The organism is Kitasatospora sp. NPDC042419 (assembly GCF_056437345.1).
In genome coordinates this window covers 223825-280849 of sequence record NZ_JBWKAW010000007.1, presented here as the reverse complement: position 1 = coordinate 280849, position 57025 = coordinate 223825, and the positions used below count along the sequence as shown (strand labels likewise).

General features: G+C 73.9%; 54 protein-coding genes and 1 riboswitch (2 of these 55 running past the window's edge). Of the genes, 16 read left to right on the top strand and 38 right to left on the bottom strand.

Features of this window, described 5'->3' with window-relative positions:
* Window positions 1-882, bottom strand: the 5' portion of a protein-coding gene (locus tag AC067J_RS17300) for an FAD-dependent oxidoreductase (protein WP_478299966.1). The gene continues 483 nt to the left of window position 1, outside the view; the window shows 882 of its 1365 coding nt (coding positions 1-882); its start codon is at window positions 880-882; the stop codon falls past the left edge of the window.
* 471 nt (window positions 883-1353) lie between these two features.
* Between AC067J_RS17300 and AC067J_RS17295 the strand changes: the two genes are divergently transcribed.
* Window positions 1354-2454, top strand: a complete 1101-nt coding sequence (locus AC067J_RS17295) for a YncE family protein (protein WP_478299964.1) — start codon at window positions 1354-1356, stop codon at window positions 2452-2454.
* 351 nt (window positions 2455-2805) lie between these two features.
* On the opposite strand, the gene AC067J_RS17290 is transcribed toward AC067J_RS17295, so the two are convergent.
* Window positions 2806-3492, bottom strand: a complete 687-nt coding sequence (locus AC067J_RS17290; protein WP_478299962.1) for a TetR/AcrR family transcriptional regulator — start codon at window positions 3490-3492, stop codon at window positions 2806-2808.
* A 132-nt stretch (window positions 3493-3624) separates the two neighbouring features.
* On the opposite strand from AC067J_RS17290, the gene AC067J_RS17285 reads away from it, so the two are divergent.
* From AC067J_RS17285 to AC067J_RS17255, 7 genes are all read left to right on the top strand, one after another.
* Complete coding sequence (locus AC067J_RS17285; protein WP_478299961.1) at window positions 3625-4608, top strand: NADP-dependent oxidoreductase; 984 nt, start codon at window positions 3625-3627, stop codon at window positions 4606-4608.
* Window positions 4609-5845: 1237 nt separating this feature from the next.
* Window positions 5846-6115 (top strand): hypothetical protein, encoded by a 270-nt coding sequence (locus AC067J_RS17280; RefSeq protein WP_478299959.1) that lies wholly within the window; start codon window positions 5846-5848, stop codon window positions 6113-6115.
* A complete protein-coding gene (locus AC067J_RS17275; RefSeq protein WP_478299957.1) occupies window positions 6108-7307 on the top strand; it encodes a type III PLP-dependent enzyme in 1200 nt (399 codons plus the stop codon). The genes AC067J_RS17280 and AC067J_RS17275 overlap by 8 nt, the downstream gene beginning before the upstream one ends.
* Entirely contained in the window at window positions 7304-7546 is a 243-nt protein-coding gene (locus tag AC067J_RS17270) for a hypothetical protein (RefSeq protein WP_478299955.1), read from the top strand. Before AC067J_RS17275 ends, AC067J_RS17270 begins: the two co-directional genes overlap by 4 nt.
* The gene (locus AC067J_RS17265) at window positions 7543-7902 is read left to right on the top strand and encodes a DUF6204 family protein (protein ID WP_478299953.1); all 360 of its coding nucleotides are present in this window, start codon (window positions 7543-7545) and stop codon (window positions 7900-7902) included. The genes AC067J_RS17270 and AC067J_RS17265 overlap by 4 nt, the downstream gene beginning before the upstream one ends.
* 69 nt (window positions 7903-7971) lie before the next feature.
* On the top strand, window positions 7972-8640 hold the full coding sequence (locus AC067J_RS17260; RefSeq protein WP_478299951.1) for a cysteine hydrolase family protein: 669 nt from the start codon (window positions 7972-7974) through the stop codon (window positions 8638-8640).
* Window positions 8641-8647: 7 nt separating this feature from the next.
* Window positions 8648-9556 carry a GlxA family transcriptional regulator gene (locus AC067J_RS17255; RefSeq protein WP_478299950.1) on the top strand — a complete coding sequence of 303 codons (909 nt, stop codon included), beginning with the start codon at window positions 8648-8650 and terminating at the stop codon, window positions 9554-9556.
* Here AC067J_RS17255 and AC067J_RS17250 read toward each other — a convergent pair.
* Together AC067J_RS17250 and AC067J_RS17245 are read right to left on the bottom strand one after the other, a co-directional pair.
* Window positions 9545-10303, bottom strand: coding sequence for a hypothetical protein (locus tag AC067J_RS17250; protein WP_478299948.1), 759 nt, complete (start codon window positions 10301-10303; stop codon window positions 9545-9547). The genes AC067J_RS17255 and AC067J_RS17250 overlap by 12 nt on opposite strands.
* 68 nt (window positions 10304-10371) lie before the next feature.
* A complete protein-coding gene (locus AC067J_RS17245) occupies window positions 10372-10887 on the bottom strand; it encodes an HAD domain-containing protein (RefSeq protein WP_478299946.1) in 516 nt (171 codons plus the stop codon).
* A 66-nt stretch (window positions 10888-10953) separates the two neighbouring features.
* On the opposite strand from AC067J_RS17245, the gene AC067J_RS17240 reads away from it, so the two are divergent.
* Both AC067J_RS17240 and AC067J_RS17235 read left to right on the top strand, forming a co-directional pair.
* Window positions 10954-11886: a ChbG/HpnK family deacetylase gene (locus AC067J_RS17240; protein WP_478299945.1), complete on the top strand. Its 933-nt coding sequence runs from the start codon at window positions 10954-10956 to the stop codon at window positions 11884-11886.
* Window positions 11883-12818 carry a hypothetical protein gene (locus AC067J_RS17235; RefSeq protein WP_478299943.1) on the top strand — a complete coding sequence of 312 codons (936 nt, stop codon included), beginning with the start codon at window positions 11883-11885 and terminating at the stop codon, window positions 12816-12818. Before AC067J_RS17240 ends, AC067J_RS17235 begins: the two co-directional genes overlap by 4 nt.
* A gap of 51 nt (window positions 12819-12869) precedes the next feature.
* Here AC067J_RS17235 and AC067J_RS17230 read toward each other — a convergent pair whose 3' ends face one another.
* Both AC067J_RS17230 and AC067J_RS17225 read right to left on the bottom strand, forming a co-directional pair.
* Entirely contained in the window at window positions 12870-13706 is an 837-nt protein-coding gene (locus AC067J_RS17230; RefSeq protein ID WP_478299941.1) for a helix-turn-helix domain-containing protein, read from the bottom strand.
* 10 nt (window positions 13707-13716) lie between these two features.
* The gene (locus AC067J_RS17225; RefSeq protein ID WP_478299939.1) at window positions 13717-14766 is read right to left on the bottom strand and encodes a YncE family protein; all 1050 of its coding nucleotides are present in this window, start codon (window positions 14764-14766) and stop codon (window positions 13717-13719) included.
* 206 nt (window positions 14767-14972) lie between these two features.
* Here AC067J_RS17225 and AC067J_RS17220 point away from each other — a divergent pair, with 206 nt between their 5' ends.
* The gene (locus AC067J_RS17220) at window positions 14973-16070 is read left to right on the top strand and encodes a LysR family transcriptional regulator (RefSeq protein ID WP_478299937.1); all 1098 of its coding nucleotides are present in this window, start codon (window positions 14973-14975) and stop codon (window positions 16068-16070) included.
* A gap of 107 nt (window positions 16071-16177) precedes the next feature.
* On the opposite strand, the gene AC067J_RS17215 is transcribed toward AC067J_RS17220, so the two are convergent.
* The 3 genes from AC067J_RS17215 to def form a co-directional block, all read right to left on the bottom strand.
* Window positions 16178-17632 carry an RsmB/NOP family class I SAM-dependent RNA methyltransferase gene (locus tag AC067J_RS17215; protein WP_478299935.1) on the bottom strand — a complete coding sequence of 485 codons (1455 nt, stop codon included), beginning with the start codon at window positions 17630-17632 and terminating at the stop codon, window positions 16178-16180.
* Window positions 17633-17734: 102 nt separating this feature from the next.
* Window positions 17735-18745 carry a methionyl-tRNA formyltransferase gene (gene fmt, locus AC067J_RS17210; protein WP_478299933.1) on the bottom strand — a complete coding sequence of 337 codons (1011 nt, stop codon included), beginning with the start codon at window positions 18743-18745 and terminating at the stop codon, window positions 17735-17737.
* Between the two features lie 190 nt (window positions 18746-18935).
* Window positions 18936-19481: a peptide deformylase gene (def, locus tag AC067J_RS17205; RefSeq protein ID WP_478299931.1), complete on the bottom strand. Its 546-nt coding sequence runs from the start codon at window positions 19479-19481 to the stop codon at window positions 18936-18938.
* Window positions 19482-19736: 255 nt separating this feature from the next.
* Between def and AC067J_RS17200 the strand changes: the two genes are divergently transcribed.
* Window positions 19737-20414: a hypothetical protein gene (locus tag AC067J_RS17200; protein ID WP_478299929.1), complete on the top strand. Its 678-nt coding sequence runs from the start codon at window positions 19737-19739 to the stop codon at window positions 20412-20414.
* A gap of 51 nt (window positions 20415-20465) precedes the next feature.
* Here AC067J_RS17200 and AC067J_RS17195 read toward each other — a convergent pair whose 3' ends face one another.
* The 14 genes from AC067J_RS17195 to pyrR form a co-directional block, all read right to left on the bottom strand.
* Window positions 20466-22553, bottom strand: coding sequence for a primosomal protein N' (locus AC067J_RS17195; protein WP_478299927.1), 2088 nt, complete (start codon window positions 22551-22553; stop codon window positions 20466-20468).
* A 101-nt stretch (window positions 22554-22654) separates the two neighbouring features.
* The gene (gene metK, locus AC067J_RS17190; protein ID WP_478299925.1) at window positions 22655-23863 is read right to left on the bottom strand and encodes a methionine adenosyltransferase; all 1209 of its coding nucleotides are present in this window, start codon (window positions 23861-23863) and stop codon (window positions 22655-22657) included.
* A 148-nt stretch (window positions 23864-24011) separates the two neighbouring features.
* Window positions 24012-25247: a bifunctional phosphopantothenoylcysteine decarboxylase/phosphopantothenate--cysteine ligase CoaBC gene (gene coaBC, locus AC067J_RS17185; RefSeq protein ID WP_478299923.1), complete on the bottom strand. Its 1236-nt coding sequence runs from the start codon at window positions 25245-25247 to the stop codon at window positions 24012-24014.
* A gap of 197 nt (window positions 25248-25444) precedes the next feature.
* Window positions 25445-25711, bottom strand: coding sequence for a DNA-directed RNA polymerase subunit omega (rpoZ, locus tag AC067J_RS17180; protein WP_030240625.1), 267 nt, complete (start codon window positions 25709-25711; stop codon window positions 25445-25447).
* 36 nt (window positions 25712-25747) lie between these two features.
* The gene (gene gmk / locus AC067J_RS17175; RefSeq protein ID WP_360187214.1) at window positions 25748-26305 is read right to left on the bottom strand and encodes a guanylate kinase; all 558 of its coding nucleotides are present in this window, start codon (window positions 26303-26305) and stop codon (window positions 25748-25750) included.
* A 48-nt stretch (window positions 26306-26353) separates the two neighbouring features.
* Window positions 26354-26680: an integration host factor, actinobacterial type gene (gene mihF, locus AC067J_RS17170; protein ID WP_030056187.1), complete on the bottom strand. Its 327-nt coding sequence runs from the start codon at window positions 26678-26680 to the stop codon at window positions 26354-26356.
* 314 nt (window positions 26681-26994) lie between these two features.
* Window positions 26995-27828 carry an orotidine-5'-phosphate decarboxylase gene (gene pyrF, locus AC067J_RS17165; RefSeq protein WP_478299922.1) on the bottom strand — a complete coding sequence of 278 codons (834 nt, stop codon included), beginning with the start codon at window positions 27826-27828 and terminating at the stop codon, window positions 26995-26997.
* Between the two features lie 29 nt (window positions 27829-27857).
* Window positions 27858-28970, bottom strand: a complete 1113-nt coding sequence (locus AC067J_RS17160) for a quinone-dependent dihydroorotate dehydrogenase (protein WP_478299920.1) — start codon at window positions 28968-28970, stop codon at window positions 27858-27860.
* Window positions 28971-29036: 66 nt separating this feature from the next.
* Window positions 29037-32348, bottom strand: coding sequence for a carbamoyl-phosphate synthase large subunit (gene carB / locus AC067J_RS17155; protein ID WP_478299918.1), 3312 nt, complete (start codon window positions 32346-32348; stop codon window positions 29037-29039).
* The gene (carA, locus tag AC067J_RS17150; protein ID WP_478299916.1) at window positions 32341-33498 is read right to left on the bottom strand and encodes a glutamine-hydrolyzing carbamoyl-phosphate synthase small subunit; all 1158 of its coding nucleotides are present in this window, start codon (window positions 33496-33498) and stop codon (window positions 32341-32343) included. Before carA ends, carB begins: the two co-directional genes overlap by 8 nt.
* Window positions 33495-34058, bottom strand: a complete 564-nt coding sequence (locus AC067J_RS17145) for a PH-like domain-containing protein (protein WP_478299914.1) — start codon at window positions 34056-34058, stop codon at window positions 33495-33497. The genes carA and AC067J_RS17145 overlap by 4 nt, the downstream gene beginning before the upstream one ends.
* Window positions 34055-35359, bottom strand: coding sequence for a dihydroorotase (locus tag AC067J_RS17140; RefSeq protein ID WP_478299912.1), 1305 nt, complete (start codon window positions 35357-35359; stop codon window positions 34055-34057). Before AC067J_RS17140 ends, AC067J_RS17145 begins: the two co-directional genes overlap by 4 nt.
* Window positions 35356-36333, bottom strand: a complete 978-nt coding sequence (locus AC067J_RS17135; protein ID WP_478299911.1) for an aspartate carbamoyltransferase catalytic subunit — start codon at window positions 36331-36333, stop codon at window positions 35356-35358. Before AC067J_RS17135 ends, AC067J_RS17140 begins: the two co-directional genes overlap by 4 nt.
* A 5-nt stretch (window positions 36334-36338) precedes the next feature.
* Window positions 36339-36962 (bottom strand): bifunctional pyr operon transcriptional regulator/uracil phosphoribosyltransferase PyrR, encoded by a 624-nt coding sequence (gene pyrR, locus AC067J_RS17130; RefSeq protein WP_478299909.1) that lies wholly within the window; start codon window positions 36960-36962, stop codon window positions 36339-36341.
* Window positions 36963-37291: 329 nt separating this feature from the next.
* Between pyrR and bldD the strand changes: the two genes are divergently transcribed.
* On the top strand, window positions 37292-37795 hold the full coding sequence (bldD, locus tag AC067J_RS17125) for a transcriptional regulator BldD (RefSeq protein WP_045692870.1): 504 nt from the start codon (window positions 37292-37294) through the stop codon (window positions 37793-37795).
* Window positions 37796-37971: 176 nt separating this feature from the next.
* Here the strand turns inward: bldD and AC067J_RS17120 are convergent, their stop codons facing one another.
* From AC067J_RS17120 to AC067J_RS17100, 5 genes are all read right to left on the bottom strand, one after another.
* The gene (locus tag AC067J_RS17120) at window positions 37972-38922 is read right to left on the bottom strand and encodes a hypothetical protein (RefSeq protein WP_478299906.1); all 951 of its coding nucleotides are present in this window, start codon (window positions 38920-38922) and stop codon (window positions 37972-37974) included.
* A gap of 357 nt (window positions 38923-39279) precedes the next feature.
* Entirely contained in the window at window positions 39280-40125 is an 846-nt protein-coding gene (locus tag AC067J_RS17115) for a thioesterase family protein (RefSeq protein ID WP_478299904.1), read from the bottom strand.
* A 162-nt stretch (window positions 40126-40287) separates the two neighbouring features.
* On the bottom strand, window positions 40288-40725 hold the full coding sequence (gene nusB, locus AC067J_RS17110; protein WP_478299902.1) for a transcription antitermination factor NusB: 438 nt from the start codon (window positions 40723-40725) through the stop codon (window positions 40288-40290).
* 4 nt (window positions 40726-40729) lie between these two features.
* Window positions 40730-41293 carry an elongation factor P gene (efp, locus tag AC067J_RS17105; protein WP_327675677.1) on the bottom strand — a complete coding sequence of 188 codons (564 nt, stop codon included), beginning with the start codon at window positions 41291-41293 and terminating at the stop codon, window positions 40730-40732.
* Window positions 41294-41378: 85 nt separating this feature from the next.
* The gene (locus AC067J_RS17100; RefSeq protein WP_478299899.1) at window positions 41379-42485 is read right to left on the bottom strand and encodes a M24 family metallopeptidase; all 1107 of its coding nucleotides are present in this window, start codon (window positions 42483-42485) and stop codon (window positions 41379-41381) included.
* 246 nt (window positions 42486-42731) lie between these two features.
* On the opposite strand from AC067J_RS17100, the gene AC067J_RS17095 reads away from it, so the two are divergent.
* Entirely contained in the window at window positions 42732-43472 is a 741-nt protein-coding gene (locus AC067J_RS17095) for a DUF3800 domain-containing protein (protein WP_478299897.1), read from the top strand.
* 187 nt (window positions 43473-43659) lie between these two features.
* Here the strand turns inward: AC067J_RS17095 and AC067J_RS17090 are convergent, their stop codons facing one another.
* Window positions 43660-45786: a DNA/RNA helicase domain-containing protein gene (locus AC067J_RS17090; RefSeq protein WP_478299896.1), complete on the bottom strand. Its 2127-nt coding sequence runs from the start codon at window positions 45784-45786 to the stop codon at window positions 43660-43662.
* Between the two features lie 226 nt (window positions 45787-46012).
* Between AC067J_RS17090 and AC067J_RS17085 the strand changes: the two genes are divergently transcribed.
* Window positions 46013-47872, top strand: a complete 1860-nt coding sequence (locus tag AC067J_RS17085) for a DNA/RNA helicase domain-containing protein (protein WP_478300109.1) — start codon at window positions 46013-46015, stop codon at window positions 47870-47872.
* A gap of 51 nt (window positions 47873-47923) precedes the next feature.
* Here the strand turns inward: AC067J_RS17085 and nicT are convergent, their stop codons facing one another.
* A complete protein-coding gene (gene nicT, locus AC067J_RS17080) occupies window positions 47924-49096 on the bottom strand; it encodes a Nickel transporter NicT (RefSeq protein WP_478299894.1) in 1173 nt (390 codons plus the stop codon).
* Between the two features lie 32 nt (window positions 49097-49128).
* Window positions 49129-49320: riboswitch (cobalamin riboswitch) on the bottom strand.
* 82 nt (window positions 49321-49402) lie between these two features.
* Here nicT and AC067J_RS17075 point away from each other — a divergent pair.
* Window positions 49403-49822 (top strand): ArsR/SmtB family transcription factor, encoded by a 420-nt coding sequence (locus tag AC067J_RS17075; protein WP_478299892.1) that lies wholly within the window; start codon window positions 49403-49405, stop codon window positions 49820-49822.
* A 172-nt stretch (window positions 49823-49994) separates the two neighbouring features.
* Here the strand turns inward: AC067J_RS17075 and AC067J_RS17070 are convergent, their stop codons facing one another.
* From AC067J_RS17070 to mltG, 8 genes are all read right to left on the bottom strand, one after another.
* On the bottom strand, window positions 49995-50804 hold the full coding sequence (locus tag AC067J_RS17070; RefSeq protein WP_478299891.1) for an Fpg/Nei family DNA glycosylase: 810 nt from the start codon (window positions 50802-50804) through the stop codon (window positions 49995-49997).
* A gap of 142 nt (window positions 50805-50946) precedes the next feature.
* Window positions 50947-51888 (bottom strand): AAA family ATPase, encoded by a 942-nt coding sequence (locus AC067J_RS17065; protein ID WP_478300107.1) that lies wholly within the window; start codon window positions 51886-51888, stop codon window positions 50947-50949.
* 314 nt (window positions 51889-52202) lie between these two features.
* Complete coding sequence (gene aroQ / locus AC067J_RS17060) at window positions 52203-52631, bottom strand: type II 3-dehydroquinate dehydratase (RefSeq protein ID WP_478300105.1); 429 nt, start codon at window positions 52629-52631, stop codon at window positions 52203-52205.
* Window positions 52632-52639: 8 nt separating this feature from the next.
* Entirely contained in the window at window positions 52640-53728 is a 1089-nt protein-coding gene (gene aroB / locus AC067J_RS17055; RefSeq protein WP_478299889.1) for a 3-dehydroquinate synthase, read from the bottom strand.
* The gene (locus AC067J_RS17050) at window positions 53721-54242 is read right to left on the bottom strand and encodes a shikimate kinase (protein WP_478299888.1); all 522 of its coding nucleotides are present in this window, start codon (window positions 54240-54242) and stop codon (window positions 53721-53723) included. The genes aroB and AC067J_RS17050 overlap by 8 nt, the downstream gene beginning before the upstream one ends.
* Window positions 54239-55423, bottom strand: a complete 1185-nt coding sequence (aroC, locus tag AC067J_RS17045; RefSeq protein WP_478299886.1) for a chorismate synthase — start codon at window positions 55421-55423, stop codon at window positions 54239-54241. Before aroC ends, AC067J_RS17050 begins: the two co-directional genes overlap by 4 nt.
* Before the next feature lie 155 nt (window positions 55424-55578).
* Window positions 55579-56409, bottom strand: coding sequence for a shikimate dehydrogenase (locus AC067J_RS17040; RefSeq protein WP_478299884.1), 831 nt, complete (start codon window positions 56407-56409; stop codon window positions 55579-55581).
* A gap of 35 nt (window positions 56410-56444) precedes the next feature.
* A protein-coding gene (gene mltG / locus AC067J_RS17035; protein WP_478299882.1) for an endolytic transglycosylase MltG crosses the window boundary here: on the bottom strand, window positions 56445-57025 show its end. It continues 1390 nt past the right edge of the window; only the last 581 of its 1971 coding nucleotides appear in the window; its start codon lies beyond the right edge, outside the window; the stop codon is at window positions 56445-56447.

Genomic DNA, 57025 nt, shown 5'->3' with positions numbered 1-57025 from the left:
TTCGGTGCGCTCGGTGCGCAGCCCGCTCACCCGGCCGTCGGCGCCGAGGATCTCCACCGGGGACTCGAAGAAGTGCAGGAACAGCTTGTGCGGGCGGTCGCCGGCGTCGCGGATCGCCCAGTTCTCGATGGTCGAGGCGACCATGTCGACGTGCTTGGCGCCGCGCCGCTCGGCGATCGAGCCGTCGTCGTAGTCGATGTCCTCGGGGGCGACGATGACCTCGATGTTCGGCGAGTGGTCGAGCTCGCGCAGCTCCATCGGGCTGAACTTGGCCTGGGCGGGCCCGCGCCGGGCGAACACGTGCACCTCCAGGGCCTTGTTGGCGCGCAGCCCCTCGTACACGTTCGGCGGGATCTCGGTGGGGAGCAGCTCGTCGGCGGTCTTGGCGAGGATGCGGGCCACGTCGAGCGCGACGTTGCCCGCGCCGAGCACGGCGACCTTCCCGGCCTCCAGCGGCCAGGTGCGCGGCACGTCCGGGTGGCCGTCGTACCAGGAGACGAAGTCGGCGGCCCCGTAGGACCCTTCGAGCCCGACGCCGGGGATGTCGAGCGCCCGGTCGGCCATCGCGCCGGTCGCGAAGACCACCGCGTCGTAGAACCGGTGCAGGTCGTCGAGCGTGAGGTCGCCCGGGTAGTCGACGTTGCCGAAGACGCGGATCTGCGGCTTGCTCAGCACCTGGTGGAGCGCGGTGACGATGCCCTTGATCCGCGGGTGGTCGGGCGCCACGCCGTACCGGATGAGGCCGAACGGCGCGGGCATCCGCTCGAACAGGTCGATCGAGACCCCGGGCTGCTGGGCGGCGTCGGACTTGAGCAGGGCGTCGGCCGCGTAGATGCCGGCGGGGCCGGCGCCGACTATCGCGACTCGGATCGGACGGGACATGGCGGGGCGATCCTCCGAACGGGGGCACGGGCAGGCGGGCAGGAGGGTGAGGGCGACCCCCCGGCCAGCCAACACTGCTGGTCCGTGCCGAGACTAGTCGGTGCGGATCTATGAGGTCATAGAGCCGACCTATGACCCGGGCGGGAACTTCCGGCGGCCCTGCGCGCCCGGGCCCACCACCCCGCCCCGCACGGCCGAGCCGCCCGCTCCGCCCACCCCGCCCGTCTCCGCCGCCGGTCGGCGGCGAGCCGCGCACCGCCCGTCCACCGCCGCGTGCCGGGGTCCCTCCGACCCGCGCCGGCCCGCGCCGGACGTGATCGAGCCGTTCCCGGACCGTCGACCAGCGGCGTCCCGCCGCCGTCCGCACGTGGTCCGAAAACCGCCCCCGGAACGCCGCCCGGGTGCCCTAGCCTGACCCTCGCACCACGACATGATGTCTAGACCACAGGGTGGGGAATCATGAATTCGCGCGTGTCGAAGGCCCGTTGGACGGGATCGCTGGTGGCTGCGGCGGTGCTCCTGCTGACCGGCGCGGGCGCCGGGGCCGCCGTCGCCGACACGGTACCGGGTGCGGTCGGCGGGACCGACGGTACCGCCGTCGGATGGCGGGCGCTCGGGCTGGCGGTCGGCCCGGAGGGGAACCGGGCGTTCGTCGTCGCCGCCGACCGGGCCGGCAGCCGGACCCCGGTCGTGCTGCGCACGGTCGACACCCGGACGGGCGCGGTGGTCGCCGAACTGCCGCTGGCGGACGACGGCACCGCCGGCCGGCCCGCGGTGAGCCAGGACGGCCGCCACCTGTACGTCCTGGTGTCGGACCGGCTGGTCGCCGTCGACACCGCCGCCAACTCGGTGGTGTCCCGCACCCCGGCCCCGGACCAGCCGCGGCCCGCCGACTGGTCGGCGGGCCGCCTGACCGGCCTGGCGGTCAGCCCCGACGGGTCGAGGGTCTACGTCGACCAGGACGGCCCGCAGGGCTACGGCCAGGGCGTCCGGCCCGGTCGGGTGCTGGTGTTCGACACCCGGCAGGGCGCCTTCAGCGCGACCGTGCCGCTGCGCGGCCACGCCGTCAGCGCCATCGCCCTCCAGCCGGGCGGCGCCGGCGTCTACGTCTCCACCGACACGGGCCTGGAGCACCTCGACACCACCACCCCCGTCCCGACCGCGTTCCGCACCGTCGACCGGATCGGCGCCACCAGGGAGCTGGCCGCCTCCCCGGACGGCCTGCACCTGTACGCGCTGGGCTCCCAGGCCGACACCGGCACCGGCTACGTGGTCGACACCGTCAACGACACGGCGAAGCCCGTCTTCACCTTCGCCGGCGCCCCGGTCGACCTCCACTACGCGGCGGTGAGCCCGGACGGCGGCCGGGTCCACGTGCTCAAGGACGGCTGGACCCCGCAGGCCTCGGTGCTCTCCTACGACACCGCGACCGGCGCCGGCCTCCCCGGCGAGACGCTCACCGGCTTCGGCCTGGACGGCGTCTCGGCCGCAGCGGTCGCGCCGGGCGGGCACACGCTCTACCTGGCCGGCATCCGCGGTGACGCCTCTTACCTGAAGGCCGTCAGGTACTGACGGCCCACCCACCACCCGGCCGGCTGCCCGACCCGCCGGCCGACACCGGCGGCGGGCGCCGCCCGCACGAGCCGCCGCCGAGGTACCCGGCGTACCACCGGCCGGGTGCCCGGCCGCGCACCGGGCACCCGCGAACCCGCCCGTACGGACCGGCGACCGCTGCCCTCCGGACCCGGGGCCGTTCGGGGCCGGACCCGGGCGCGCGCCGCACCCGGGACCGGGACCGGTCGGGCGCCGTGCCCGGGAGCCCTCCCCCGACGCGGCACCCGGAAGGTGGCGCCACCGGCGGTCCCGTCGAGGGCGAGCCGGGAGACCGCGGAACCCGACGGCCCCGCACCCGGCGCCCCGCGGTCAGCACCCCGCGGCCCCCTCGGCCCCCACGGACCCCGCAACCCCCACGGACCCCGCAGCCCCCTCGGACCCCTCGGACCCTACGGCCCCGACACCTCCGGCCCGGGGCGCCAGCCCGTCCATCACCAGGCCGAAGAGGCGGTCGCCCCGTTCGGCGAGGCTCGGGGCCTGGTCCGCGATCCAGGCGAGGGCGTTGACCAGGGCGAACAGGTCGACGGCGTCGACGTCCGGCCTGACCAGGCCGTCCCGCTGCGCCGCCGACAGCAGCCGGCCGCACGCTTGACGCATCGTCAGGCATGCGGCGTGCAGCGGCGACCCGGGATCCTGGAGCGTGGCCATCAGCGCGGCGGAGAGCCCCTGGTAGGCGCCCGCGCCGCGCGTGAACTCGCGCAGCCAGACGCCCAGCGCGCGGTCCGGCGGCCCGGCGACGGCGAGTGCGTCCGCCCGGTCGGCGAGGAGCTCGAAGCGCCGCCGCAGCAGCGCCTCCAACAGGGCGTCCCTGGTCGGGAAGTGGCGGTAGAGCGTGCCGAGGCCGACGTCGGCGCGGCGGGCGATGTCCCGGAGGGAGGCCTGGGCGCCCTGTTCGGAGACCACCTCCGCCGCCACCTCCAGGACGCGGTCGCGATTGCGCCGGGCGTCGGCGCGAGGGGCGCGCCCGGCGGGAGGCGTGGCTGGCTCGACGGGCATGGGGTTCCTCACCGTTGACAAGTGGAGCACTGCTCCGGTTTTCTTTCCGGAGCACCGCTCCGGATTCTACCGGGCGGTCGCCCCCCGATCGGGGAGAGATCCGGGGGCACCCGGGGAGAGGAAGAGACGACCATGGGAAACCGCACCGCGACCATGCGGGCCGTCCGGCTGCACGCCTTCGGAGGCCCCGAGGTGCTGGTCCACGAGGAGGTGCCCCGCCCGTCGCCCGCACCGGGCGAGGTACTGGTCCGGGTCCACGCCGCGGGCATCAACCCGCCCGACCTGTACGCCCGCACCGGCTTCGCCCGCATCCCGGCCGAGCTGCGACCCGCGTGGACGCCGCCGCTCGTCCTCGGCAGTGACGTCTCGGGCATGGTGGCCGAGCTCGGCGAGGGCGTCACCGACTGGCGGCCCGGGGACGAGGTCTTCGGACTGATCCGCTTCCCCGGGCAGGGCGCCGGGTACGCCGAGTACGTCACGGCCCCCACCGACCACCTGGCCGCCAAGCCGGCCTCACTCGACCACACCGAGGCCGCCGCCGTACCGATGGCCGGACTCACCGCCTACCAGTTCCTGCTCGGGGAGCGGACCCCGCTGCCCGGCGGCACCACCCTGGTCAACGGCGCGGCGGGCGGGGTCGGGCACTTCGCCGTCCAGCTCGCCCGGATCGCCGGTGCGGAGCGGGTGATCGGCGTGGCCTCCGGACGGCACGAGACGTTCCTCCGCGGACTCGGGGTGGACCGGTTCGTCGACTACACCCGCACCTCCGCGGCCGAGGCCGTCCCGGATGCGGCGGACCTGCTGGTCGACACCGTCGGCGGGCCGGACGCCCACCGCCTCCTCCCGGCCGTGCGGCGCGGCGGCCTCGTCCTCCCCGTCTACCTCGGCGACTACCACCGCGAGCGCGCCGCCGGGCTCGGCATCACCCTCCCCGACCGGATGCAGCAGGTGCGTTCCAGCGGGGCCGACCTCGCCGCGCTGGCCGAGCTGCTCGACTCCGGCCGGGTGCGCGTCCACGTCGGTGGCGTCCACCCGCTCGCCGAGGCGGCGGCAGCGCACCGACAGGCCGAACAGGGGCACCTCCAGGGCAAACTCGTCCTCCGGGTCCTCCCGTAGGACCGGCCGGACGGATCCGGCCGCCCGGACGGCCCGGCCCGGCCCGGCCGCGCAACCCCGACGGCCCCGGCCCGACCCCGAACCGGCCGGCCGGTGCCCCCGACGCCGCGCCCCGGCGCCGGGGGCACCGGTCGCCCCGGACCGGCCGGCCCCCGCCGGCCACCCGCCATCACCGCCCCGCCCCCACCCACCCGTTGCCGCCCCTTCGGACACGGGCCTGCACGAATGGGCAACGGGTGCTGCCCGTTCATCCGACCGCCTCGCCACCGGTTCGGACTCGGCCGGACCAGGGGGTTCCGGCGCAGGTCATGCCCCGTTCGGCACTCGCGCGGAGCCGCCTCCCGGGCACCCCAGGACAAGGGTTGACACCGGAAGTTGGTCTAGTCCACCGTAGGGGAACGCACGTTTGACGAGGCCGGAACACCTCCCGACACACCTTGTCGAGCAAGCGAGTTGACGAGTCACGCGATAGGTCCACCGAGGGCGTCAGTCCCCGCGCGAGGGCACCGAGAGCAGAAGGAGGCCAGGAATTCCGGCCACGGCATCCGCCCGAACACCCGGCGTTGCCGACCGCCGAACGGCGCACCGGCACGCCCGGTCGCGCGACGTCGCGCCGCCGGAGCCTCCCGCATTCCGCCTTCCTGCGCCGACACCGGACGCCTGACACGGGACGTCCGCCGAAGGACATCCGGCAGAGGACGTCTGACACCGGGCCTCCGACACAGGAAGTCCGGCACCGGACATCCGCACTCCCGACACCCGACACCGCACGCCCACCCTCCTCAGGGCTTCCTCCGGCCCTGCCTCACCCGCGCCCCGCGGACCCGGGCCCTCCGGCATGCCCGAGCACCGCCGCCCGCGCGGGCACCAGCCCGACGTCCCGACCCGAACCTTGGAGTGACGTGATGCCGAAGCCCGACGGGTACCTGTATCGAGCCGCTTCGGAGCGCCCCTGCTTCAGGACCGGCGGCGGGCCCCGCCTCGTCCGCACCCCACTGAAGGACGCCGAGCGGCAACGGCCGCTGCGCGTGCTCTCCGAGGGGCGGCCCGCGTTCCGACGGATCCGCGGCTACGGCGTCGTGAAGGAGGCGGTCCCGACCGGGGCCGCCCGGCGTCCGCTCGACCCCGCCCGGGACTTCCGGCGCCGCGACCCGAAACGTCCGGACACCTGTTACGGGGAAGGCGAGTTCTGCGCGGAGCCGGATGCCCGGCCGCACGCCCCCCGGGGTGGCGAAGGGTGAACGACAGCACCGGCACGAGCAGCATCCGCCTGACCCCGCCCACCGACCGGGCCCGTACCCCCGTCATCGCCGACCACGAACCCCCCGACGCTGCAGGGGAGTTCAGCGCCGGGGCACACCGCCCGGACGGGGCGCAGACCGACATCGAGACCTTCGCGCTGCTCGTCGACGCCTGGACCCCACTGGTCCGCTCGGCCCGCGGCCTTCCGCCGGACGGGCCCGACGCGGCCTCCGCCGGCCCCGGTTGGAGCACCGACCATGCCTGAGTACGCACGCCTGCGCACCGCCCTCGCGGCCGGCGAGGACGACCGGCTCATCCTCGACCTGGACGGCATCGAAGCCCAGTACGACGCCCTGCTGGGCGAACTGCCCGGCGTGGCCGTCCGGTTCGCCATGAAGGCCTGTCCGGTGGACGAGGTGCTGGCCGCCCTGGCCGCCCGCGGCTCCGGCTTCGACGCGGCCGGACCGCAGGAGATCGCCCAGGCGCTGCGCAGCGGCGTCCCGGTCGACCGGATCCACTACGGCAACACCATCAAGTCGGACCGCCAGATCGCCGAGGCCCACCGGCTCGGCGTCCGGGACTTCGCGACCGACAGCCTGGCCGACGTCGCCGCGATCGCCGCCCACGCCCCCGGCGCCCGGATCTTCTGCCGGCTCGCCACCACCGGCGAGGGCGCACTCTGGGGCCTCAGCCGCAAGTTCGGCTGCTCCCCCGAGGACGCGCTGCGGATCCTGGAGGCGGCCCGCGCCGCCGGGCTGACCCCGGCCGGGCTCTCCGTGCACGTCGGCTCCCAGCAGCTCACCTCCGAGGCCTGGCGGAGCGCCCTGGACACCCTCGCCGCCGTGATCGAGGAGGCCGGCCGGCGCGGCATCCTGCTGGACCACGTCAACCTCGGCGGCGGCCTGCCCGCCCTCGGCGTCCTGGACCGGCGCGGGCGGCCGCTCGACCCGCCGGTGGACAAGATGTTCGCGGTCATCCGGGAGGGCATCCAGCGCCTGCGCGACGTCTCCGGCGGGCCGCTGGACTTCCTGATCGAGCCCGGGCGCCACCTGGTAGCCGACCACGGCGCCATCCGCGCCCGCGTCATCAGACTGACGGAACGTCAGCAGCTCGACGGGGAGCGGGCGTACTGGCTCTACCTGAGCTGCGGCAAGTTCAACGGCCTGTACGAGATGGACGAGTTGCGCTACCGGCTGGAGTTCCCCGGCCGGGCCGGCGCGGCGACCGTCCCCGCCGTGGTCGCCGGCCCCACCTGCGACAGCGACGACGCCTACGCCGACGAGGGCCCCGGCATGCCGGTCCCCCGGGACGCCGCCTCCGGGGACCAGGTCTGGATCCTCTCCTGCGGCGCCTACTCCACCGCCTACACCACCCAGGGGTTCAACGGCTTCCCCCCGCTCCCCCACAGCTGTGTCCGCACCGGCTCCGACGCCCCCGAGGAGGCCCCGAGCGGATGACCGAGCACCAGGTCCGCCTGGACGACGACCTCCTCGTACGGCCGCCGGCCGAGCACGACCGGGACGAGGTGGTGGCGCTGGAGGCCCGCGCCTACGGTGAGAGCGGTCTCTCCGAGGGCGGCGACGCCCTGCGCTCGCGCGGCCGGGCCGCCCCCGCCCACCCCCGAGGCGGGGGCCGGCCCGCCTCCGCCGAAAACCCGTGGCACCCGCCCCGGCCCCTCCGTAGGCTCGACCGATGACCACCCGCACCTTCCGCATCACCGTCCGCGGCGTCTTCGACGGCCTCACCCCCGAGCAGCTCGCCGAACTCCGGGCCCGCGCCGCCGACCACGACGTGCTCTACGCCGCGTTCACCCCCGAAGGCCATCTCAGCTACGACCTCGACGCGCGCGCCGTCTTCACCTTCCGCTTCCAGGACACCGGCGAGGCCGAGGAGGACATCCTCGACGCGACCGAACGCGCCGAGCGGTCCGCGCGGGCCTGGCTCGACGAGCGCGGCTACGGCCACCGGAACCTCCGCTCCCAGTCCGAGGACCTCTCCCAGGCACCGCTCGGCAAGCGTCAGCGGCGCGCCAACCGGTCCGCCACCGGCTGACCGGATCGTTCCGCACCGCGCCCCGATGATGCCTTCAGCGACGCCCCGCCGACCCGCCATGATCGAGGCATGAACAGCGCACTCGTCGTGATCGACGTCCAGGAGTCCTTCCGGCAGCGGGCGAACTGGGCCGCCGTCTCCGACCCCGGTGTCGTCGGGCAGGTCCGCCGCCTGGTCGAGCACACCCGGGCCGCCGGGGACCTCGTCGTCTGGATCCTGCACGCGGAGCCCGGAACCGGCACCGTCTTCGACCCGGCACTCGGCCACGTCCGCCTCATCGACGGGCTGGCCCCCGCCGCGGGCGAGCCCGTCCTCACCAAGACCTCGCACAACGCGTTCACCACCACCAACCTGCAGCAGCTGCTCACCGAACGCGGCCTGCACACCCTCACCGTCTGCGGCCTCCGCACCGAGCAGTGCTGCGAGACGACCGCCCGGCTCGCCTCCGACCTCGGCTACGAGGTCGTCTTCGCCGTCGACGCCACCGCCACCCACCCGATCGAGCACCGCGACGCCCCGCCCGGCCGCAGCCTCGCCGAGATCCTCGCCGACCCGCGTACCCTCGGCACCGACGAGATCATCGCCCGCACCGAGTACGCGCTGGCCGACCGGTTCGCCCGGATCGCCACCGTCGACGAACTGGTCGGCGCCGCCACCGCACCGGCCGCCATCGCACCGGTGACGCCCACCGCCGCACCGGTCGCCACCGCCGTCGGTGCCATCACCCCGGGGAGCTGACCGGATCGTGACCCGCGTCGTCTTCCTGCTCGTCCCGCAGCTGCACCTGCTGGACCTCGCCGGCCCCGCCCAGGCGTTCTCCACCGCCGCCGACCAGGGCCACGGGTACGAGATCGGCTACGTCGCCGAGCAGGAGGACGTCCCCACCGCCCAGGGGCTCACCCTGCGCGCCTCCACCGATTGGCCCGACCTCACCGCCGACGACCTGCTCGTCGTCCCCGGCTGGCGCGCCCCCGTCCTGCGCGGCAGCGGCGAGATCGCCCCCGCCACCCTGGCCCGCCTCGCCGCCCACCACGCCGCCGGCGGCACCGTGGCCTCCGTCTGCGCCGGAGCCGACGCCCTCGGCCGGGCCGGCCTGCTCGACGGCCGCCGCTGCACCACCCACCACGACGTGCAGGACGAACTCGCCCGCCGCCACCCCCGGGCCACCGTGGTCCGAGACGTCCTGTACGTGGTCGACGACCGCGTGGTCACCTCCGCCGGGATCGCCAGCGGCATCGACCTCGCCCTCCACCTGCTCGCCGTCCGGCACGGCCCGGCCGCCGCGGCCCGGGTCGCCCGCGAGATGGTCGTCTACGCCCGGCGCAACGGCGACGAGCCGCAGGCCGGCGTCATGCTCCGGCACCGTGCCCACCTCGTCGACGCCGTCCACCGGGTCCAGGACCTCATCGACGCCCGGTTCACCGTCGCGCTCCCCCTCGCCGACCTGGCCGACGCCGCCGGTGTCAGCGAGCGCACCCTCACCCGGCACTTCACGGCGGCCACCGGTCTCACCCCGCTCCGCTACCAGCAGGAGCTCCGCGTCGAACGCGCCGAACACCTCCTCGCCCACGGTGCCACCGCCGAGTCGGCAGCCCGCGCCGTCGGCTTCCAGGACGCCCGGATGCTCCGCCGGCTGCGCTCGTCAGGCGCGTGAACGGCCCAGCGCCCGACTCCCCGCCCTCGCCCTCGCGGCCGCCCCCGGCCCGACAGCCCCGTCCCCGCCCCCGTCTCCGTCCCCATCTCTGCCCCCGTCTCCGTCTCCGTCCCTAGCGCCCTTACCCGCCCGCCACTTCCGCCGCCGCTGCCGCTCCCGGACCGAGCTCCCCAGTCGCACCCCCGCCAGGAGCAGCACCAGCCCGTCCGTCACGACCGCGATCACCGCGAGCGGCGCGACGTCCGCCCACGAGTGCTCGTCCAGCTCCGCCCTCCCCGGCGCGGCCCACCGCCGGAGCTCCGTCCCGTTCGAGTACAACCGGTCCGTGCTGCGCGGCTCGTCGAACGTCCGCCCTCCGGCCGTCCACTCGTGCCGGCACTCGAACCGCTCCAACCATCCGGCGACCTCGTCAAACTGACGCTCCGTCACCCGGCACTGGCCGACCACGACGGTCACCCGCTCCGTCGTCCGCTGCCACCGCACGGCGTTCCCGGCCGTCCCGGCCGTGGCTCCGACCGCGACCAGCACCAGCGCCGCCGCCCCGGAGGCCAGCAACGCGTCGAACCAGCGGTGCGCACCGGGCCTGAGGAACATCCCGACCAGCGCCACCGCCAGGCCCGCGCCGAGCACCACCTCGGCCCACGGCGGCCACGGCCACCCCATCACCCCGTCCCACAGCATCACCGCCGCTCCGAGGACGACCGCCGCCAGCCCCCAGCCGGCCACGAGCCCACGTGCCTTCCGCACCGTGCCACGCCCCCTCCGGCGCCCGTCCGACCGCCCCTCCGGCGGGCCCCGGGGCCCCGCTCCTCCCGCTACCCGTCCACCAGTCGGCGCAACCAGGCCCCGACCTCCGCGTAGTCGCCGTCCGCCAGCCCCACCGCGGGATCCACCCACCACAGCAGCGCCCGCCCCGGGTGGTGGTCCGCCACCCACGCCCGGTCGGCGTCGCCGATCTCGTCGTCCACCCACACGAAGTCCCGGCCGGCGGCGAACTCGACGACCCCGCGCGTCTTCCAGCTCAGCCCGGCCCGCTCGTCGCCCGCGTCGCCGGCCCACGGATCCGTCGGCAGCTCGGCCAGCGCGGGCAGGCCGAGCCGCGGCGCGAGGTACGCGTTGGCGTCGGCCCCCCACGTCGTCGCCCACACCGGTTCGCACGGCAGCGCCGCCAGCCGCCGCCCGTGCGCCGGATCGAGCCGCCCCAGCAGGGGGTTCGACGGGTCCTCGCTCCCCGGGAACACCGGATACCGGCCGGCCGCGCCCCCGAAGGGGATCAGCGGCCCGTCCACGTCCAGGAAGAGCAGCGGCAGCCGTCCCGCATCGGTCGTCACCCCCGCACGATAGCGCCCCGGAAATCCCCGTGCGCCCCGCCACGCGCCTGCCCGAGACTGTCCGCCATGGACCAGGAACCGCCCCGCCTCAGCAGCGAGTTGCTCGGCTTCGCCCCCGACGCCCGCGTCCTCCTCGTCAACTGCGACGACCTCGGCATGAACGAAGACGTCAACCTCGCCGTCGTCGACGCCGTCGAGCACGGCATCGCCGCCTCCGCCAGCCTGATGACGGTCTGTCCGGCGGCGCAGCACGCGCTGCGCCTGCTCCGGGAGCGCCCGGAGCTGCCGTTCGGCGTCCACCTCACCCTGGTCCGCGACACCGACTCCCCGGGCCACCGCTGGGGACCGCTCTCCCCGCCGGCCGCCGTCCCCTCCCTCCTCGACCGGGCCGGACACTTCCTCCCGGCCACCCCGGACGGCCGTGCGCGGCTCCTCGACCAGGCCCGACCCGCCGACGTGGAACGGGAGTTCCGCGCGCAGATCGAGGCCGCGACCGGCACCGGCCTCCGCCCCACCCACCTCGACTTCCACTGCCTCGCCGACGCGGGCCGCCCCGACCTCCTCGACCTCGCCCTCGCCCTGGGCGCCGAGTACGGGCTCGCCGTGCGCATCTGGCTGCCGCCCGCCCTGGACCGCCTCCGGGCCCACGGGCTCCCCGTGATCGACCACCCCTTCCTGGACAGCTTCGCCGTGCCCCTCGACGACAAGCCGGGCCACTACGCCCGGCTGCTCGCCGACCTCCCGCCCGGCCTCACCGAATGGGCCGTCCACCCCAGCCTCGCCACACCCGCCTCCCGCCCGGGCGACGGCGGCTGGCGCGTACGCGGGTCGGACCACGGCTTCCTCGTCTCGCCGCGGGCCCGCGAGCTGCTCACCGAGCACGGCGTCACCGTGATCGACTACCGCCCCCTGCAGGCGCTCTGGTCCGCGACACCGCCTCCCACCGCGTCCGGTTCCTTCAAGACCTCCGCCCCGCCGCCGCCTACCGTCGAGCCATGACACGCACCACACGCCTCGACGACACCGTGCTCGGCGCGGCCGCCCGGTTCCTCTGGACCTCCGGCCGCGTCCTGGAACAGCGCCGCTTCGCCCACCTGTTCGGCGGCGAGAGCGACCCCTCCGGCGTCCTGGCCGCCCTGGCCGCCCACCGGAGCAGTGACGGCGGCTACGCCTTCGGCCTGGAACCGGACGTCCGCGGACCGGCCGGCCAGCCGATCGCCGTCCCGACCGCCCTCGACGTCCTGGACGAGGCCGGACGGCTGGACGACGCGGCCGCCCGCCCGATCTGCGACTGGCTGGCCGGAGTCACCGCACCGGACGGCGGCGTGCCCGTCGTCCTGCCGAGCCTGCGCCCGTACCCGCGCCCGCCCTGGCTGCCGGTCCCCGAGGACGACGCGAAGCCGGCCGGCGAACTGCTGGCCACCGCCCAGATCGTCGGACCGCTGCTCCGCCGGGGCATCGACCACCCCTGGCTGTCCGCCGCCACGGCCTTCTGCCGCACCGCCGTCGAGAACCTCGACCGGACGCACCCGTACGAGGCCGGCGCGGCCCTCCGCTTCCTCGACGCCACCCCGGACACCGCCTGGGCGCGGCAGGCGGCGGCCCGCCTGGGCGAACTGGTCCGCGACCAGCGCATCGTGCTCCTCGACCCGGACCGGCCCGAGGAGGCGCTGCTCTCCCCCGGCTACGCGCCCGGGGAGTACCACCTCCCGCACGACTACGCCCGCCGGCCGGACAGCCTGGCCCGCGCGTGGTTCACCGACGCGGAACTCGGCCGCGGGCTGGACCACCTCGCCACCCGGCAGCAGCCGGACGGCGGGTGGCCGATCCACTGGGCGCGCTGGTCGGCCACCACCGAGTCCGAGGCGCGCCCCGGGGTGACGCTGGCCGCACTGCGCGTGCTGCGCGCCTACGACGGGCCGTCCGGCTGACCCGACCGCCTCCGGGCACCCCGCCTGCCCGACCGGGCCGTAGGGCACGCCCTAACGCCGCCCGGGCCTCCCGGGCCGGCCCAGCAGCGCCGTCGGCGTCACGCCCGCCCACCGCCGCACCTCCCGGGTGAGGTGCGCCTGGTCGGCGTACCCGGCCCGTGCCGCGGTCTCGGCGAGCCCCAGGCCGCCGGACCGGGCCAGGGCCAGGGCCCGCCGGAACCGCAGGATCCCCTGCAGGGTCTTCGGCCCGTACCCGACCGCATCGGTGATCCGGCGCCTCAACTGCCGCTCGGAGATGCCCAGTTCATCCGCCAGCAGCGGCAGCCGCACCGCGTCCGGCCGCCCGAGTCCGGCCACCGCCCGCTCGACCACCGGGTCCGGAGTCCACCGGCGCGCCGACGCGGCTGCGAACGCGTCCAGCACCGACGCGGCCGCCCTCGGCCCCCGTGCCCGGGCCAGCCGGTCCCCGAGCCGCTCCGCCGGCTCCGCCCCGAGCAGATCGCCGAGCGGTACCTGCAGGTCGCACAGCTCCCGCACCGGGACCGCCCCGAGCAGGAGACCCGCCGCGCCCGGCCCGAACCGCACCCCGGCCAGGCCCGCCCCACCGGGCACCGGCACACTGCGGGGCCCGCGGTCGGGCCCGACCACCTCCAGCGCCCCGCCCGACCAGACCAGGTCCACGCAGCCGTCCGGCAGGATGAGCTGCCGGTAGGCGGGGCCTCCGGCGTTCTCCCGCACCCAGACGCACCGGACCTGCCGTGGCGGCGCGACCGCCGGCCGCCACTGCGCGTACGGCGTGCCGGGCGCCGCGGGCGTGCCGGGCGCCGCGGGCGCACCGCGCGTGCCGGGCGCGTCCGCTGTTCCGGGCGCCTCCTGCTGCGAACTCACCACCCCACCTTCACCCGAGCGCCGGCACGTACGCCAGCCCGTGCGGCCCGGCGCCCCGGCCCAGCCCGACCTCGCGCACCACCCGCCGGTCCGCCAGGTCCACCACGGTCACCGTGTCCGAGGCGATGGCGGCGACGTATCCGAGCGCGCCGTCCGGCGACGAGTGGACGGTCAGCGGCACCTGTCCGACCGTCACCTCCCCCAGCTCCGCCAGCTCCTCCGGCGCCGCGTGCCCGCCTCCCGCCGCCCCGAAGATCCGCAGCCGACCGGCCGTCGGGACCGGCCCGCCGTCCGCCGCCGGGGCGGCGAGGTGGACCTCCCCGGCCAGCACCAGCCCGCCCGCCGTCACGTGCACGGGGACCGCCGGGGCCGCCAGCGGGAGGGTGCGCACCACCCGGTCGGTCCGGACGTCGACCACCGCCAGCGCGGGCGGCGCGGCGAGTGCGCCCGTCAGGTCCAGCTTCGGTGTGGCGACCACCGCGTACCGCCCGTCGGCGCTCATCGCGATGCCCTCGCTGCCCGGCACGGCCACCGTCCCGCCGGTCCGCCCCCGCCCGCCGGCATCCCGGCCCTGGCCCTGCCCCTGCCCCTGAATACGGCCGGCTCCCGGCTCCAGCACCGTCAGGAACGGCGCCTCCTTGTTGGTCGTGTACCCCCTGGTCCCGTCCGGCGTGAGCGCGAACCAATGCGGCCCCGGCGCCCCGACACCGGTCCGGTCCACCACCTTGCGGGCCGCGAGGTCCACCGCGAGCACCGCCCCGTCCCCGGCCGGCCCGGCCTCCACGCTCACGTACAGCAGTCCGCGCGCCGCATCGAGCGCCAGTCCGTGCGGGGCGCACTCCGGCGCCAGGTCAATGGTCTCTACCACCACCCGGCGATCCGGATCGACCACGACCAACTCCGTGGCCCGCTCGCCGTGGTGCTCGTAGAAACCCGACCGGTAGGTGACCGTGCAGTACAGCAGCCTTCGATCGGCATCGAACAGCACCTCGTGCGGCTCGGGCGGAAGCCGCACCTCGCCGAGCCGCCGAGATCCGTCAGCGGAGAGGAAGAGCAGCATACGGCCGCCTTGGCAGGCTACCGCCAACATGTCATTGTCATTCATCGCGTCAGATCCTTTACTCCGAAGGGGAGTTGTCACGATCGACGGTAGATGCCGAACCCGCATGCACTCCAGTGAAAGCCTGGTCACCATACTTTCCAGTTCCGGTCATCCACCTCCCCCACCACCCCCACCCAGTCGACCGACCACTCGCGGAGAAGCCCATGCCCGACCTCGACCTCAACCTGCTCGTAGCCCTGGACGCCCTGCTCGACGAGGGCAGCGTCACCGGCGCCGCCGAGCGGCTGCACACCTCGGCCCCGGCGATGAGCCGCACCCTGGGACGACTGCGCCGCGTCCTCGGCGACCCGATCCTGGTCCGGGCCGGACGCGGCCTGGTACCGACACCACGCGCGGTGGAACTGCGGGCGGAGGTGCGGGCGCTGGTCAGCCGGGGCCAGGCGCTGCTGGTGCCGCAGACCGCCACCGAACCGGCCGACCTGAACCGCAGGTTCACCCTCCAGACCGGCGACGTCCTGCTGACGGCGATCGGCTCGACGCTGGTCGAGACGGTCCGCACGCAGGCGCCGGCCGTGACGCTGCGCTTCCTCGGGGACCACCTGGAGGGGTCGACCGCGATGCGCGACGGCGTGGTGGACCTGGAGGTCGGCGTCATCGACCACCTGGACCCGGAGACCCGGACCGAGCAGCTCACCACCACCGGGCTGGTCGGCATCGCCCGCGCCGGGCACCCGCTGACGGTCGGTCCACCGCCCACCGTTCACGAGTTCGCCGACGCCGACCACCTCGCGGTCTCCCGGCACGGCCGCGGTCCCGGCCCGGTCGATTCGCGGCTGGCCGACGTCGGGCTCGCCCGGCGGGTGGTGACCATAGTGCCGAGCTTCACGTCGGCGCTGTTCCTGCTCCGCGACACCGACCTGGTCGGCCTGGCGCCGGCCCGGCTCGGCAGCGCGGCGGCCACCGCGCTGGGGCTGGGCACCTTCCGACTGCCGGTGGAGCTGCCCGAGGTGGTACTGAGCATGGCCTGGCACCCGCGCAACGACCAGGACGCGGGCCACCGTTGGCTGCGCGAACTGGTCCGCGGCGTGGTGACCGCCCAGGCCGGGCCGAGCACCGCCCCGAACGGTTCCACCATCCCGGCCGTCACGCCGACCGACACCCCGGCCACACCCAACCCCGCGCCCACACCCACACCCGCGCCCACGGCAGCGACCACCCCGGCCTTCCCCCCGGCCCTCGGAGCGGCACCCGGAGACGGACCCGGGGTGGCACCCAACTCACCAGCCCTGAGCGGCCGTTGACCCAGTCGCGAACAGGGCCGAAGGGGCCGGCGGTACCGGCAGCACCACCGCCGATGCCACCGACACCGTCACCACCGACACCGTCACGGCCCCCCGCCGGTGCGCTGCTACGCCGTCCGCCGCAGCAGCGCCAGGTACATCGCGTCCGTCCCGTGCAGGTGCGGCCACAGCTGGACGTCCGGCCCCTCCCCCAGGGCCGGCACGCCCGGCAGCAGAGGCCGCGCGTCGATCCACTCGACCCGGCCGCCCTCGGCCCGCAGCACGTCGTCCACGACGGCCCTGGTCTCGGCGAGGTGCGGCGAGCAGGTGGCGTAGCCGACCACGCCGCCCACCCGCACGGCGTCGATCGCCGAGCCGAGCAGCTCGCGCTGGAGCGGCCCGAAGGCGGCGACGTCCTGCGGGCGGCGGCGCCAGCGGGCCTCCGGCCGCCGGCGCAGCGCGCCCAGCCCGGAGCAGGGCACGTCGACGAGCACCCGGTCGAAGCCGCCGGACTTCCAGGCCGGCCGGGTGCCGTCGGCGGCGATGACGGTGTACGGGCCGGGGTTGCCGGCGAGTGCCCGGGCGACCAGCCGGGCCCGGTGCGGCTGCTTCTCGCTGGCCACCAGCGCGGCTCCGCGCTCGGCGGCGAGCGCGGCGAGCAGCGCGGCCTTGCCGCCGGGGCCGGCGCAACCGTCCAGCCAGAGCCGGTCGGGGCCGTCCAGCGGGGCGGCGGCGAGGGCGAGGGCGACCAGCTGGCTGCCCTCGTCCTGGACGCCGGCCCGGTTCTCCTGGACCGCCGCCAGCGCGCCCGGGTCGCCGCCCTCGGCGAGCCGGAGCGCGAACGGCGACCAGCGGCCGGGCTCGGCCTCGGGCAGCACCTCGGCGAGCTCGCCGACGGTGGCCCGGCCGGGGCGGGCCACCAGGGTGACCTCGGGGCGCTCGTTGTCGGCGCGCAGCAGTTCCTCCACCGCGGCGCGTCCGGAGGCGTCCGGCTGCCAGCGGCCGAGCGAGTCCCAGAGCGCGGCGACCACCCAGCGCGGGTGGGAGTGGACGACGGCGAGGTGGTCCTCGGCGTCCTTGTCGTACGGCGGTGCGACCAGGCCGATCCACTCGTCGAGGTCGTGGGCGCTGATCCGGCGCAGCACGGCGTTGACGAACTTGGCCTTCCCGTCGCCGAGCACCACCCGGGCCAGCTCGACGGTGGCGGAGACGGCGGCGTGGCTGGGGATGCGGGTGGTGAGCAGCTGGTGGGCGCCGAGCGAGAGCACGTCGAGGACCGGCGGGTCGACCTTGCTCAGCGGCCGGTCGATGCAGGCGGCGATGACCGCGTCGTAGGTGCCCTGGAGGCGCAGGGTGCCGTAGACCAGCTCGGTGGCGAGCGCCGCGTCGCGCCGGTCCATGCCCTTCTGCTCGGCCTCGCGGAGCAGCGAGGGCAGGATCAGGTTGGCGTAGGCGTCGCGCTCGTCGACGGCGCGCAGGGCGCGGAAGGCGACGATCCGGGCCGGGTCCTTCTTCGGCCGGCGGTGCGGGCGGGGGGCGCGCTGGGCGCCGCGGGTGCCGGGGGTGCTGCTGGGCGTGCTCATGGGATGTGCCTCGAAAGTGCTGCGGGGTTATCTCGGGATCTCCGGATCCCGGGATCTCTGGAACAGTAACGCGAAACCCGGGTCGCGGGCTCGCCGGCCGGATCAGCCCGCGCCGGGACCGTCGCCGGGCTGCCCGTCGGCCTTCCCGGCGGGCTCCCCCGCCGGCTCCCCGGCCGCCTCCTCGCCGAGCCGCTCGCCGGACTCGATCCGGGCGCCGCGCGCCCAGTCCGCCGCCCGCATCGCCTTCTTGCCCTGCGGTCGCACCTCGCCCAGCTCGACGTCGTGGCTGCCGGTGCCGACCCGGACGGAGTTCTTGCCGACCGCCAGCTCCCCGGGGGCCAGCTCGGCGGAGCCCGGCAGCAGCTTGATCGGGCCGGTGACCTTGAGCCGCTCGCCGCGGAACAGCGTCCAGGCGCCGGGGGCGGGGGCGCAGCCGCGGATCACGCGGTCGATCCGGAGCGCGGGGACGGTCCAGTCGATCCGGGCGTCCTCGACGCTGATCTTCGGCGCGAGCGTGACGCCCTCGGCGGGCTGCGGGACGGCGTGCAGGGCGCCGTCCTCGATGCCGTCCATGGTGGCGACGAGCAGGCGGGCCCCGGAGTGGGCGAGGCGGTCGAGCAGTTCGCCGCTGGTGTCGGTGGAGCGGATCTCCTCGGTGAGCACGCCGTAGACCGGGCCGGAGTCCAGGCCCTGCTCGATCAGGAAGGTGGACGCGCCGGTCACCTCGTCGCCGGCCATCACCGCGTGCTGGACGGGTGCGGCGCCGCGCCAGGCGGGGAGCAGCGAGAAGTGCAGGTTGACCCAGCCGTGCGCGGGGATCTCCAGGGTGCCGGGGCGCAGCAGGGCGCCGTAGGCGACGACCGGGCAGCAGTCGGGGGCGAGTTCGGTGAGGCGGGCGACGAAGTCGGGGTCGCTGGGCTTCGCCGGCTTGAGGACCTCGATCCCGGCCTCCTCGGCGCGCTGGGCGACGGGGCTGGCGACCAGCTTGCGGCCGCGACCGGAGACGGCGTCGGGGCGGGTGACCACCGCGACGACCTCGTGCCGGTCGGAGGCGAGCAGGGCGTCCAGGGCGGGAACGGCGACCTCGGGGGTGCCGGCGAACACGAGGCGCATCAAGTGCCTTTCTGCTGTGCTGAGGTGTACGGGCTGTACGGGGACGTGCAGGGCTGTACGGGGACGTGCAGGGCTGTGCGGGGACGTGCAGGGCTGTGCAGGGCTCTGCGGGGCCGGACCACGCCCACGGCCCGCGCGGTGCGGGTGCGGGTGCGGGCGGTGCCGGCTCCTCGGGGCGGGCCCCGGCGGGTCAGCGCGCCGCGCCGAAGGTGCTGTGCGGGGAGACCTTGACCACCGGGGCCGGGCCGCTGCCCCAGTCCGAGTCACGGATCGCCTTGAGCGCGGCCTTCCGCTGCTCGGTGTCGAGGCGGTCGATGAAGATGATGCCGTCGAGGTGGTCGGTCTCGTGCTGGATGCAGCGGGCGAGCAGCTGGGTGCCCTCGACGGTGACCGGCTCGCCGTACATGTCGAAGCCCTTGGCGACGACGCCGTACGAGCGCCGGGTGTCGTAGCGCAGGCCGGGCAGCGAGAGGCAGCCCTCGGGGCCCTCCTGCTCCTCCTCGCTCAGCGACAGGTCCGGGTTGATCAGGTGCCCGGTGACGCCGTCCACGTGGTAGGTGAACACCCGCAGGGAGATCCCCAGTTGGGGTGCGGCCAGGCCGGCGCCGGGGGCGTCGAGCATGGTGTCGGTGAGGTCCTTGACGAGGTTCCGGAGTTCCTTGTCGAAGGTGGTGACGGGCCGGGCGGTGGCGCGCAGGACGGGGTCTCCGAAGATGCGGATCGGCTGGATCGCCACGGATGCGGGCTCCTGTCCGTCGGGGTGCGGGTCGGGTACGGGTCGGGGTGCTGGCTGCTTGCTGCGGCCGTCGGAATCGGCCGCCGGTCAGTCTATGCAATCCGCCCGCACCGCTATCTGGCATATCCCGACTCACCTTGCCTGCGTGACCCCGGCGGCCGGTCCGGCGTTGGTCAAGTGGGATTGACCAACGCCGGAGCGCGCGGGAAGGGCGCTCCGGTCGAGCCGAACCGTACGGAAGGTGGCACGTAGGCCATGGCCGAGCAGATCAACCACGACGCCCGGGCGCGGGCGAGCCTGCACCTGCTGGTGCGGGACATCGAGCGGGTGAGGCGGCAGGTCGACGCGCTGCGGACGCTCACCGCCCAGTTGGGCAACGTCTACCGGCCCCGCCGGCCGAGCACCTCGGCGGGGTTCGTCGTCTACGGGCGCGCCCCCGCGCCGACCGTGCGCCTGGCGCAGGAGCTGCGGGAGAGCGTGGAGACGCTGGTGGCGGCGGCGGTCGAGTTCGACCGCGCGCTGGGCTTCTCCTGGGACTCGGTGGGCTCGGCGCTGGGGGTCACCAAGCAGGCGGTGCACCGGCGCTACGGGATGCGCCGGCCGACCAGCGAGCTGCTGGCGGCGGGCGGCACCGTGCCCAACCCGAGCCGGCCCGACCGCTCCGAGGAGCTGCCCGGGCACACGCCCGGCCACTCGCCCGGCCACACCCCCAGTCACACCCCCGGCCACACGCCGGCCCCCGCGCCCGCCCCGACCGGCCTCGCCGCCACCGTCCCGGCCGCCCGCCAGGGCGGGCTCGACCGCAGCAGCCTGGACCGGGCCGCGATGGAGCGCGGCGGCCTGGACCGCACCCCGATCGACCGCTCCACCCTCGACCGCACCCCGATCGACCGCTCCACCATCGACCGCACCGGCGTCCCCCTCCGCAGCTGACCCGCCCACCGGCCACCGGGTGGGGGGCGGCGGCTCACCCCGCCCCGCTCCTCACCCGATGTCCGTCGGATCGATCCGCACCTTCACCGCCTCCGGCGTCCGCAGCGCGATCCGCGCGATCTGCGCCGCCTTCAGCGCCGCCGCCAGCGCCGCGCCCTGCCCGGGCGCGACCCGCAGCAGCGCGCGCTCCTGCTCCTCCCCCCGCAGCGCCGGCACCGGCACCGGCCCGAGCACGTCCGCCCCCTCCGGCAGCCGGATCAGCCCCAGCAGGTCGGCGACCGCCGCCGGGCTGCCGGCCACCGAGGCCATCCGCGCGACCGGCGGGAAGTGCAGCTGCGCCCGTTCGTCCAGCTCCAGCCCGGCGTGCCCGAGCGGGTCCCAGCGCACCAGGGCCTGCACCGGCCGCGCGGTCGGCTCGGCGACGACGACCACCGTGCCGCCCTCGGTCGACGGCCGGACCAGTGCCGCGGCCGCCAGCCAGAGCCGCAGCGTCTCCTCCCCGGCCCGCAGGTCGGGGCGGCTGAGCAGCGCCCAGCCGTCCAGCAGCAGCGCGGCCGCGTACCCGCCGCCGCCCTCGACCACCGGTTCGGCGCCGGGGGTGGAGATCACCAGGGCGGGCTCGTCCGGCACCGTGGCCAGCACCGCGTCCCGCCCGGAGGTCCGCACCGGCACGCGCGGGAACGCCTTGCCGAGTTCCTCCGCCGTCCGCCGCGCGCCCACCACCGAGGCGCGCAGCCGGAACGAGCCGCACTCGGGGCAGTGCCAGTCACGTTCCTCCTCGCCGCACCAGCCGCAGTGCAGCGGGGCGTCGGCACCGGCGGCCTCCAGCGGGCCCTCGCAGCGCCGGCAGCGGGCGGGGGTGCGGCAGCGTCCGCAGGCCATCCGGGGCACGTAGCCGCGCCGGGGCACCTGGATCAGCACCGGTCCGCCGGCGGCCAGCCCCTCCCGGGCCGCCTCCCAGGCGACCGACGGCAGCCGGGCGGCCTGCGCGGCGGCGTCCCGGTGCTGGTCCTGGTCGGTGACGGTCCGCACCCGCGGGGCCACCTGCCGGACGGTCTCGCGGTCGGCGGCGAGCGGCCGGGCCCACCCGGTCCGCACCAGCTGCGCGCCCTCCACGGTGACGGCGTGCCCGCCGAGCAGCACACCGGCGCCCTCCTCGGCGGCCCGCAGCAGGGCCACCTCGCGGACGTGCGGGTGCGGTGCGCGCGGGTCGCTGTGGCTGGAGTCCCCGTCGGACCAGACGACGACCAGCCCGAGGTCGTGGACGGGCGCGAACATCGCGGCCCGGGTGCCGACGGCGGCGTGCACCGAGCCGCGGCCGACCGTGAGCCAGCGCCGGTAGCGCTCGCGCGGGCCGAGGTCGGCGGCGAGGGTGGCGTGCATGCCCTCGCCGAGCAGTTCGGTCAGTGCCCGGTCCACCCGGGCGACCGCCTTCCCGTCGGGGAGCACGACCAGCGCGCCGCGCCCCGAGGCCAGGGTGGCGGCGACGGCGCGGGCGATCTCGTAGGGCCAGCCGGGGCCGGGCAGCGCCGTCCAGACGGCGCGGGGCGAGCCGCCCTCGGCGAGGGCGGTGAGGAAGTCGGGCCCGGCGGGGTAGCGCGACCAGCCGCCGGGCGCGGGCGCGGCGGGGCGCGGACGCGGCGGCGGCGAGGGTTCGGCCTCGGCCTTGGCGTGCCGGGGCGGGACGGCCAGCTGGAGGACGTCGGCGAGGGTGCCGGCGTACCGGTCGGCGACGGTGCGGCAGAGCCGCAGCAGCTGCGGGGTGAGCACCGGCTCGGGCGAGAGGACCTGCGCGAGCGGGGCCAGCGGCCCGGGGAAGTCGCTCTTCTCCAGCCGGGCGACGATGAAGCCGTCGTGCAGTTCCCCGCCCTCGCGCTGCCCCTTGACCACGCGCGCCCCGAAACGCACCCGGACCCGGACGCCGGGCTGCGCCTCCTCGGCCATCGCGGCGGGCACCGCGTAGTCGAAGAACTTGTCGATGGTGAGCACGCCCTTGTCGACGACCACCCGGGCCACCGGCAGGTGCTCGGCCCGCTTGGCGCCGTGCCAGGTGCGCGGCTTGGCCCGGCGGACCGTCTCCCGGATGAACGCCAGCTGCTCCGGCGCCCCGCCCTCGTCACTCCCCTGCGTGTTGCTCATCGCCCCAAGTACTACCAGGTACCACCGACAGAAAACCGCAGGTGGTGACCGTCCGGCTCACCGGACGGCCACCACCTGCGGTCAGACGTCGAATGCTCCGGTCAGGCCTGGACGGCCTTCTTCAGCTGGTCGACCCGGTCGGTCCGCTCCCAGGTGAAGTCCGGCAGCTCACGGCCGAAGTGGCCGTAGGCGGCGGTCTGCGAGTAGATCGGCCGCAGCAGGTCCAGGTCGCGGATGATCGCGGCCGGGCGCAGGTCGAACACCTCGGTGACGGCCTTCTGGATGCTGAGGACCGGCACGGTCTCGGTGCCGAAGGTCTCCACGAAGAGGCCGACCGGCTCGGCCTTGCCGATCGCGTACGCGACCTGCACCTCGGCGCGGCGGGCGAGGCCGGCGGCGACGATGTTCTTCGCCACCCAGCGCATCGCGTACGCGGCCGAGCGGTCCACCTTGGACGGGTCCTTGCCGGAGAAGGCGCCGCCGCCGTGGCGGGCCATGCCGCCGTAGGTGTCGATGATGATCTTGCGGCCGGTCAGGCCGGCGTCGCCCATCGGGCCGCCGATCTCGAAGCGGCCGGTCGGGTTGACCAGCAGGCGGTAACCCTCGGTGACGAGCTTGATGCCCTGGTCGGCCAGCGCCTTCAGCTCCGGCTCCACGACGAACTCGCGGATGTCCGGGGTGAGCAGCGAGTCGAGGTCGATGTCGCTGGCGTGCTGGGTGGAGACGACCACGGTGTCGAGGCGGACGGCCTTGTCGCCGTCGTACTCGATGGTGACCTGGGTCTTGCCGTCGGGGCGCAGGTACGGGATGGTCCCGTTCTTGCGGACCTCGGTCAGCCGGCGGGAGAGCCGGTGCGCCAGGGTGATCGGCAGCGGCATGAGCTCGGGCGTCTCGTCGGACGCGTAGCCGAACATCAGGCCCTGGTCACCGGCGCCCTGCTTGTCCAGGGAGTCCTCGTCGCCCTCGACCCGGGCCTCGTACGCGGTGTCGACACCCTGCGCGATGTCGGGCGACTGCGCGCCGATGGACACCGACACGCCGCAGGAGGCGCCGTCGAAGCCCTTCTTCGAGCTGTCGTAACCGATCTCCAGGATCTTGTCCCGGACGAGCTGGGCGATCGGCGCGTACGCCTTCGTGGTCACCTCGCCGGCCACGTGCACCTGGCCGGTCGTGATGAGCGTCTCCACCGCGACCCGGGAGGTCGGGTCCTCGCGGAGGAGGGCGTCGAGGATGGTGTCGCTGATCTGGTCAGCGATCTTGTCGGGGTGTCCCTCGGTGACGGACTCCGAGGTGAACAGGCGGCGAGACACAGCGCTCCCTGGGGTTGCAGCGGCTGCTGACTGAAAGCCCGGTCGGACCGGGACTTCCGGAAAGACTTGATTCCTGGAGTGTAACGGGCGGCCTCCCGCAATCGTCACGCGATTCCGCAATTGGAGACCGCCCGCCCACCCTTCGAGATCACTCGGCGAGCAGATCGAGCCGTTCCGCGACCAGGCCCCAGACGACGTCCGCGAGCGCCTCCTTCGGACCCACCGGAACGGGCGTCTCACTGCCGTCCGAGCCCAGAACCACGGCCTCGTTGACGTCCTGGCCGAAGGCCTTGCCGTCCCCGACCTCGTTCACGACCAGCAGGTCGCAGCCCTTCCGGGCGAGCTTCGCGCGGCCGTTCGCGAGCACCTCGTCGGTCTCCGCCGCGAAACCCACGACCAGTTGACCCGAACGGGGACGGTGGGCCGAGAGCTCGGCCAGGACGTCGGGGTTGCGGACGAGCGCGACCGGCGCCGGCTCGACCCCCTCGACCTTCTTGATCTTGCCGGCGGCGTAGACCGCGGGCCGGAAGTCGGCCACCGCCGCGGCCATGACCACGGCGTCCGCGTCGGCCGCCGCCGCCAGCGCCGCCTCCCGGAGCTCCAGGGCGGTGGCCACCCGCACCACGTCCACCCCGGCCGGGTCGGGCAGCTCGGCATTGGCCGAGATCAAGGTCACACGGGCGCCGCGCGCGGCGGCGGTCGCGGCGAGCGCGTACCCCTGCTTGCCGGAGGAGCGGTTGCCCAGGTAGCGGACCGGGTCGAGCGGCTCACGGGTGCCGCCGGCCGAGACCACCACGTGTCGGCCGGCCAGGTCGGCCCGGACGCCGCCGTACCGCAGCACCGCCCGGCAGGCGTCGAAGATCGCCGACGGCTCGGGCAGCCGGCCCTTGCCGGTGTCCTTGCCGGTCAGCCGCCCGCTGGCGGGCTCCAGCACGATCACGCCCCGGCGGCGCAGCGTGGCGACGTTCTCCCGGGTGGCCGGGTGCTCCCACATCTCGGTGTGCATCGCGGGCGCCAGGACGACCGGGCAGCGCGCGGTGAGCAGGGTGTTGGTGAGCAGGTCGTCGGCGAGCCCGTGGGCGGCCTTGGCCATCAGGTCGGCGGTGGCGGGGGCGACCACGACCAGGTCCGCGCCCTGCCCGATCCGCACGTGCGGCACCTCGTGGACGCGGTCCCAGGTCTCGGTGGCGGCCGGGCGGCCGGAGAGCGCGGCCCAGGTGGCCTCGCCGACGAAGTGCAGCGCCGCCTCGGTGGGCACCACGGTGACCTGGTGGCCGGACTCGGTGAACCGGCGCAGCAGCTCGCACGCCTTGTACGCGGCGATGCCGCCGCTGACGCCGAGGACGACGCGCGGTGCGCCCGCCTGCTCCGTGCTGCCGCCCATGATCCCCATCTCTCCTCGCTCGGTGCGCCCACCCTACGACCCGCCGGTGATCACCCGCACTCACCCCGCACTGTGGCACCCCGCACACCCCTCACCCCGCCCGGGAACGCCGAGGGGCCGAGAGCACACCCAGCCCGGGTACGCCGCAGGGCCCGCCGGAGCGAACTCCGACGGGCCCTGCGGACGAAGGCGGTGCCTCAGGCGGCCTCGATCGCCTCGGCGGTCAGCATGCCGGCGTTGATCTCGCGCAGCGCGATCGACAGCGGCTTCTCGTGCACGTGGGTGTCGACCAGCGGGCCCACGTACTCCAGCAGGCCCTCACCGAGCTGGGAGTAGTACGCGTTGATCTGACGGGCACGCTTGGCCGCGTAGATCACCAGGCTGTACTTGGAGTCGGTGGCCTCAAGCAGCTCGTCGATCGGCGGGTTGATGATGCCCTCGGGCGCGGTCATGGAAGAGGACACGCGAAAACCTTCCGAAAGGGTGGAAAAGACAAAAGCTCAGCCTACACCGAGCAAGGCTAGCAGTTCGGTCGCCACCTGCTCGACGGAGGTGTTCACCAGGGTCGTGTCGAACTCCGGCTCGGCGGCCAGCTCGACCTTCGCCGCCTCCAGCCGCTTCTCGATCACGTCCTGCGGCTCGGTCCCCCGGCCGGTGAGCCGGCGGACCAGCTCGTCCCAGCTCGGCGGGGCCAGGAAGACCAGCTGCGCCTCGGGCATGGACTCGCGCACCTGGCGGGCGCCCTGCAGGTCGATCTCCAGCAGCACGGGCTCGCCGCGCTCCAGCTTCTCCAGAACCGCCGAACGCGGGGTGCCGTAGCGGTTCCCCGCGAACACGGCCCACTCCAGCAACTCGCCGTTGGCGATCAGCTTGTCGAACTCGTCGTTGTCGACGAAGTGGTACTGGACCCCGTTCTGCTCGCCCGGCCTCGGGTGGCGGGTCGTCGCCGACACCGAGAGCCAGACCTCGGGGTGCTGCTTCCTCATATGAGCGACGACCGTGCTCTTGCCGACCCCCGAGGGGCCGGAGAGCACGGTCAGCCGCGGACGCTCACTCATGCACCGATTATCCCGGATCGCGGGCGATCCCGGGACCACGGGGCACGGTCAGGCGGCACCGCCGCCGAACTCCCGCTCCAGGGAGGCGATCTGGTTGGTCCCGAGACCACGGACACGCCGGCTCTCGCTGATGCCGAGGCGCTCCATGATCTGCTTGGCCCGGACCTTGCCGACACCCGGAAGGGACTCCAGCAGAGCGGAGACCTTCATCTTGCCGATCACGTCGTTGTCGGCCTTGCCGGCCTTGATCACCTCGTGCAGGGAGGCGCCGGAGTGCTTGAGCCGGTTCTTCACCTCGGCGCGCTCCCGGCGAGCCTCGGCGGCCTTGGCGAGCGCGGCGGTGCGCTGTTCAGGGGTAAGGGGCGGAAGAGCCACGCCGTTCACCTCAGGTGTGGATGGAAGGGATTGAACTATGACTGGTTTGTTTCCCAGGACACCGGTCACAGGACGAACTCGCCGCCCCTGACCTGCGAGAGCAACGAGTTTCGCGGCTCTTCGATGACCTATCGCCGGACACTACCCGGATTGCGGCGCCACGTCAGGAAAAGAACACGAAAAGTCCTGGTCAGCCAAGGCCGACCAGGACTTTCCCGGGCAAAATGACCGCGATTGCGGACCTTTGACGCCCCCAGTGTGACGGCGCTCACGTCAACTGTCGTCGCCCGCCCGCCACCGCACTGCTCCGTCCGCTACTTGACCGCGTCCGCGTACTCCCGGACGAAACGGTCGGCCGCCGCCCGCAGCGCCTCGACCGAGGGGCCGTGCTTCAGCACGTCCCGGCTGACGCTCGGCACCACGTTGCGCACCGAGTCGCCGAAGACCCGCGGCAGGTCCGCCATGGTCGCGCCCTGGGCCCCGATCCCGGGGGCCAGCAGCGGGCCGTTGATCGCCAGGTCGACCCCGGCGTCGGCCAGCGTCGCGCCGACCACCGCGCCGAACGAGCCGAGCGGCTCGGCGCCGGCGTTCTCGGCGGCCAGCTGCCGCAGCACCGAGGCGGCCACCGGGAGGCCGTCCGCACCGACCGCGCGCTGGACCTCGGCGCCCTCCGGGTTGGAGGTGAGGGCCAGCGCGAAGACGCCCGCGCCGTTGGCGGTGGCGAGGTCCAGCGCCGGCCGCAGCGAGCCGAAGCCCAGGTAGGGGCTGACGGTGACGGCGTCCGAGAAGAGCGGGCTGCCGGGCGCCAGGAAGGCCTCCGCGTAGGCGGCCATGGTGGAGCCGATGTCGCCGCGCTTGGCGTCCATCAGGACCAGCGCGCCGGCCGCCCGGGCCTCCTCGACGGACTTCTCCAGGACGGCGACGCCCCGGGAGCCGAAGCGCTCGAAGAAGGCGGCCTGCGGCTTGAGCACGGCCACCCGGTCGGCCAGCGCCTCGACCACGGTGCGGCTGAAGGTCTCCAGGCCCGCGACGGAGTCCTCCAGACCCCAGGCGGCGAGCAGGGAGGCGTGCGGGTCGATGCCGACGCAGAGCTGGCCGCGGGTGTCGAGGGCGTGGCGCAGCCGGGCGCCGAAGGGGGCGAGGGTCATGACGTCCTTCCGGGGAGCGTGGGGGGTGTTCAGGCGGCCTTGGGCGCGTCGACCGCGCTGCCGACGGCGGCGGCCAGGTTGCGGAAGCCACCGGCCCGGACGCGGGCCGAGAGGCCCTTGTGGACGCGGCGGCACCAGAACGGGCCCTCGTAGATGAAGGCGCTGTAGCCCTGGACCAGGTCGGCGCCGTGGACGATCCGCTGCCAGGCGTCCTCGGCGGTCTCGATGCCGCCGACCGAGACCAGGACGAGCCGGCCCCCGGTGCGGGTGCGCAGCCGCTGGAGGACCTCCAGCGCGCGGTCCTTGAGGGGCGCGCCGGAGAGGCCGCCCATGCCGATCTCCTCGACCCGGGCGGCGGGGGTCCGCAGGCCCTCGCGGCCGATCGTGGTGTTGGTGGCGATGATGCCGTCCAGGCCCAGCTCCAGGGCGAGGTCGGCGACGGCGTCGACGTCCTCGTCGGCCAGGTCGGGGGCGATCTTGACGAGCAGCGGGACGCGGTGCGGGGTGGTCCGGTCGGCGGCCTCGCGGACGGCGCCGAGCAGCGGGCCGAGGTGCGAGACGGCCTGCAGGTTGCGCAGCCCGGGGGTGTTCGGCGAGCTGACGTTGACCACCAGGTAGTCCGCGTACCGGGCGAGGCGCTCGGTGGACTTGACGTAGTCGGCGATCGCGTCGGCCTCCTCGACGACCTTGGTCTTGCCGATGTTGACGCCGACGACCGGGGTCGAGGTGGTGTGCGGGCGGGTGGCGAGCCGGGCGGCGACGCGGGCCGAGCCCTGGTTGTTGAAGCCCATCCGGTTGATCAGGGCGCGGTCCTCGACCAGCCGGAAGAGCCGCGGCGTCGGGTTGCCGGGCTGGGCCTCGCCGGTGACGGTGCCGATCTCGACGTAGTCGAAGCCGAGCATCGACAGGCCGTCGATGCCGACGCCGTTCTTGTCGAAGCCGGCCGCGAGGCCGAACGGGCCGGGCAGGTCGAGGCCGAGCGCGCCCGTGTGCAGCGCGCGGTCGCGCGGGGCCAGCACCCGCCGGACCAGGATCCGCAGGCCGGGCACCGAGGAGGCCAGCCGGATCCAGAAGAAGGCGAGGTGGTGGGCCTTCTCCGGGTCCATCTTCTTGAAGACGAGGTCGAACAGCAGCTTGTACACAAAGTCCTCCCAGGGCATGGAAGTGGGGGGCACCCGGCGGTACTGGTGCCCCCCACTGCGGTGGTGCTACTTGGCGCGGCCGGCGTTGATCAGCTCGGCGTGCTCCTGGAGCGACATGACGCCGACCTCGTCGCGCAGCAGCCGGTCGATGCCCTGGACGGCGGCGCCCATGGCCTGCACGGTGGTCAGGCAGGGCACCGAGCGGGCGACGGCGGCGGTGCGGATCTCGTAGCCGTCGAGGCGGCCGCCGGTGCCGTACGGCGTGTTGATGATGAGGTCGACCTCACCGTCGTGGATCAGCTGGACGATGGTCCGCTCGCCGTTCGGGCCCTCGCCCTCGCTGTGCTTGCGCACCACGGTGGCGGGGATGCCGCCGCGCTGGAGCACCTCGGCGGTGCCGGCGGTGGCGAGCAGCTCGAAGCCCAGGCTGGCCAGCGCGCGGGCCGGGAAGACCAGGTTGCGCTTGTCCCGGTTGGCGACCGAGACGAAGACCTTGCCCTTGGTCGGCAGCGCGCCGTAGGCGCCGGTCTGGGACTTCGCGTAGGCGGTGCCGAAGACCTTGTCGATGCCCATGACCTCGCCGGTCGAGCGCATCTCCGGGCCGAGCACGGTGTCCACGCCGCGGCCGTGGACGTCGCGGAAGCGGCTCCACGGCATCACGGCCTCCTTGACCGCGATCGGCGCGTCGGCGGGCAGCGTGCCGCCGTCGCCGTCGGCCGGGAGCAGGCCCTCGGCGCGCAGCTCGGCGACGGTGGCGCCGAGCGAGATCCGGGCGGCGGCCTTGGCGAGCGGCACGGCCGTCGCCTTGGAGGTGAACGGCACGGTGCGGGAGGCGCGGGGGTTGGCCTCCAGCACGTAGAGGATGTCGCCGGAGAGGGCGAACTGGATGTTGATCAGGCCGCGGACGCCGACGCCGCGGGCGATCGCCTCGGTGGAGGCGCGCAGCCGCTTGATGTCGTAGCCGCCGAGGGTGATCGGGGGCAGGGCGCAGGCGGAGTCGCCGGAGTGGATGCCGGCCTCCTCGATGTGCTCCATGACGCCGCCGAGGTAGAGCTCGGTGCCGTCGTAGAGCGCGTCGACGTCGATCTCGACCGCGTCGTCGAGGAAGCGGTCGATCAGCACGGGGTGCTCGGAGATGAGGCCGGCGTGCCGCTCCAGGTAGGAGGCGAGGGAGACCTCGTCGTAGACGATCTCCATGCCGCGGCCGCCGAGCACGTAGGACGGGCGGGCGAGGACCGGGTAGCCGATCTCGTCGGCGATGGCCTTGGCCTCCTCGAAGGAGAAGGCGGTGCCGTGCTTGGGGGCGGGCAGGCCGGCGTCGCGCAGCACGCGGCCGAAGGCGCCGCGCTCCTCGGCGAGGTCGATCGCCTCGGGCTGGGTGCCGACGATCGGCACGCCGTTGTCCTTGAGCGCCTGGGCCAGGCCGAGCGGGGTCTGGCCGCCGAGCTGGACGATGACGCCGGCCAGCGGGCCCGCCTGCCGCTCGGCGTGGACGATCTCCAGCACGTCCTCCAGGGTGAGCGGCTCGAAGTAGAGCCGGTCGGAGGTGTCGTAGTCGGTGGAGACGGTCTCCGGGTTGCAGTTGACCATCACGGTCTCGTACCCGGCGTCGGACAGCGCGAAGGAGGCGTGGACGCAGGAGTAGTCGAACTCGATGCCCTGGCCGATGCGGTTCGGGCCGGAGCCGAGGATGATCACGGCGGGCTTGGTGCGCGGGGCGACCTCGCTCTCCTCGTCGTAGGACGAGTAGAAGTACGGGGTCTTGGCGGCGAACTCGGCGGCGCAGGTGTCCACGGTCTTGAAGACCGGGCGGATGCCGAGTGCGTGCCGGACCTCGCGGACGACGTCCGGGCGCAGGCCGCGGATCTCGCCGATCTGCTGGTCGGAGAAGCCGTGCCGCTTGGCGTGCCGGAGCAGCTCGGGGGTGAGCTCGGCGGCGTCGGTGAGCTCGGCGGCGATCTCGTCGAGCAGGAAGAGCTGGTCGACGAACCACGGGTCGATCTTGGTGGCGTCGAACACCTCCTCGGGGGTGGCGCCGGCCCGGATGGCCTCCATCACGGTGTTGATCCGGCCGTCGGTCGGCACGACCGCCTTGGCCAGCAGCTCGGCCTTGTCGCCGACCGGGCCGGTCCAGGTGAACTGGGAGCCCTTCTTCTCCAGCGAGCGGAGCGCCTTGTTGAGCGCCTCGGGGAAGTTGCGGCCGAGCGCCATCGCCTCGCCGACCGACTTCATGGTGGTGGTCAGCGTGGCGTCGGCGCTCGGGAACTTCTCGAACGCGAACCGCGGGACCTTCACCACGACGTAGTCGAGGGTCGGCTCGAAGGAGGCCGGGGTCTCCTCGGTGATGTCGTTGGGGATCTCGTCGAGCGTGTAGCCGACGGCCAGCTTGGCGGCGATCTTGGCGATCGGGAAGCCGGTGGCCTTGGAGGCCAGCGCCGAGGAGCGCGAGACGCGCGGGTTCATCTCGATGACGATGACCCGGCCGTCGTCGGGGTTGACGGCGAACTGGATGTTGCAGCCGCCGGTGTCGACGCCGACCTCGCGGATGACGGCGATGCCGATGTCGCGCAGGATCTGGTACTCGCGGTCGGTGAGCGTCATCGCCGGCGCGACGGTGATCGAGTCGCCGGTGTGCACGCCCATCGGGTCGAAGTTCTCGATGGAGCAGACGACCACGACGTTGTCGCTCTTGTCGCGCATGAGCTCCAGCTCGTACTCCTTCCAGCCGAGGATGGACTCCTCCAGGAGCACCTCGGTGGTCGGCGAGAGGGTCAGGCCCTGGCCGGCGATGCGGCGCAGCTCGTCCTCGTCGTGGGCGAAGCCGGAGCCGGCGCCGCCCATGGTGAAGGAGGGGCGGACGACGACCGGGTAGCCGCCGAGGGTGTCGACGCCCGCGATCACCTCGTCCATGGTGTGGCAGATGACGGAGCGGGCGGACTCGCCGTGGCCGATCTTGGCGTTGACGGCCTCGACGACGCCCTTGAAGAGCTCGCGGTCCTCGCCCTTGTTGATCGCCTCGACGTCGGCGCCGATCAGCTCGACGCCGTACTTCTCCAGGGTGCCGGCCTTGTGCAGGGCGATCGCGGTGTTGAGCGCGGTCTGGCCGCCCAGGGTCGGCAGCAGCGCGTCGGGGCGCTCCTTGGCGATGATCTTCTCGACGAACTCCGGGGTGATCGGCTCGACGTAGGTGGCGTCGGCGATCTCCGGGTCGGTCATGATCGTGGCGGGGTTGGAGTTGACCAGCACGACCCGCAGGCCCTCGGCCCGCAGGACGCGGCAGGCCTGCGTGCCGGAGTAGTCGAACTCCGCCGCCTGGCCGATCACGATCGGGCCGGAGCCGATCACCAGGACGGACTTGATGTCACTGCGCTTAGGCACGCTGGCCCTCCATGAGCTTCACGAAGCGGTCGAACAGGTAGGCGGCGTCGTGCGGACCCGCGGCCGCTTCGGGGTGGTACTGCACGCTGAAGGCGGGGACGTCGAGCGCCTGGAGGCCCTCGACCACGTCGTCGTTGAGGCAGACGTGGGAGACCTCGACGCGCCCGAACGGGGTGTCGCTCACCTTGTCCAGCGGTGCGTTCACGGCGAAGCCGTGGTTGTGCGCGGTCACCTCGACCTTGCCGGTGGTGCGGTCCTGCACCGGCTGGTTGATGCCGCGGTGGCCGTACTTGAGCTTGTACGTGCCGAAGCCCAGCGCGCGGCCGAGGATCTGGTTGCCGAAGCAGATCCCGAAGAACGGGGTCTTCCGCTCCAGCACGCCCTGCGCCACGGCGACCTGGTGGTCGGCGGTGGCCGGGTCGCCCGGGCCGTTGGAGAAGAACACGCCGTCGGGGTTGACGGCGTAGACGTCCTCGATGGTGGAGTTCGCCGGCAGCACGTGCACCTCGATGCCGCGCTCGGCCATCCGCTGCGGGGTCATCGCCTTGATGCCGAGGTCCAGCGCGGCGACGGTGAAGCGCTTCTCACCGATCGCGGGCACCACGTACGCCTCGGTGGTGGCGACCTCGGCGCACAGGTCGGCGCCCTTCATCTCGGGCGAGGCCTGCACCCGGGCGAGCAGCGCGGCCTGGTCGGCCAGCGCCTCGCCGGAGAAGATCCCGCAGCGCATCGCGCCGCGCTCGCGCAGGTGGCGGGTGAGCGCCCGGGTGTCGATGCCGCTGATGCCGACGACGCCCTGCTTGGCGAGCTCCTCGTCGAGCGGGCGGCGCGAGCGCCAGTTGGAGGCGACCCGGGCGGGGTCGCGGACGACGTACCCGGCGACCCAGATCCGTCCGGACTCGTCGTCCTCGTCGTTCCAGCCGGTGTTGCCGATCTGCGGGGCGGTCATCACGACCACCTGGCGGTGGTACGACGGGTCGGTGAGGGTCTCCTGGTAGCCGGACATGCCGGTGTTGAAGACCGCCTCGCCGAAGGTCTCGCCGGTGGCGCCGTAGGCCTCGCCGCGGAAGGTCCGGCCGTCCTCCAGGACGAGCACGGCGGGGGTGCGCTCCCGCCGTTGGCGCTGCGTGGTGGGGGCAGGTGCGGTCATTGCGCGGCCTCTTCCGTCTTCGTGGTCGTACGTGTTGCAAGTCGAGCGATCGCCTCGACCCAGGCGGCGTGCTCGTCGGGGTGGTCGGCCCGGAAGCCGGAGTCCAGCTCCGTTCCCTCGTGCGTCCAGGTGACGACGAGGAGTCCGGACGGGACGACCTTGCCGGCTATCCCGGAGTCCGTGCGGGCACCGGTGAGGTGCTCGGCGGGGATCCAGAAGTCGACGTCGCCGGGTCGCTGCACCAGCAGGCCGTTCTCGCCGAGGGTCAGGTCGGCGCGGCTGCGGGTGCCCAGGCCGTGCGCGACGACCCGGTCGAGCCAGTTCCCGGCGGTGGTGGTGCCGTGGTACCGGCCGCTGGTCTCCAGGATGGTCCGGCCGGCGCGCTCCGGCACCGCGGGCAGCGGCGGGATCCCGGACTGGAGGGTGCGGCGCCAGTTCCAGCCCTGCCGCATCAGCCAGTAGACCAGGCCGATCACCAGCAGCAGGCCGACCGCCCAGCCGATGTAGCCGGGCCAGTTGGTGACCCTGGCCTGCTCCTGGGCGAGCAGTGCGGAGGTCACGCGAGCCCGCCCTGCTCGACGAGCTCGCCGGCCAGCACGGTCGCGGTGCCGCGCAGGAAGGTGGCGTGCACCCGTCCGGGCAGGTCGAGGCCCCGGTAGGGGGTGTTCCGGGAGCGGGTGGCGAAGCTGTCGGGGTTCACGGCACCACGGTACGCGGGATCGAACAGCACCAGGTTGGCCGGCTCACCCACCGAGATCGGCCGGCCGTGCCCGGCGAGGCGGCCGATCCGGGCCGGGCGGTGGGACATCCGGTCCGCGACGCCCTCCCAGTTCAGCAGGCCGGTCTCGACCATGGTCTGCTGGACGACCGAGAGCGCGGTCTCCAGGCCGACCATGCCCATCGCGGCCACGGCCCACTCGCAGTCCTTGTCCTCGGCAGGGTGCGGCGCGTGGTCGGTGGCGACGGCGTCGATGGTGCCGTCGGCGAGCGCCTTGCGCAGCGCCTGGACGTCCTCGGCGGTGCGCAGCGGCGGGTTGACCTTGTACACCGGGTCGTAGGAGCGGACCAGCTCGTCGGTGAGCAGCAGGTGGTGCGGGGTGACCTCGGCGGTGACGTCCCAGCCCTTGGCCTTGGCCCAGCGGATGATCTCGACCGAGCCGGCGGTGGAGACGTGGCAGACGTGCAGCCGGGAGCCGACGTGGGCGGCGAGCAGCACGTCGCGGGCGATGATCGCCTCCTCGGCGACGGCGGGCCAGCCGCCGAGGCCGAGCTCTCCGGAGACCTGGCCCTCGTTCATCTGGGCGCCCTCGGTGAGGCGCGGCTCCTGGGCGTGCTGGGCGACGACGCCGTCGAAGGCCTTCACGTACTCCAGGGCGCGGCGCATGATCACCGCGTCGTCGACGCACTTGCCGTCGTCGGAGAAGACCCGGACGCCGGCCGCGGAGTCGTGCATGGCGCCGAGCTCGGCGAGCTTCTTGCCCTCCAGGCCGACGGTGACGGCGCCGACGGGCTGCACGTCGCAGTAGCCGGACTCCTGGCCGAGCCGCCAGACCTGCTCGACCACGCCGGCGGTGTCGGCCACCGGGAAGGTGTTGGCCATGGCGTGGACGGCGGTGAAGCCGCCCTTGGCGGCGGCCTGGGTGCCGGTGAGGACGGTCTCGGCGTCCTCGCGGCCGGGCTCGCGCAGGTGGGTGTGCAGGTCGACCAGGCCGGGCAGGACGATCAGCCCGCGGGCGTCGATCTCGATGTCGGCCTCGATGTCCAGGCCGGTGCCGATCGCCTGGACGGTGCCGTCGGCGATGTGGAGGTCCTGCGGGGCACCGCCGAGGATCTGGGCGTTGCGGATCAGGTAGGTGGTCACTGAGCAGTCTCCACGGAGTCGGTGCGGGGGGCGTCGTTGAGGGTGGCTCCGCCGAGCAGCAGGTAGAGCACGGCCATCCGGATGGAGACGCCGTTGGCGACCTGCTCGACGACGGTGCAGCGCGGCGAGTCGGCGACCTCGGCGGTGATCTCCATGCCGCGGACCATCGGGCCGGGGTGCATGACGATGGCGTGCTCGGGCAGCTGCGCCATCCGGGTGCCGTCCAGGCCGTAGCGGCGGCTGTACTCGCGCTCGGTCGGGAAGAAGGCGGCGTTCATCCGCTCGCGCTGCACCCGGAGCATCATCACCGCGTCCGACTTGGGCAGCACGCGCTCCAGGTCGTAGCTGACCTCGCAGGGCCAGTTCTCGATGCCGATCGGCAGCAGCGTCGGCGGGGCGACGAAGGTGACGTGGGCGCCGAGCGTGGTCAGCAGGTGGACGTTGGAGCGGGCGACGCGGCTGTGCAGGATGTCGCCGACGATGGTCACCCGGCGGCCCGCGAGGTCGTGGCCGAGGCCCGGGTTGAGGTGGCGGCGCATGGTGAACGCGTCGAGCAGCGCCTGGGTGGGGTGCTCGTGGGTGCCGTCGCCGGCGTTGATGACGCTGCCGTGCAGCCAGTCGGACTGGGCGAGGCGGGCCGGCGCGCCGGAGGCGTGGTGGCGGATGACGACCGCGTCGGCACCCATGGCCTGCAGGGTGAGCGCGGTGTCCTTGAGGCTCTCGCCCTTGGAGACGGAGGAGCCCTTGGCGGAGAAGTTGATGACGTCGGCGGAGAGCCGCTTCTCGGCGGCCTCGAACGAGGTCTTGGTGCGGGTCGAGTCCTCGAAGAAGAGGTTGACGACCGTCCGGCCGCGGAGCGTGGGCAGCTTCTTGACGGCCCGCCCGGAGAGCTGGGCGAGCTCCTCGGCGGTGTCCAGGATGAGCAGCGCGTCGTCGCGGGTGAGATCGGCGGCGGAGACGAGGTGGCGCTTCACGCGGGTTACTCCGGGAGGTGCGGTTCGGACGGCTGGGAGGCCAGGGCCTGCGAGGAGCGGGCCGCGAAGTCGCGGTCCCCGACCAGGACGGCGTCCACGCCGTCGCGGTCGGCGAGCCGCACCTGGACGGCCTCGCGCAGCGAGGTGGGCAGGTTCTTGCCCACGTAGTCGGCGCGGATCGGCAGCTCGCGGTGGCCCCGGTCGACCAGGACGGCGAGCTGGACGGCGCGCGGCCGGCCGATGTCGTTCAGCGCGTCGAGCGCGGCCCGGATGGTGCGGCCGGAGAAGAGCACGTCGTCGACGAGGATGACGAGCCTGCCGTCGATGCCGCCGGACGGGATCTCGGTGTGCTCCAGGGCGCGGGCGGGCTTCAGCCGCAGGTCGTCCCGGTACATGGTGATGTCCAGGGTGCCGAGCGGGATGTCGCGGCCGGTGATCTGGGCCAGCCTGGCGTGCAGGCGCTTGGCGAGGTGGACGCCGCGGGTGTGGATGCCGAGCAGCACGACGTCCTCGGCGCCCTTGGCGCGTTCGACGATCTCGTGCGCTATCCGGGTGACGACCCGGGCGATGTCCGTGCCGTCCAGCACCTGGTGCGGCGGTCGCGGAGCGGTCTCGTGGTGTGCGGTCATGCCGAAGCGGACCTCCTTCCCCGCCTCACGGGACGGGTCTTAAAGGATGTCTGGAATGACCCCCGCCGTCGCGGCGTGGGCTCCGGTCATCGTATCAGCGCGGTCACCGGCAAACCGACGGCCACCATTCCGCTTCTCCGGGTTAACGCACCGGACGCACGGCTGATGCGGGCCATTCGCACGACTGCCCCATTCGGCTTGACGCAACTACCTCACTCTACGTAACCTCACAGTGAGTTACGAGACGGACGTCGAACCCACCGGTAACGGCGTCGGCAATCGCCCGTGACCCACCACTGAACGCGAAGCAATCTCGTCCGGGGAGATCAATGTCCAGCGACTACGCGAAGCAGCTCGGAGGCAAGCTCCGAGCCATCCGCACTCAGCAGGGGCTCTCCCTGCACGGTGTCGAGGAGAAGTCCCAGGGGCGCTGGAAGGCAGTCGTCGTCGGGTCGTACGAGCGTGGCGACCGTGCGGTCACCGTGCAGCGGCTGGCCGAACTGGCGGAGTTCTACGGGGTCCCGGTGCAGGAGCTGCTGCCCGGCGGGACGCCCGGCGGTGCGGCCGAGCCGCCGCCGCGCCTGGTGCTCGACCTGGAGAGACTGACCCAGGTCCCGTCCGAGAAGGCCGGTCCGCTGCAGCGCTACGCGGCGACCATCCAGAGCCAGCGCGGCGACTACAACGGCAAGGTGCTGTCGATCCGCCAGGACGATCTGCGCACGCTGGCCGTGATCTACGACCAGTCGCCGTCGATCCTCACCGAGCAGCTGATCTCCTGGGGTGTGCTCAACCCCGACGCGCGCCGTGCGGTGCGCGAGGAGGAGGCGGGCTGAGGCTCGCCGCACGGTTCCCCTCGCCGGGAACGGGAAGTACCCGAAGCACCATCCGGGGCGGTACCCAGCAGAAACGTCACGGCGCGGCTCCCCTCCGGGGGGCCGCGCCGCGGCGCGCCCGCGTCGGCCCCGCCGCGCGGTGCCGCGGCACGGCACGGCGGGCCGCGGCGGGCCCCTCAACAGACCGTCTCCAGCCGGTAGCCCGGCTCCGCGGCCACCCCGTCCAGCCGGACGGGGCCGCCCGCCGGCGCCCACACCCGCCCCTCGCTGGCCCAGGCCCAGGCGGTCGGCCGGTACTCCCCGCAGGACGCCGCCGACCCCTGCGCGCCGTGCAGCACCGCCAGCCCGGGCAGTTCGCGGGCCAGCCCCGCACAGAGCACCGCGCAGAGCAGTTCCAGGTCCTCGTCGTTGATCCGCACCACGCCGTCCTCCCACTGGAGCACCCGGGCCGCCGCGGTGAGCCGTCCGCCGGGCGCGTCCACCGCGAGGCGCAGCTCGTAGACCCCGCTGCCGGCGCCGAGCAGCATCCGGCGGAACACCTCGGCGCCGCGCTCGTAGGCGGACGCCACCGCCTCGTCGCGCTCGCCGTACAGCCCGCCGTCGAGCAGCAGGTCGGCGTGGCGCAGGGTCAGCCCGTTCTCCCGGGCCCGGACCAGCCGGGGCACGAAGTCGCCGACCAGCTCCTCCCCCTGGTAGGCGAGGAGTTGGGTCTGCAGCGGCGGGTTGACGAGGTAGCGGTCGCGGGCGGCCGGTTCGGCCGGGTCGAGCCCGTGCAGCAGGCAGAAGTCGGCGAAGTCCTGCGGGTGGAACATCCGGGCCCGGACGGTGTCGAAGCGCCGCCGGGCCTCGGCGAGCAGCTCGGCGGTCTCGCGCAGGTACTGCTCGTGGTCCGGAGCGTCGGAGAGCTGCCAGGCACGGGCCCGCTCGAAGTCGGCGGCACTGGTCAGCACGCCGATCACGAAGGCCTGGTCGCCGCCGTCGGTCCGGTGCCGGTCGCGCCCCTCGGTCCGCTCGTGGCCCTCGGCCCGCTCCGCCCGCTCGGCCCGCTCGTACCGGGAGCGCGTCCGCGGCCGGGGGCCGGCGGCGGTGCAGTCGGGGGTGCGGCGGGCGCGGCCGTTGCGGCTCATCGGGACTCCTCGGGCGGGCGGCGGGCGGTCGGCGGCAGGGGGCTGCCGCCGACCGTTGTCCTCCCCAGCCCCGCGTGGCGCACACGTACGGCGTGTCACAGGACTGTAACCGAGGGTGAATCGGGTGTTTGGAGTCACGCACGGTTGTGCGGACGGACCGTCACGCCCCGCGCACCCGCCCCGCACGCCGTCGCACAGTCACGCCGCGTGCCGGCCCGCTCACGCGGAGCGCTGCGGACCGGGCGCACCGGATCGGCCACGCGCCGGGCGCCCGCGCCTTCGCGCCGGGCTCCCCGGAGGGGGCGCGCCGGTACCGCCCCGCCCGCACTCCTGCCCCGCTCCCGCCCCGCCCTTGCCTCACTCCTGGCGCGGCACCCGGGCCAGCTGGCGGGACTGCGCGACCAGCCGGCCGGCCTCGTCCCAGACCTCGGCGTCCTCCTCGAAGTACCCGCCGGCCAGGTTCCGGGTGGCGTGGACCACCCGCAGCCACCCCGGCACGGGCTTGGCCCGCAGGTGGACGGTGAGCTCGACGGTCGGCGCCCAGCCCGGCATCCCCATGTCGAAGGTGACCGGCGGCAGCGCGTCGGCGACCAGCAGGAGCAGCAGCGGGTCGGGCTCGCGGCCGTCGGCGAGCCGGAACCAGCCCTGGATCCGCCCCTCCCCCGACGGCTGCCCGAGCGCCCAGCCGATGGTGGCCGGGTCGAGCCGCATGTCGAAGCGCTCCAGCAGGGCGGCCTGGGCGATGAGCTCCTTGGGCGCGTGCTCGACGCCGATGCACTGGTCCGGCGGCGGCAGCTGGGGCGGGCGGGCGCTGGTGCGCACCTCGCCGTCGACGGCGGCGAGGTCCCCGTGGGTGGCGACCACCCGAAGGCGCTCGACGCCGCCCTGGCTCAGCGAGGCGGTGCCGGTGGACAGCGAACGGCCGGTGCGGATCACCTCGGTGCGGACGGTGGCCGGGCCGGGGGTGGAGGCGGAGAGGTAGTAGCCGCTGATCGAGACCGGGTCGGCGTGGTCGGCGCTGTCCGCGCGGGAGCCGTGCTCCAGCGCGAGCGCGTGGCCGGCCACCGCGAGCAGCAGTCCGCCGTTGACGCCGCCGCCGATCTGCCAGCCGGCGCCGAGTTCGCCGTCGTACCGGCCGGACTCGTCCGGGTGCGGGGTCAGGGCGATGCCCTGGTCGAACTCGCTGCGGATCGCCGTGGTCATGGGGGGTGGCCTGCCCTTCGCTGCGGGGTCGCCGACGGGCACGGGGCCGACGGCGCACCAGGTTACTGGCGAGTAGGGACCAACATACGCCACCCGGGGAAAACGCACGACGGCCGTCGGACCGTTCCCGGTCCGACGGCCGTCGGTGACGCTGGTGAGCCGCTACCGGCGGATGCCGGGCTTCAGCTCCATGAAGCGGGCGAGCAGGCCGTTCACGAAGGCCGGGGAGTCGTCCGTGGAGAACTCCTTGGCGATCTCGACCGCCTCGTCCACGACGACGGCGTCCGGGACGCCGTCCTCCCAGATCAGCTCGTACGCGCCGAGCCGCAGGACGTTGCGGTCCACGATCGGCATCCGGTCGAGCGTCCAGCCGACCGCGTACTGGGAGATCAGCTCATCGATGCGACGGGCGTACTGGACGTAGCCCTCGACCAGCTCCATCGTGTACTCGCCCACCTGCGGGGTGCCCTCGTCCGGCTTGGGCTCCCGGGCCCGGGCCACCCAGTCGGCGAGGACCGTCAGCGGGTCGACCCCGCGGTGGTCGGCCTCGAACAGGATCTGGAAGGCTCGCGTGCGGGCCTTGGTACGTGCGGACGACACGGACTTACTTCACCCGGCCGAGGTAGCTGCCGTCGCGGGTGTCGACCTTGATCTTCTCACCGGTGACGATGAAGAGCGGGACGGCGATCTCGGCGCCGGTCTCCAGGGTGGCCGGCTTGGAGCCGCCGGTGGAGCGGTCGCCCTGCACGCCCGGCTCGGTGTGCGAGATGAGCAGCTCGACCGAGGCCGGGAGCTCGATGTACAGCGGCGCGCCCTCGTACATGGCGACCAGGGCCTCGAAGCCCTCCAGCAGGTACTTGGCGGCGTCACCGACGACGGCCGGCTCGACCGTGACCTGGTCGTAGGTGTCCGTGTCCATGAACACGAAGTTCTCGCCGTCCTTGTACGAGAACTGCATGCCGCGCTTGTCGACGCTGGCGGTCTCGACCTTGGTGCCGGCGTTGAAGGTCTTGTCGACGACCTTGCCCGACAGGACCTCCTTGAGCTTGGTGCGCACGAAGGCCGGGCCCTTGCCGGGCTTGACGTGCTGGAACTCGACGACGGACCAGAGCTTGCCGCCCTCCAGCTTGAGGACCATGCCGTTCTTGAGATCGTTCGTGGAAGCCACGGGCGCACTTACTCCTGGATATAGCTGTCAAGGAACCAAGGGTTTGCGTCCTGCCGGCCGCGGCTGCACTTCGGCAGTGCGCGGCTCACAGGGCGAGGAGCTCCTTGGTGGTGATGGTGAGCAGCTCGGGCCCGCCCTCCTCAGGGGGGCGCACGACGAGCGTGTCCTCGATCCGGACACCGCCCCGGCCCGGGAGGTGGACCCCTGGACCGACGGTGACCGGCACGCGGCTGTCCAGTTTACCCATGTCCGACGGGCCCAGGCGCGGCGCCTCCCGGATCTCCAGCCCGATGCCGTGACCGATCGGGTGCGGAGAGGCCTCGGTGTGCCCGGCGGCCTGGAGGATCTCCCGCGCGGCCTGGTCGGGCACGTACTGCTCGACGCCCGGTCCGAGCGCCTCCCGGCCGGCCCGCTGGGCGCGGAACACCAGCCGGTGGAGCTCCACCTGCCAGGGCGCGGGGGCCGCCCCGATCACGAAGGTCCGGGCGGTCGACACCCCGTACCCGCGGTAGCGGGCGCCCAGCACCACGGTCAGGAAGTCGCCCTCCTCCACCCGCCGGTCGGTCGGCTGGTGGGCCTGCTGGCCGGAGTGGCTGCCGGTGCCGACCGAGACCGGGAACGCCGCCCGGTCCGCGCCGTGGTCGATCATCCGGCGCTCCAGCTCCATCGCCAGGTGCCGCTCGGTCCGGCCGACCAGGATCGACTCCAGCAGTTCGCCGAGCGCCTGGTCGGCGATCTCGGCCGCGATCCGCAGGTCGGCGATCTCGTGCTCGTCCTTCACCACCCGCAGCCGCTCGACCGCCTGCGCGAGGTCGGCCAGCCGCACCCCCTCGGCGAGCCCCGCCACGGCCCGGTGCCGGGTGACGGTCAGGTCGTGCTCCTCCACCGCCAGGCCGCCCACCCGCAGCCGCGCCGCCGAGGCGGCCGCCGCCAGCGCGGTGTCGGTGCCGGCCGCGACCGGCACCCTGGTGACGTCCGCGGCGATCAGGTGCTCCCCCGCGTCGTCCGGCGGCAGGTCGTCCGGCAGCGTCAGCAGCACCCGGTCCCGGGTGAGCAGCAGCGTCGCCCCGCACGGCGGGCACCCGGTCAGGTACCGCACGTTCGCCGCCCTGGTGATCAGCGCCGCGTCGGCCCCGGTCGCACTGCAGTGCTCCCGCAACCGCTCCCGCCGGCCCGCGTACGCATCAGACATGGGTCGAGCCTACGAACCCCCACCCCGATCCGCCCGCCGAACGCCCCCACCCGGGCACGCGCACGGCGCCCGCCCGGCCCGTGGGGGCCGAGCCAGTACGATCTCTCCGTGCCGGAACGGCGGCGGAGCGGGATCCGCCGGGTGTCGGCGCCCGCCTCGAAACCGAGGCCAGGGGGACAGGAGGGGTCTCGGATGGCACGCATCGTCCCTGGCGGGGATTCCGGGAAACCGGGCCCCGGACTTGTCGTGTACGTGGACGAGACCGGCGACCGCGGCTACTCCGGACGGTCCTCGGACTGCTTCTCCATGACGGCCTTCCTCGTCCCCCGCGAACGGCAGCACCAGATGCGCGCGACGGCCGCCGGCCTGCGGGCACACGTCGGCACCCCCGGGCCCCTGCACTGGGTCGAGCACTTCAAGCGCAAGCACGGCGACCGGAGGGAACTGGCCGCCGACATGCTGGCGGTGATCCCGGACGTCCGGGTCGCCCATGTCGTGGTGCACAAGGGCAGTGCGGGAGACGACCCGGAACTGCTGCGCAGCAGCGAGACCTTCTACAACCACTGCTGCCGACTCGTCCTCGAGCTGGTCGCACAAGCCGCTGCGGCATGGCCGGGCGGGCCCCGACGCGCAGCGGTCAAGTTCGGACACGTCCGGCACATGGACCATGCCGACACCGTCGCCTACCTCGACCAGGCCCGACCGGACTCTCCCGGAATCCCCTGGCACCTTCTCCACTGGCCACCGACCTGGCACGGGACCGCTGCCTACGACGGTCTCCAGCTGGCAGACCTGCACTGCGGCTTCCTCAACACGGCCCTCACCGGCGAGCCCGACGACCCGGCCTGCGCGTCCTACCTGCTCCGGTGCCGTGGGCAGCTGCTCCGCCGGACCGACGCCGACGGACTCCTGGGCCACGGTGTCAGGCTGCTCGGCGACGAGTCGTTCCTGGCCAAGCGTGTGTGGTGGCCGGACCTCACGGTCTGACGGCGGCATGCGCGAGGAGCCCCTGGGAGGGCTCCGGGGGCCTCAATCCGGAGCATCCGCCCCGGAGGGATCCAGTCACCTGCATCTGGCTTGTCCCGGCAGCCCACCCAGGGGCTCCTCACCGCTCCATTGAATCGCTCCCTCCCCCTCGAATCAACTCTGCCGAGATCACGGGAACAGGCAGCAGTCAGTCGGCGGCGTCGTCGAACAGACCGGCCTGCCCTTCGGCCGGCACTCCACGCGGGACACGAACCCGAGCGGCCGCCCTGGCCCCGCGTGACCGGCGGATCCGTTGCTGCTGCGCCGGTTCCGGCTGCCCGGGCCCGCCGGGACGGAGACCGTGCAGTTCCACCTTCGGGACCACGGTACGCAGGAACTCCTGGGTCTCCGGGTCACTGGACAAGAGCACCGTCGCCTTGCTGGCACGGGTGAGCAGCACGTGGTAGGCGTGGCGGACACGCTGGGCGAAGCCGATGCCGCCCTCGGCGGCGATCCGCGGATCCGCGGAACCCGGCCGCACCGCGTAGTAGCCCTGCCCGTCGGCCCGCTCCTTGAACGCGCCCTTCTGCGCCACCCAGCGGTCGCCGCGCCGGACGAGGTCCTCCCCCATGATGACCGCGCACCAGTCCCACTCCAGCCCCTGGGCGGAGTACACGCAGCCGACTTGGTCCAGTCCCTCCTGCCGGGTGGCCCAGAGCTCCGCCGGAGGCGCGTTGTCCGCGTACTCCTTCACCCGGCCGGTCGGGTCCCGCTTCGCGTTCCACGGCAGGTGCCAGTCCCCGATGCGGACATCGGTGACCAGGCTGCCGTCCTCCCGCGGGTCGCTCCACTTCCAGCAGAAGCCGGCAACCATCCGACCGCTCGCCCCGGCCTCCACCTCCTTGCGGAGGGTCTCCTCCAGGGCCGTGGGGGTCTCGGCCAGCTCGATGTGCATCAACCCGTCGGGAACCCACGGACGGGGGTGTCCGCCGTCGATGCCGAGCAGGTCCCAGACCCACTGGCGGTACAGCGCACTGCCACCGCAGCGGTAGTAGTCCTGCAGGTCATAGGTCCGGACGACGGCCCCCATCCGCGTCGCGGCCTCGATGATCAGCCGGCAGGTCCCCACCTCGTCGTTCCTGAGGCTCTGGGCCTCGTCGAGCAGGAACACCGTGATGTGCGCGGCCTCGATGAGTTCCTCGACCTGCGGCCGGGTCCCGGCCGGTCGCCTCGACGCGCCGGGGAAGCCCTCGAACGTCGACCGCTCCCGCAGGCGGTGGGCCTCGTCGCAGATCAGGACGTCGAGCCGGGGTTCCGGCGGCTCGACGAAGTCGCGGAAGAACTTGAACTCCCGCCGGAAGCGGTTCAACGACATCCCCAGGTGCTCGCGCAGATTCGCGTCGAACGCCCGCGCTCCGGTGGCGTAGAGCACCCGGTAGCGCTCGTTGGACAGGTGGTTGTGGAGTTCCAGCCCGATCGCGCTCTTCCCCGTGCCGGCGCCTCCGGTGACGACGAAGACGGCCTTCTCCGTCGGACGGTCCCGGTGCAGCCGCTCGAGCTCCCGGCGGACCTGGTCGGCGACCGTGCGCTGCACCCCGCGCAGGCTGAAGACCGTGTCCTCCCCGCGGGACCGCACCATGGCTTCCAGGAGCGGCGTGTTGCGGATCCCGATGCGTCGGAGGATCCGCTCCGCCACCGCCGAGTTGTCACCCTGGGCGAAGGACTGGAGGAGCAGCCGCCGAAGCTCGTGGCGGCTGTCGGCGGTGAAGTACAGCCCCGCACCACCGGTGGCGTGCTCCGCGTCGAGCAGGTCGCGCACCGCGGGGTCACGGGCGTTGTGCAGGTAGGAGAAGCCAGCGACCTGGAGCGTCAGATCGTGCAGGAGGCCGAGCGGCGCCAGCAGAGCTTCGTAGGACGAGCGGACCTGCTGGGCGGGGTGCTTCTTCGCCCCCATCCCGGGGACGTCGACCTTGGCGGGGTCGGTCCGGCTCCTGGCCGCCGCACGCCACTGCTTGAGTTCGACGACCAGGACGGAGTCCCGGTCCGAGTCGGGGTAGCGGCCCACCAGCAGCACGTCGATCGGCGGGTGCGCCGGACCGTCCGGGTCCGCCTGCGGCGGCTGGTACTCCACGAACATCCGGACGCCGCCGAGAGCGCAGTCGACCAGGTCCGAGGCGAGGGCCACCAGACTGGCCCGCCACGCCTCCTGTTCGTTCACACCGACCGGCGTGCGGTTGAAGAGGCGGTGCCGCTGCGAGAGGTGACTGATCAGCAGTCCCCGCTCGTTCAGGCGCAGCAGATCGACCGCGGACAGTTGGAGAAGCAGCACAGGCACCACCGGGAGCACAACGGGCCGGGACGGGAAAGGGATTCCGCTCAAGAGGGTTGGGCCCTCCGGCGGACGGCGACATGCTACGGCGTCGAACCTTCGTCCGGCCCGTGGAATTCCGTCTGGCCGGATCTGTCGGACCATCCCGCTAGGGTGGTCGATCACTGCCACGAGACCGTCCGGGCCTCGCGCTCCGGCCGGCCGCGTACCACCGTGTCCTTCTGGGGGAATGTTGCTGTTCCGTGCCACCGCCGAAGCGCTTTCCGCCGAGCACCGCGCCGGCACGCTGATTCCCCGGCTGACCGAGCAGTTCGCCTTCGGCTACGGACACCGGGCGGGCAAGGCCGAGGTCCGGTCGTGGGAACGCAGTCTTCCCGTCCTAGCCGGAGCGCTGGTCGACGCTGGGCTGAAGGACGTGGAGATGCTGGTCGAGTACGCGCTGCCGCTCAGCAGCAAGCGCGCCGACGTGGTGCTCGCCGGACTGCACCCGGTGTCCGGTGATCCGTCCTATGTCGTCGTCGAACTCAAGCAGTGGTCGAACGCCGCTCCTGAGGACGGCGCCCCCCTGCTCTGCCGCGTCGACTCCTATCCCGAACCGGTCCTCCACCCCGTCGAGCAGGTCCGCGGCTACGTCCGGTACCTCTGTGACTTCAACGGTGCGCTGGAGGGGCGGGAGGACTGGATCGCGGGCGTCGCCTACCTCCACAACGCCACCGAGTTCGGCGTCGCCGGACTGCACGAGATCGAGCAGGACCGGCACGGCAGCCTCTTCACCGGCGAGCGGCGGGGGCGGCTGATCGAGCACCTCCGGTCGCTGCTCGCCCCGGTGTCGGGAGCCTCGCCCGCGGACGCCCTGCTCACCGGAAGGACCCAGCCCTCCCGGCAGCTGATGGCGGTCGCGGCCGCCGAGGTGCGCGACCGCGAGCAGTTCGTCCTCCTGGACGAGCAGCGGGAGGCGTTCGAGCTGGTCATGCGGGCGGTCCGGCGGGCACAGCGGTCGGATCACAAGGAGGTCGTGGTGATCACGGGCGGTCCCGGAAGCGGCAAGAGTGTCATCGCGCTCTCGCTCCTCGGCGAGCTCTACCGGCAGGGCCACCGGGCGATACACGCCACCGGTTCCAAGTCCTTCACCACGACCATGCGCCAGGTCGCCGGAACGCGGAAGACCGAGGTCAAGAACCTCTTCAAGTACTTCAACAGCTTCATGAAGGCCGACCGGAACAGCCTCGACGTGGTGGTCTGCGACGAAGCCCACCGGCTCCGGAAGACGTCTGCGAACCGTTTCACCCGTGCCGCCGACCGCTCGGACGCGGCCCAGGTGGACGAGTTGATCGACGTCGCCCGCGTCCCGGTGTTCCTTCTCGACGAGCACCAGGTGGTACGTCCCGGTGAGATGGGCACCGTCGACACGATCCGCGCCGCAGCCGAGGCCAGGGGTCTCTCCTGCCGACTGGTCGGCCTGGACGACCAGTTCCGCTGCGGAGGCAGCGAGGCGTACGTCCGCTGGGTCGCCCGGCTCCTGGGGCTCGAGGGGGGCGGACCGGCCTCATGGGAGCCCGACGACCGCATGGACCTCCGGGTGGTGGAGTCACCGCTGGAGCTGGAGGTCCTGCTCCAGCGGCGCCACGACGACGGCTTCGGGGCCCGGATGACCGCCGGGTACTGCTGGAAGTGGTCGGACGCGCCACGTCCCGGTGCCCCCCTGTCTCACGACGTGGTGATCGGTGACTGGACCCGGCCCTGGAACGTCAAGAGCGAGACGTCCGCCGGCGGCGCACCCGCCTGGCCGCTCTGGGCCACCGACCCGGGCGGTTTCGGACAGGTCGGGTGCGTGTACACCGCACAGGGCTTCGAGTACGACTGGAACGGTGTGATCATCGGCCCCGACCTGGTGTGGCGGCACGACCGCTGGGTGACCGACCGGGCCGCGTCCAAGGACCCGGTCTTCAAGAAGTCGACGCCCGACGACGAGGTCGACCGGCTGATACGGAACACCTACAAGGTCCTCCTCACCCGCGGCATGATCGGCACGGTGATCACGTCCACCGACCGGGAGACCCGCGAGAAGCTGCGCGAACTGGTGGGGCGCTGAGGGGCGCCCGCCCGGCCCGTGGGGGCCGGTGGGCGCCGTGCGGGGGCGTGGCTACTCGGTGTCCGCGGCCGCGCCGGGGACCGGCTGCGGGGCGGGGCCGGTGGCCGGAGCCGGCCGGACCGGCTGCGGGCTCCACTTCTTCTCGACGCCCGCCAGCCGCCAGTACGCGATGGCCGCCGCCCAGACCACCACGAACAGCCCGACGATCGCGTAGCCGACGTTGTCCAGCGAGATCTCCGCGATCCAGCCGCTCACCGGGTCGGTGAGGTCGAGCTTCTCGTGCAGCACCCCGACCAGCTCGATGGTCCCGATGATGAACGCCACCGCGATCGACAGCCCGGTGATGGTCAGGTTGTAGTACACCTTCCGCACCGGGTTGGAGAACGCCCACTGGTAGGCGAAGTTCATGAAGGTGCCGTCCAGCGTGTCGAACAGGCTCATCCCGGCCGCGAACAGCAGCGGCAGGCAGATGATCGCGTACCAGGGCAGGCCGGAGGCGGCACCCGAGCCGGCCATCACCATCAGGGACACCTCGGTCGCGGTGTCGAAGCCCAGGCCCAGCACCATCCCGACCGGGAACATCTGGCCCGGCCGGGTGATCGAGCGGGTCGCCCGGTTGAGCACCCGGGCCAGGAAGCCCCGCGAGCTCAGGTGCTCCTCCAGCTCGGCCTCGTCGTACCGCCCGGCCCGCATCGAGCGGAACACCTTGAGGATGCCGAACAGCGCGGCCAGGTTGAGCGCGCCGATCAGGTAGAGGAAGACGCCGGAGGCCGAGGTCCCGACCATGCCCAGCCACTGGTGGGTGGTGGACTCGTCGTCCATCAGCGTGCCGGCCAGCTGGGCGCCGCCCGCCACCAGGGCCGCCATCAGCACGACCATCGAGGAGTGCCCGAGGGCGAACCAGAAGCCCACCGAGACCGGCCGCTTGCCGTCCGCCATCAGCTTGCGCGTGGTGTTGTCGATCACCGCGATGTGGTCGGCGTCGAAGGCGTGCCGCATGCCGAGGGTGTAGGCCGTGATGCCCAGGCCCACCCCGAACACCTGGGTCCCGACCTCGTACTCCTCCGGCGCGACCAGGAATATCAGGGTGCCGAAGGCCACCACGTGCATGGCCAGGATCACACCCATCAGACCGGCCGTGCGGAGGCTGTCCTCCCGCCTCCAGCGGAAGGTCGGCAGGACGCTCGGCGCCGCCGGATCGGCGGCGGTTTCGGGCAGGGTCATCTGCGGATCACGCTCCAGCACCTCGTGGAATGACTTCGTGAGATGCCGTGGCCGGTCTCCTGGCTTACGGGCTTCCGGTACCCGCCTTCCCGGACGCGCGAGGCGTCCAGTGGCGTCGTGGGTACCGACGACTCCCCCGATCACAGTGGCGAGGGCCGCTCCGGACTGGGACCCCTGAGGGTCCGCCACCGGTCTTCCCGAGCACCACGGCGGGGAACACCGTAGGGGGCTCCCGAACACCCTTGCAAGGCTGCGCACCTGCGCAGGTGTCCAGGATCACAGGCCGCCGGCTGCAAGAATGCGGGCATGCATCTCGTACCGGCCGACCGCGCGGGCCACCGCACCATCGACGGGCACCGGGTCTGCGAGGCGATCGCGGCCATCGGCGACGCCCACCGGGTCCGGACCTGGGCCGAGCGGTTCTCGCTGCTCGCCGACCCCGGGCGGCTCTCCCTGCTGCTCGCCCTGCACCGGGCCGGCCCGCTCGCCGTCACCGATCTCGCGGTCGCCACCGGCATGCGCGACCCGGCCGTCTCCCAGGCGCTGAGACTGCTGCGCACGGCGGGCGTGGTGGCCGGGGAGAAGGACGGACGTGTGGTGCGCTACCGGCTTGTGGACGAGGCCATGCGCCCCCTCCTCGACGAGTGCGCCGGTGGCGAGCACGTCGAGCTCCCCGGCCACCCGACCGACGAGGACCACCCCGGACCCACCGCCGCGACCGGCTGACCGGCCGCGGCGCTCGGCGACCACGGCGGCCGCGGAGGCCGTCGCGGCACGGCGACCGGCGCCCGACCCGCCGTCACCCCCGCAGCCCGGCACAGGCGTTGCCGCCCCTCACCGGCCGCGCTTCACCGACCGCGCTTCACCGGCCACCCCGGCCCGCGCGACTGCGGAACCTCTACGCCCGCTGGCAGGACGGGCACCAGAAGAGGTTGCGCGAGGCGTGCTCCTCGGTCCGGACGTCGGTGCCGCAGACCAGGCAGGGCATCGCCGCCCGCCGGTAGACGTAGACCTCCCCGCCGTGGTCGTCCACGCGCGGCGGCCGGCCCATCGCCTCCGGGGTGTGCTCCGGCCGGACGGTGTCGATCCGGCCCGCCCCGACACCCTCGCGCATCAGCGCGACCAGGTCCGCCCAGATCGCGTCCCACTCGGCGCGGCGCAGGTCGCGGCCGGCCCGGTGCGGGTCGATGCCGTGCCGGAACAGCACCTCGGCCCGGTAGACGTTGCCGACCCCCGCCAACACCTTCTGGTCCATCAGCAGCGCCGCCACCGTCGTCCGGCTGCCGGATATCCGCCGCCAGGCGAGCTGCGGGTCGGCGTCGGCCCGCAGCGGGTCCGGCCCCAGCCGGGCTGCGACGGCCGCCTTCTCCTCGCCGGTGATCAGCGCGCAGGTGTTGGGACCGCGCAGGTCGGCGAAGTGGTCGTCGTTCTCCAGCCGCAGCCGGACCAGGCCGACCGGGGCGGGGGCCGGCCCGGTGCCGAAGCTGAAGCCGCCGTAGAGGCCGAGGTGGACGTGCACCCACGCGTCGTCCGCGAAGCCGAGGAACAGGTGCTTCCCGGTGGCCTCCGCCGCGACCAGCTCCTGCCCGTCGATCAGCGCGGCACTGTCGGCGAACCGGCCCTGCGGGCTGCTGGCGCGGACCGGACGACCGCCGAAGGCCCGGTGGTTCTCGGCGGCGAGACGGTGGATGATGTGGCCTTCCGGCACGGGCGCGGCTCCCCCCGGTGGTTCGATCAGGACCCGTCCATCATCGCAGCCGGCACTGACAGGCCCGGCCGGCCGGAAGGGCCGGACGAAGGGCCCGTGAGCGGCGGAAGGCCCGGACGGACGGCCCGGACGGAAGGCCTGCTCAGCGCACCGGGATGCCCAGCAGCCGGGCCAGGATCACCCGGTCCAGCTCGGCGGCGGTCGCCGCGACGTCCAGGTGGGAGTTGTCGATGATCGGCAGCCCGGAGTTGTACCAGCCGGCCATCCGCCCGTGGATCCGGGCCACCTCCTCGTCACCGAGCCGCCGGTTGCCGCTGCGCCGGGCGTTGCGGCTGAGCACGGAGTCCAGGCTGGGCAGCAGCACCACCGGGATCATGCCCGGCCCGATGTGCCGCTTCCAGCCGCCGAGGCCGATCGCCGGGCGGTCCGGGAAGACGGCGTCGTCGATGATGCACGAGATGCCGTTGGCGAGGTAGTTGCGGCAGGCGAACCCGCAGGTCCGGCGGGCCAGCCGGTACTGCGCCTCGGAGGCGTTGTTCCAGCCGGACTGCGGGTTGGCGAAGCCGGACTGCACCCACTCGCGGACGTCGTCGAGGCTGATGTGCGCGGTCGGGTTGGGGCGCCGCTCGGCCCAGTGCCGGGCGACGGTGGTCTTGCCGGCGCCGGCCGGGCCGATCAGCAGCACCGCGATCGGACCGGAGGGCGCGTGCTGCTGCGGCGGGTGCGCCGGGAGCTGGACGGGTGCCCCGGAGGGCAGCAGGAAGTGCCCGGTCGACCCGGCCGGAACCGGGGCCGGAGCGGGTGCCGCCAGCCGAACGGGCGGCGGACCGGCCGGCACCGGGGCAGGGGCCGGGACAGATGCTGGGCCAGGGCCCTGAGTCGGAGCCGGAGCAGGAACCGGGGCAGGCGGCACCGGGGGCGGCGCGGCCGGCGAGCCGGGCGGCGGACCCACGGGCGGACCGGGCTGCGGCCCCGGCCGCTGACCCGGGTGCGGCACAGCCTGCGGCAGAGGCTGTGACAGGGGCTGTTGACCAGGTGGCACAGGCTGCTGACCCGGCGGCACGGGCTGCGGCCCGGGCGGCACGGGCGGCAGCCCCGGCTGGACCACCGGCACGGGCACGGTCGGCGGCCCCGACAGCGAGTCCTGCGCGGACCCGGACGCGGACCCGGTCCCGGTCCCGCTCCCGGACCCGGACGCGGTCCCGGACGCGGCCGGCCCGGCGGCGCTCCCGGGGTACGGCGGGGCCGGCGGAGCGACGGGACGTGGGGGGACATCTCCACCCCCGGCGTACTGCGTCACGGTCACCTCCCGACTTCTTTTCAGCGGGGACACTACACGGCGGCCGGGCAGCAGACACAGTCCGCCGCCCGGCCGCCGACGCGCGTTCCGCCCGCCCGTCAGCCCGTGGTGAGCTGCTCGGCGAGCGCGCGCAGGGCCAGCTCGTACGACCCGAGCCCGAATCCGGCGATCGTGCCGGAGGCCACCGCGGCGATCACCGAGGTGTGCCGGAAGGTCTCCCGGGCGTACGGGTTGGAGATGTGCACCTCGATCAGCGGCGCGGTCCGCTGAGCGGCGGCGTCCCGCATCGCGTACGAGTAGTGCGTGAACGCGCCCGGGTTGATCACCACCGGGACGGTGCCGTCGGCCGCCTCGTGCAGCCACTCGACCATCTGCTGCTCGGAGTTGGTCTCGTGCACCTCGACCTCGAAGCCCAGCTCCTTGCCGAGCGCCGTGCAGCGCTCGACCAGCCCGGTGTACGAGGTGGAGCCGTAGACGTCCGGCTCCCGGCTGCCGAGCCGGCCGAGGTTGGGGCCGTTGAGCACCATGACCCTGGTCACGAGGAGACCTCCGCGTACGCGGCGACCAGCAGCGACGGGTCGGGGCCCTCCAGCACGGAGGTCTTGCCGAGGCCGTCCAGGACGATGAAGCGGATCAGGTCGCCGCGCGACTTCTTGTCGATCTTCATCGCGTCCAGCAGCTTCGGCCAGGCGTCCGCGCGGTAGCTCAGCGGGAGGCCGACCGAGGCGAGCACGCTGCGGTGCCGGTCGGCGGTCTCGTCGTCCAGCCGGCCGGCCAGCCGGCCCAGTTCGGCGGCGAACACCATGCCGATCGAGATCGCGGCGCCGTGCCGCCACTTGTACCGCTCGTTGCGCTCGATGGCGTGGCCGAGGGTGTGCCCGTAGTTGAGGATCTCCCGGCGGCCGGACTCCTTGAGGTCGCCGGAGACCACGTCGGCCTTGACCTGGATGGCGCGCCGGATCAGCTCGACGGTGTGCGGCCCGGCGGGGGTCTTCGCGCCCTCCGGGTCGGCCTCGATCAGGTCGAGGATGGCCGGGTCGGCGATGAAGCCGCACTTGACGACCTCGGCGAGGCCGGACACGTAGTCGTGCTTCGGGACCGTCTCCAGGGTGCCGAGGTCGGCCAGCACGCCCACCGGCGGGTGGAAGGCGCCGACCATGTTCTTGCCCTCGGCGATGTTGATGCCGGTCTTGCCGCCGACCGCCGCGTCGACCATGCCGAGCAGCGTGGTGGGCATCGAGATCCAGCGGACCCCGCGCAGCCAGGTGGCGGCGACGAAGCCGGCCAGGTCGGTGGTGGCGCCGCCGCCGAGGCCGACGACGACGTCGCTGCGGGTGAAGCCGGTCTGGCCGAGCACCGACCAGCAGTAGGCGGCCACCTCGGCGCTCTTCGCCTCCTCGGCGTTGGGCACCTGGAGGGCGATCGCCTCGTAGCCCTCACCGAGCAGGTCCTCACGGATGGCCTCGGCGGTGGCCTCCAGCGCCTCCGGGTGGATGATCGCCACCCGCCTGGCCCGGCCGCCGATCAGCGGCGCCAGCTCGCCGAGCAGCTGGTGCCCGATCAGCACGTCGTACGGGTCGTGGCCGGCGCTGCCGCCGACGTGAATCCTGACGATGTCAGTCATGGGGGGTCTTCAGCTCCAGTGCTTCCAGTACGGCGTCCGCGACCTGCCCGGGGGTGCGGCCGGCGGTGTCGACGACGGCGGTGGCCACCTCCAGGTAGAGGGGGCGGCGGGCCTCCATCAGCTCGCGCCAGCGGGCCCGCGGGTTGACGGCCAGCAGCGGGCGGGGGGCGTCCAGGCCGACCCGCTTGACCGCGTCGGCCAGCGGGACCTCCAGGAACACCACCGGCAGTCCGTGCAGCAGTTCGCGGGTGGCGTCGGCCATCACCGCGCCGCCGCCGAGCGCGAGCACGCCGTCGTGGTCCTCGGCGGCGGCCCGCACGGCCGCCGTCTCCAGCGCGCGGAAGTGCGGCTCGCCCTCGTCGATGAAGATCTCCGGGATGGGCTTGCCCGCCCGGGCCTCGATGTCCGCGTCGGTGTCCCGGAACGCGACGCCGAGCCGCTCGGCGAGGGCCCGCCCGACGGTGGACTTGCCACTGCCGGGCGGACCGACCAGCACCACGACGGGTGCGGTCATCGGACGATCAGGTGGTCGAGGTAGCTCTGCACGTTCCGGCGGGTCTCCGACACGTGGTCGCCGCCGAACTTCTCGCTCACCGCGTCGGCCAGCACCAGGGCGACCATGGCCTCCGCGACGATGCCGGCGGCCGGCACGGCGCAGACGTCCGAACGCTGGTGGTGCGCCTTGGCCGGCTCGCCGGTGCGCACGTCGACGGTGCGCAGCGCGCGCGGCACGGTCGCGATCGGCTTCATCGCGGCGCGCACCCGCAGCAGCTCACCGGTGGAGAGGCCGCCCTCGGTGCCGCCGGAGCGGCCGGAGGTGCGCCGGGTGCCCTCGGGGGTCGGGACGATCTCGTCGTGCGCCTGGGAACCGGGGACCCTGGCCAGCTCGAAGCCGTCGCCGACCTCGACGCCCTTGATCGCCTGGATGCCCATCAGCGCGGCGGCGAGGCGGGCGTCCAGCCGGCGGTCCCAGTGCACGTGCGACCCGAGGCCGACCGGCACGCCGTAGGCGAGCACCTCGACGACGCCGCCGAGGGTGTCGCCGTCCTTGTGGGCCTGGTCGATCTCGGCGACCATCGCCTTCGACGCGTCGGCGTCCAGGCAGCGGACCGGGTCGGCGTCCAGCTTCGCCTCGTCGGACGGCAGCGGCAGCACGCCGGCCGGGGCCTTGGCGGCGGCCAGCTCGACCACGTGGCTGACGATCTCGATGCCGCAGGTCTCCTTGAGGAACGCGCGGGCGACGGCGCCGAGCGCGACCCGGGCGGCCGTCTCGCGGGCGCTGGCGCGCTCCAGGATCGGGCGGGCCTCGTCGATCGAGTACTTCTGCATGCCGGCCAGGTCGGCGTGGCCGGGGCGGGGCCGGGTGAGCGCCTCGTTGCGGGCCAGTCCGGCCAGCACCTCGGGGTCGACCGGGTCGGCCGACATGACCTGGTCCCACTTCGGCCACTCGGTGTTGCCGACCATGATCGCCACCGGGCTGCCCATGGTCTCGCCGTGCCGGACGCCGCCGAGGAAGGTCACCTCGTCCTGCTCGAACTTCATCCGTGCGCCGCGACCGTAGCCGAGCCGGCGGCGCGCCAGCGCGTCGGCCACCACGGCGGTGGTGACCGGTACACCGGCGGGCAGGCCCTCCAGCGTCGCGACGAGTGCGGGGCCGTGCGACTCCCCCGCCGTCAGCCAGCGCAACGTACCCAACGGAGCTCCTTCATCAGCGGACCGGCCGCGCAGCCGCGACCCGCCCGGGCGTGCGTGCCTTCTCCCCGAATCCTTTCACGTCCCGGGACCGCCCGGCCGCACGGTCCGCGTGACGGACGGCGACCGGCCGACCTGCGGACGGACCGGTTCCGGGTTCAGCGCGCGGCGAGCGCGGCCTCGCCCGCCGCGCGGACCGCCGCCAGCGGGCCGGGCGTCCGCCCGGTGAAGAGTTCGTCCTGCAGCACCGCCTGGTGCACCAGCAGGTCCAGCCCGCCCAGGACGGTCGCCCCGCGCTCCGCGCAGACCGCGGCCAGCCTGGTCGGCCACGGGTGGTAGAGCACGTCGAACAGTGCGCCCGGCCGGGCCGGGAGCGCGTCGGCGAAGCCGTCGGTGGCGCCGGCCGGCGTGGTGGAGACGGTCAGCGGGTGGGCGAGCGCCTCGGCGCCGCGCGCCCAGTCGGCGGTGCGGACGGCGACGCCGAGCCGCTCGCCGAGCTCCGCCATCTCGCGGGCCCGCTCGGGGCTGCGCACGTAGACGGTCACCTCGCGGGTGCCGAGCAGGGCCAGCGCCGCCAGCGCGGAGGAGGCGGTGGCGCCGGCGCCGAGCACGGCCGCCGTCGGGGCGTCGGTCACGCCGCGCTCGCGCAGCGCGTTGACCAGCCCGGGGATGTCGGTGTTCTCACCGGTCCGCCGCCCGTCGGCGGTGAACACCACGGTGTTCACCGCCTCGACCGAGCGGGCGGTGTCGCCGACCTCGTCGAGCAGCGGGATCACCGCGCGCTTGAGCGGCATGGTGAGCGAGAGGCCCGCCCACTCGGCCTCGTCCAGTCCGGCGAGGAAGGCGGGCAGCCCCGCCTCGTCCACCTCGAAGCGGTCGTACCGCCAGCCGTCCAGCCCGAGCGCCGCGAAGGCGGCCCGGTGCAGGTCCGGCGAGAGCGAGTGGGCGATCGGCGAGCCGAGGACGGCGGCCCGGTGCTTGCTGGTCATGCCGGTGTCTCCGTCTCCCCGGCCCTGGGCGGCCGTCACTTCGTCGTGCAGTGGACAGCCACCTTGTCGAACTTCTGGCCGTTCTGCTTGCAGTACTGCTCGACGTTGGTCGCGTGCTCGGTGTCCGTGTCGGCGAACAGGGTCAGCTCCGGCGACATCGCGATGAAGTACAGCCACTTGCCTTCCGCCGGGTTCAGCGTCGCCTTCAGCGCGTCCTGGCCGGGGTTGGAGATCGGCCCCGGCGGCAGGCCCGCGTTGTAGTAGGTGTTGTACTTGTTGGAGGCGTCGTTGATGTCCTTCTTGTCGAGCACCTTGCGGCCCAGCGCGTACTGCAGCGTGGTGTCCATGCCGAGCTTGCCGTCGATCTTGCCCTTGTCGGCCAGCCGGTTCTGGATCGTCCGGGCCATCTTGGCGAAGTCCTGCGGGTTGTTGCCCTCGGCCTGGAGGATGCTCGCCTCGATGACCACCTCGTAGCCGGTCTTGAGGCCGATCTTGGGGGCCTCCGCGTCCAGACTGGCGTAGCGGTCGACGGCGTTCTTGACCATCTGCTTGAGCAGGTCCTCGGGCTTCATGCCCTCGGCGATCGAGTAGCGGGCCGGCCAGAGGAAGCCCTCGA

Excerpts from the sequence above, each read along its gene's own strand:
- gmk (WP_360187214.1), bottom strand. The coding sequence starts at position 26,305 with ATGAGTGAGCGTCCGCGGCTGACCGTGCTCTCCGGCCCCTCGGGGGTC.
- AC067J_RS17270 (WP_478299955.1), top strand. The coding sequence starts at position 7,304 with ATGACCGAGCACCAGGTCCGCCTGGACGACGACCTCCTCGTACGGCCG.
- AC067J_RS17275 (WP_478299957.1), top strand. The coding sequence starts at position 6,108 with ATGCCTGAGTACGCACGCCTGCGCACCGCCCTCGCGGCCGGCGAGGAC.
- aroQ (WP_478300105.1), bottom strand. The coding sequence starts at position 52,631 with ATGGTGCTCAACGGCCCCAACCTCGGCCGGCTCGGCAGCCGGGAGCCG.
- fmt (WP_478299933.1), bottom strand. The coding sequence starts at position 18,745 with ATGCGCCTCGTGTTCGCCGGCACCCCCGAGGTCGCCGTTCCCGCCCTG.
- nicT (WP_478299894.1), bottom strand. The coding sequence starts at position 49,096 with ATGACCCTGCCCGAAACCGCCGCCGATCCGGCGGCGCCGAGCGTCCTG.
- AC067J_RS17040 (WP_478299884.1), bottom strand. The coding sequence starts at position 56,409 with ATGACCAGCAAGCACCGGGCCGCCGTCCTCGGCTCGCCGATCGCCCAC.
- coaBC (WP_478299923.1), bottom strand. The coding sequence starts at position 25,247 with ATGGGCGGCAGCACGGAGCAGGCGGGCGCACCGCGCGTCGTCCTCGGC.
- AC067J_RS17290 (WP_478299962.1), bottom strand. The coding sequence starts at position 3,492 with ATGCCCGTCGAGCCAGCCACGCCTCCCGCCGGGCGCGCCCCTCGCGCC.
- pyrF (WP_478299922.1), bottom strand. The coding sequence starts at position 27,828 with ATGACCCTCGCCCCCTTCGGCGCCCGGCTGCGCCACGCCCTCGACACC.
- AC067J_RS17100 (WP_478299899.1), bottom strand. The coding sequence starts at position 42,485 with ATGTCTGATGCGTACGCGGGCCGGCGGGAGCGGTTGCGGGAGCACTGC.
- AC067J_RS17120 (WP_478299906.1), bottom strand. The coding sequence starts at position 38,922 with ATGAGCCGCAACGGCCGCGCCCGCCGCACCCCCGACTGCACCGCCGCC.
- AC067J_RS17260 (WP_478299951.1), top strand. The coding sequence starts at position 7,972 with ATGAACAGCGCACTCGTCGTGATCGACGTCCAGGAGTCCTTCCGGCAG.
- AC067J_RS17215 (WP_478299935.1), bottom strand. The coding sequence starts at position 17,632 with ATGAGCACGCCCAGCAGCACCCCCGGCACCCGCGGCGCCCAGCGCGCC.
- aroB (WP_478299889.1), bottom strand. The coding sequence starts at position 53,728 with ATGACTGACATCGTCAGGATTCACGTCGGCGGCAGCGCCGGCCACGAC.
- carA (WP_478299916.1), bottom strand. The coding sequence starts at position 33,498 with ATGACCGCACCTGCCCCCACCACGCAGCGCCAACGGCGGGAGCGCACC.
- AC067J_RS17225 (WP_478299939.1), bottom strand. The coding sequence starts at position 14,766 with ATGCTGCTCTTCCTCTCCGCTGACGGATCTCGGCGGCTCGGCGAGGTG.
- AC067J_RS17075 (WP_478299892.1), top strand. The coding sequence starts at position 49,403 with ATGCATCTCGTACCGGCCGACCGCGCGGGCCACCGCACCATCGACGGG.
- pyrR (WP_478299909.1), bottom strand. The coding sequence starts at position 36,962 with ATGACCGCACACCACGAGACCGCTCCGCGACCGCCGCACCAGGTGCTG.
- AC067J_RS17235 (WP_478299943.1), top strand. The coding sequence starts at position 11,883 with ATGACACGCACCACACGCCTCGACGACACCGTGCTCGGCGCGGCCGCC.
- AC067J_RS17050 (WP_478299888.1), bottom strand. The coding sequence starts at position 54,242 with ATGACCGCACCCGTCGTGGTGCTGGTCGGTCCGCCCGGCAGTGGCAAG.
- AC067J_RS17200 (WP_478299929.1), top strand. The coding sequence starts at position 19,737 with ATGGCCGAGCAGATCAACCACGACGCCCGGGCGCGGGCGAGCCTGCAC.
- bldD (WP_045692870.1), top strand. The coding sequence starts at position 37,292 with ATGTCCAGCGACTACGCGAAGCAGCTCGGAGGCAAGCTCCGAGCCATC.
- AC067J_RS17285 (WP_478299961.1), top strand. The coding sequence starts at position 3,625 with ATGGGAAACCGCACCGCGACCATGCGGGCCGTCCGGCTGCACGCCTTC.
- AC067J_RS17220 (WP_478299937.1), top strand. The coding sequence starts at position 14,973 with ATGCCCGACCTCGACCTCAACCTGCTCGTAGCCCTGGACGCCCTGCTC.
- AC067J_RS17115 (WP_478299904.1), bottom strand. The coding sequence starts at position 40,125 with ATGACCACGGCGATCCGCAGCGAGTTCGACCAGGGCATCGCCCTGACC.
- AC067J_RS17265 (WP_478299953.1), top strand. The coding sequence starts at position 7,543 with ATGACCACCCGCACCTTCCGCATCACCGTCCGCGGCGTCTTCGACGGC.
- AC067J_RS17195 (WP_478299927.1), bottom strand. The coding sequence starts at position 22,553 with ATGAGCAACACGCAGGGGAGTGACGAGGGCGGGGCGCCGGAGCAGCTG.
- AC067J_RS17240 (WP_478299945.1), top strand. The coding sequence starts at position 10,954 with ATGGACCAGGAACCGCCCCGCCTCAGCAGCGAGTTGCTCGGCTTCGCC.